34 protein-coding genes (1 of these 34 running past the window's edge) are annotated in these 57671 nt (G+C 44.0%); 11 read left to right on the top strand and 23 right to left on the bottom strand.

The window, feature by feature from the left end; translation table 11 throughout:
* The 4 genes from ACO1R6_RS24200 to gcvP form a co-directional block, all read right to left on the bottom strand.
* Positions 1-631, bottom strand: the beginning of a protein-coding gene (locus ACO1R6_RS24200; protein ID WP_486268249.1) for a RagB/SusD family nutrient uptake outer membrane protein. 827 nt of this gene lie to the left of the window's left edge; the window shows 631 of its 1458 coding nt (coding positions 1-631); the start codon lies at positions 629-631; its stop codon lies off the left edge, out of view.
* Positions 632-656: 25 nt separating this feature from the next.
* Entirely contained in the window at positions 657-4013 is a 3357-nt protein-coding gene (locus tag ACO1R6_RS24195; RefSeq protein WP_486268246.1) for a SusC/RagA family TonB-linked outer membrane protein, read from the bottom strand.
* Positions 4014-4780: 767 nt separating this feature from the next.
* Positions 4781-5344, bottom strand: a complete 564-nt coding sequence (locus ACO1R6_RS24190) for a DUF4136 domain-containing protein (RefSeq protein ID WP_486268244.1) — start codon at positions 5342-5344, stop codon at positions 4781-4783.
* 207 nt (positions 5345-5551) lie between these two features.
* On the bottom strand, positions 5552-8476 hold the full coding sequence (gene gcvP / locus ACO1R6_RS24185) for an aminomethyl-transferring glycine dehydrogenase (protein ID WP_486268242.1): 2925 nt from the start codon (positions 8474-8476) through the stop codon (positions 5552-5554).
* A gap of 390 nt (positions 8477-8866) precedes the next feature.
* Between gcvP and ACO1R6_RS24180 the strand changes: the two genes are divergently transcribed.
* Positions 8867-10099, top strand: a complete 1233-nt coding sequence (locus tag ACO1R6_RS24180; protein ID WP_486268240.1) for an NAD(P)-dependent oxidoreductase — start codon at positions 8867-8869, stop codon at positions 10097-10099.
* A 95-nt stretch (positions 10100-10194) separates the two neighbouring features.
* Here the strand turns inward: ACO1R6_RS24180 and ACO1R6_RS24175 are convergent, their stop codons facing one another.
* From ACO1R6_RS24175 to ACO1R6_RS24160, 4 genes are all read right to left on the bottom strand, one after another.
* Positions 10195-10536, bottom strand: a complete 342-nt coding sequence (locus ACO1R6_RS24175) for a chaperone modulator CbpM (protein ID WP_486268238.1) — start codon at positions 10534-10536, stop codon at positions 10195-10197.
* 152 nt (positions 10537-10688) lie between these two features.
* Entirely contained in the window at positions 10689-11618 is a 930-nt protein-coding gene (locus ACO1R6_RS24170) for a DnaJ C-terminal domain-containing protein (protein WP_486268236.1), read from the bottom strand.
* Positions 11619-11885: 267 nt separating this feature from the next.
* Complete coding sequence (locus ACO1R6_RS24165) at positions 11886-12113, bottom strand: hypothetical protein (protein ID WP_486268234.1); 228 nt, start codon at positions 12111-12113, stop codon at positions 11886-11888.
* Between the two features lie 245 nt (positions 12114-12358).
* Positions 12359-12580, bottom strand: coding sequence for a hypothetical protein (locus ACO1R6_RS24160; protein ID WP_486268232.1), 222 nt, complete (start codon positions 12578-12580; stop codon positions 12359-12361).
* 265 nt (positions 12581-12845) lie between these two features.
* Between ACO1R6_RS24160 and ACO1R6_RS24155 the strand changes: the two genes are divergently transcribed.
* Positions 12846-14186, top strand: coding sequence for an amidohydrolase (locus ACO1R6_RS24155; RefSeq protein WP_486268231.1), 1341 nt, complete (start codon positions 12846-12848; stop codon positions 14184-14186).
* Positions 14187-14324: 138 nt separating this feature from the next.
* On the opposite strand, the gene ACO1R6_RS24150 is transcribed toward ACO1R6_RS24155, so the two are convergent.
* The 10 genes from ACO1R6_RS24150 to ACO1R6_RS24105 all read right to left on the bottom strand — a co-directional run bounded on the left by ACO1R6_RS24150 (position 14325) and on the right by ACO1R6_RS24105 (position 33023).
* Positions 14325-16010, bottom strand: coding sequence for an FAD-dependent oxidoreductase (locus ACO1R6_RS24150; protein ID WP_486268229.1), 1686 nt, complete (start codon positions 16008-16010; stop codon positions 14325-14327).
* A 148-nt stretch (positions 16011-16158) separates the two neighbouring features.
* Entirely contained in the window at positions 16159-17859 is a 1701-nt protein-coding gene (locus ACO1R6_RS24145) for a RagB/SusD family nutrient uptake outer membrane protein (RefSeq protein WP_486268227.1), read from the bottom strand.
* 4 nt (positions 17860-17863) lie between these two features.
* Positions 17864-20692 carry a SusC/RagA family TonB-linked outer membrane protein gene (locus ACO1R6_RS24140; RefSeq protein ID WP_486268225.1) on the bottom strand — a complete coding sequence of 943 codons (2829 nt, stop codon included), beginning with the start codon at positions 20690-20692 and terminating at the stop codon, positions 17864-17866.
* A gap of 109 nt (positions 20693-20801) precedes the next feature.
* Positions 20802-22583, bottom strand: a complete 1782-nt coding sequence (locus ACO1R6_RS24135) for a RagB/SusD family nutrient uptake outer membrane protein (protein ID WP_486268223.1) — start codon at positions 22581-22583, stop codon at positions 20802-20804.
* 17 nt (positions 22584-22600) lie between these two features.
* Entirely contained in the window at positions 22601-25990 is a 3390-nt protein-coding gene (locus ACO1R6_RS24130) for a SusC/RagA family TonB-linked outer membrane protein (RefSeq protein WP_486268221.1), read from the bottom strand.
* Between the two features lie 78 nt (positions 25991-26068).
* Complete coding sequence (locus ACO1R6_RS24125) at positions 26069-27181, bottom strand: FecR family protein (RefSeq protein ID WP_486268219.1); 1113 nt, start codon at positions 27179-27181, stop codon at positions 26069-26071.
* A gap of 270 nt (positions 27182-27451) precedes the next feature.
* Entirely contained in the window at positions 27452-28093 is a 642-nt protein-coding gene (locus tag ACO1R6_RS24120) for an RNA polymerase sigma factor (protein ID WP_486268217.1), read from the bottom strand.
* A 328-nt stretch (positions 28094-28421) separates the two neighbouring features.
* Complete coding sequence (locus tag ACO1R6_RS24115; RefSeq protein WP_486268215.1) at positions 28422-30014, bottom strand: T9SS type A sorting domain-containing protein; 1593 nt, start codon at positions 30012-30014, stop codon at positions 28422-28424.
* Positions 30015-30315: 301 nt separating this feature from the next.
* Positions 30316-32034 (bottom strand): M28 family metallopeptidase, encoded by a 1719-nt coding sequence (locus ACO1R6_RS24110; RefSeq protein WP_486268213.1) that lies wholly within the window; start codon positions 32032-32034, stop codon positions 30316-30318.
* Between the two features lie 266 nt (positions 32035-32300).
* On the bottom strand, positions 32301-33023 hold the full coding sequence (locus ACO1R6_RS24105) for an SIMPL domain-containing protein (protein WP_486268211.1): 723 nt from the start codon (positions 33021-33023) through the stop codon (positions 32301-32303).
* Positions 33024-33364: 341 nt separating this feature from the next.
* Between ACO1R6_RS24105 and ACO1R6_RS24100 the strand changes: the two genes are divergently transcribed.
* The 9 genes from ACO1R6_RS24100 to ACO1R6_RS24060 all read left to right on the top strand — a co-directional run bounded on the left by ACO1R6_RS24100 (position 33365) and on the right by ACO1R6_RS24060 (position 52254).
* Entirely contained in the window at positions 33365-34366 is a 1002-nt protein-coding gene (locus tag ACO1R6_RS24100; RefSeq protein WP_486268209.1) for a hypothetical protein, read from the top strand.
* Positions 34367-34631: 265 nt separating this feature from the next.
* Positions 34632-37040, top strand: a complete 2409-nt coding sequence (locus ACO1R6_RS24095) for an ABC transporter permease (protein ID WP_486268207.1) — start codon at positions 34632-34634, stop codon at positions 37038-37040.
* An 897-nt stretch (positions 37041-37937) separates the two neighbouring features.
* A complete protein-coding gene (locus ACO1R6_RS24090; RefSeq protein WP_486268205.1) occupies positions 37938-40577 on the top strand; it encodes a DUF5686 and carboxypeptidase regulatory-like domain-containing protein in 2640 nt (879 codons plus the stop codon).
* 154 nt (positions 40578-40731) lie between these two features.
* Positions 40732-43119: an ABC transporter permease gene (locus tag ACO1R6_RS24085; protein WP_486268204.1), complete on the top strand. Its 2388-nt coding sequence runs from the start codon at positions 40732-40734 to the stop codon at positions 43117-43119.
* A 313-nt stretch (positions 43120-43432) separates the two neighbouring features.
* Positions 43433-46777: a T9SS type A sorting domain-containing protein gene (locus tag ACO1R6_RS24080; RefSeq protein ID WP_486268202.1), complete on the top strand. Its 3345-nt coding sequence runs from the start codon at positions 43433-43435 to the stop codon at positions 46775-46777.
* A gap of 475 nt (positions 46778-47252) precedes the next feature.
* Positions 47253-47630: a TM2 domain-containing protein gene (locus tag ACO1R6_RS24075; RefSeq protein WP_486268200.1), complete on the top strand. Its 378-nt coding sequence runs from the start codon at positions 47253-47255 to the stop codon at positions 47628-47630.
* A 222-nt stretch (positions 47631-47852) separates the two neighbouring features.
* A complete protein-coding gene (locus ACO1R6_RS24070; RefSeq protein ID WP_486268198.1) occupies positions 47853-49253 on the top strand; it encodes an RtcB family protein in 1401 nt (466 codons plus the stop codon).
* A gap of 96 nt (positions 49254-49349) precedes the next feature.
* A complete protein-coding gene (locus ACO1R6_RS24065) occupies positions 49350-49910 on the top strand; it encodes a DUF2911 domain-containing protein (protein ID WP_486268196.1) in 561 nt (186 codons plus the stop codon).
* Positions 49911-50553: 643 nt separating this feature from the next.
* Positions 50554-52254, top strand: coding sequence for a T9SS type A sorting domain-containing protein (locus tag ACO1R6_RS24060; RefSeq protein ID WP_486268194.1), 1701 nt, complete (start codon positions 50554-50556; stop codon positions 52252-52254).
* Between the two features lie 303 nt (positions 52255-52557).
* Here the strand turns inward: ACO1R6_RS24060 and ACO1R6_RS24055 are convergent, their stop codons facing one another.
* The 5 genes from ACO1R6_RS24055 to ACO1R6_RS24035 all read right to left on the bottom strand — a co-directional run.
* The gene (locus tag ACO1R6_RS24055; protein WP_486268192.1) at positions 52558-53037 is read right to left on the bottom strand and encodes a hypothetical protein; all 480 of its coding nucleotides are present in this window, start codon (positions 53035-53037) and stop codon (positions 52558-52560) included.
* A 21-nt stretch (positions 53038-53058) separates the two neighbouring features.
* Positions 53059-55830, bottom strand: a complete 2772-nt coding sequence (locus ACO1R6_RS24050) for a DUF4153 domain-containing protein (RefSeq protein WP_486268191.1) — start codon at positions 55828-55830, stop codon at positions 53059-53061.
* A gap of 228 nt (positions 55831-56058) precedes the next feature.
* Positions 56059-56355: a winged helix-turn-helix domain-containing protein gene (locus tag ACO1R6_RS24045; RefSeq protein WP_486268189.1), complete on the bottom strand. Its 297-nt coding sequence runs from the start codon at positions 56353-56355 to the stop codon at positions 56059-56061.
* Positions 56352-56990 (bottom strand): hypothetical protein, encoded by a 639-nt coding sequence (locus ACO1R6_RS24040; protein ID WP_486268187.1) that lies wholly within the window; start codon positions 56988-56990, stop codon positions 56352-56354. The genes ACO1R6_RS24045 and ACO1R6_RS24040 overlap by 4 nt, the downstream gene beginning before the upstream one ends.
* A 117-nt stretch (positions 56991-57107) precedes the next feature.
* On the bottom strand, positions 57108-57671 hold a 564-nt coding region (locus ACO1R6_RS24035), incomplete at its 5' end, for an LEA/WHy family protein (protein WP_486268185.1).

Here is a 57671-nt window from a genome sequence, read left to right as displayed (position 1 = left end):
CAGCGCCCTTGGTGGCTTTGCCGTGCAGGTCTTGTTGTACCGGCAGGTTATTGGCAGCTTCCCGTAGTTCTTTGGCCAGAAAACTTACAAATTCAGTATTGCTGGGCTTGGCTGGTTCTAAGTTGTTGGTTTCGGTTGTAGTTACCAAGGGTACCGGGCCAAATATATCGTACAAATGATAATAAGCCGCTGCCCGTATAAATTGTGCTTCAGCGGTTAGTTGCGCCAGTCTTGTTGCCGATATAGATTGTACATTGCCAATATTATCCAGTAACGAATTGGCGTTACGAACCGCCCGGTACATACTGGCCCAATGATTTTGGAAGAAAGGATGACTGGGATCCCATTGAAAATTCATATAAACCACGGCTTCTCTTTCAAAACCGCCACCACTTTCCAGGGTTATATCGGTAGCGAACTCGTTTAAGCTAAAGAAGTAATCCCGGACAGAAGGCCTTAATTCGCTGTACGCCCCAATTAAAACCCGGTTAATGCCGTCTTCTGTTTTAAGCAGTTCGTCCGGCGCAAATTCGGTAAAAACTTCTTCTTCTAAAAAGCTCTGACAACCAGAGAAAAAGCTTAGCCCCCCAATAAGAGCAGCACTAAATACGTATTTATATATTTTTTTCATTTTAATATTGCCTTAGAATATATGTTTAGAAAAACAGATTAACCCCTAATCTGATGGTCCGATTGAGCGGATAGCTGTTGTAAGAAGTTTTTAAAACAGTACCACCCGACGCATTTGCATCCGGGTCAAAACCTTCAAAATCAGTCAGGGTGAGTAGGTTGTCGCCCGATAAATAAATAGAGGCATTATTTACTATTCCTTTTTTCTGCAGCGGTAAAGCGTAAGATAAGGTTAGCGTTCTTAGGCGTAAGAACGAGGCATCGGTAACGGTAATCGAGTTAACGGCCAATGCACCTCCATAAGAACTAGGGTTTATACCGGATGGATATTTTGCGCCGGGATTGCCGGGGCTCCAACGATCCAGATAATATTTGGCAATTCTATTCCGCTCAAAATTAGTAGGATACAATGACTCAATTATGTTAGCATCTAAAGCCTCTACACCTTTTACGGCCACTAAAAAAACATCCAGAGAAAGGCCTTTGTAAGAAAAAGAGTTGTTTAAGCCCAGGGTAAGACTAGGGAGCGGACTGCCTAATATTACTCTGTCGTCGGGGTTAATTACACCATTGCCATCCTGGTCTTTAAATATAGGATGACCGGGTTGGGCGCTAGGCTGCGCAGAACCAGCAATATCATCATTTTCGCCAAAAATACCCGTTATTTCGTAGCCATAATACGAGTTCATGGGCACGCCTTCCCGTACAATCGAAAAATTGTTCACAAACGTGGCTATGTTGCCCGAAATAATCTGGGGAATAAAATCCGGGAGCTGTACTACTCTGTTTTTTAAGGTGGATAAGGTTAGGGCTGTATTCCATTTGAAAGCACCTTCGGTATTAACTGATTCTAGTAATAATTCCAAGCCCTGGTTGCGGACCTGCCCAAAATTTACCCTGATGGTACTAAAGCCACTGGTTAATGGCAAAGGCTTACTAAAAAGCTGGTCTTTTGTATTTTTAATATAATAATCAACAGACCCACTTAACCGGCCTTGCAGAAAGCCAAAATCTAACCCAATGTTGTATTCTTCGGTAGTTTCCCATTTAATATCGGTGTTGGGTATGCGGGCTGGCGATGCGCCCTGAATAACCGTGTTGCCTAAAACGGCAGGCTGCCCGGCCACAAATGTTTGAATGGTTTCAAAATTTTGGATCCCTTGGTTGCCTAACTGGCCATAACCCAAGCGCAGCTTAAGGTTATTAAATACATTTACATTAGATATAAAAGATTCTTCGGATAAACGCCAGGCAAAAGCAAAAGAGGGGAATACCGCATATTTATTGCCTTCGGCAAATCTCGATGTGCCGTCGGCTCTAACCGAAGCCGTAACAATGTACCGGTCGTAAAAACTATAATTAATTCTGCCTATAAAGCCATTTAACTTGTTAACGGATCTTCCGCTGGTAACATTATCGTTGCTATCGCCATCTCCGCTTTGGAGCAGGTTAGTTGATGTAACATCGGAAAGAAAGCTGCGCGAGGATGCGCCTACACTCCTGTTATCAAATTCTTCGAAAGTAACCCCGCCCAATACCGTGAGATGATGAATATCCTTAAACTTCTTTTCGTACTTGGTTAAGTACTCAAGCATCCAGTGCAGGTTTTCGTTAGAAGAGATTGAAGCAATACCACCTGCTGCTTTGCCTTTTTCCGTTATCCGGCTGTTGTAACTATCAAATCTGCTATTAGCTACGTCTATTCCCAGCCGGAGAGTGGCGGTTAAACTGTTTAATATATTATAGTCGGCCGTAATTGTGCTATACATTCTATTGGCCATATCTTGTTCACTTATGCCATTTATAAGAGCTAAAGGATTATCCAGGGCAATTAAAGGGTTGCGCGGGTACAGACCATTTTCATCTAGCATGGGGGATAAAGTAGGGTCGAATTGTATGGCTGTATTAATAGGACCAGCATTCTCATTAGCCGTATTAGAAGTTAAAATGCTTTTATTGGCAATTCTGCTTAAATTTAATGCCATGCCTACCTTCAGCTTTTCAGAAGGATTTATGCCGTAATTAACCCTGAGATTATATTTTTCGAATTCTGAGCCTTTTACCACGCCTGCCTGATTCAGATAATTTAAGCCAACGTAATAAGTAGAATTATCTGAGCCGCCAGAAAATGATAACTGGTTATTGTGCGCCAGAGCCGACCGGAATATTTCGTTCTGCCAGTCGGTTCCTTTGCCTACAGCATTTATTTGGCCCTGGCTAAATTTAGGGGCTTGGTTCTGGTCGGCCAAGATGCCATTTAAGACCTGCATATATTCTCCGGCATTCAGCACATCTAATTTTCGGGCTACCTGCTGCAGCCCTACATAGCTGCTGTATTCTACCCGAGGTTTACCTTTGCTGCCTTTTTTAGTTGTGATAAGAATTACCCCGTTAGCAGCCCGGGTACCATAAATAGCGGCCGCCGAAGCATCTTTAAGTACCTCAATCGATTCTATATCTTGCGGGCTGATAGCCGTAGCAGAACCTCCCGGTAATCCGTCAATTACTACCAAAACATCATTGCTACCATTAATGGAGCCGGCACCTCTTACGCGCACCGTAACACCGCCTCCCGGTTCAGAACTACTCTGGCTTACCTGCACGCCAGGCGCGCGACCGTTGAGTAACTGTAAAGCCGAAGTATTTACGCCCTGGGTAAAATCTTCTTGCTGTAACGATACCACCGACCCGGTTATGTCGCTTTTCTTCGTAGTGCCATATCCTACCACCACTACTTCTTCCAAGGCTTTAACATCGTCTTCCAGTATAATATTTATTTTGCCAGATTTTGGTACAGCTATCTCTTGGGTAGTATAGCCAATAAAGGAAATTACCAGCGTACCCGTTGCATCCGGCAGCCGCAGCGAAAATGTACCATCCGGCAATGTGGTTGTACCAATAGTTGTGCCCTTTAAAAGAATTGTTACACCGGGTAAGCCTTCTCCTTTTTGAGAGGTAACCTTGCCCAATATCACTACCTCTGCCGTACTTACAAAGCTTGCCGGGTCATCTTTTCCGGACATAACTGCTGCCGGCACAATGATGTAAGAATTGTTACTTGCTTTTATATAAGTAAGCTTTAAGGTCTTTAACAACGCTGCCAGCGCTAAGTCCAGGTTGGCTTTATCGGTTTCCAGAATAGCGGCATCGGCTTGCTGAGGGGCTAATAAATCGCTGTCGTAATGAAAATTTACCTGGTACTGTTCTTTCACCAGGCTCAAGATGGTAACCAGCGATTTAAGCTGAGTTTTTTTGACGGTGGGTTTCTTTTGTTCCTGGTTGTGTACGAAAGCCGTAAGTTGTTGCCCATTAACTACCGAAGAACTGCTGGTAAACAAAATGACCAGTACGAGCCATTTAATATTGTGTAAAATATTTGGCATAGTTATATAAGTTTGTGGTAGAATATTTAATTTATAAATCTACGGTAGCCGGCTTAGTGCAGGGGCCGGTCCCGAGTCTTATCATTTAGTTGAATATTAATTGCTTTGCCCTTCTGAACTACTTTTAAAAGGTTTTCAAAGAGAAAGTAATAAATATATCTGGGTGCCGGGATTAGAACGGGTAAAGTGCGTAATAGCTGGCGAAGCTGGTATAAAAGTTACTTCCACCAGCATACAGACTTTGCGGCTATAGTTTTGATATTTCATTAGCTTATGCAGCACTGATATAAATAAACTGGCTCCTCCAGTATCTTACCACTCTACATATATGACACCATGAACATTAAAACTTCACCAATTAAAAGTAAATATTTATTAAAAATTATAAGTATTTAAATAGAACTAGCATTGAGGTAAAATGCTAACAGCCTACAAGAACTTTCTATAGAAATATTGTAAAGATTATTTTAACTGAATCTGATGCTAAAAAGTAAGATAGGATTTACAGCAGAACTTTATTTGGGAGGGAATGTGGCTGCTAATGCGGTGAGGTTAGCACTATAAAAAAAGCAGGTTATAATCATTGAAGAAGATTGATAATAGGGCAACGGGTTGCCACTAAGGGTATTAATTAATTTGTTGATAAAGGAGGGAAAAGATTTAAATACAATATGCATAAACTAACCGCACATGCCGCTTTAGTACTGGCTTGCGGGAGGGTATAAAACAAAATTGCCTTAGCTGTTGGTGGCTAAGGCAATTTGTAATTAGAGTCGCGAAACAGTTTGCCGGTTATTGGGGCTCGGCGGATACTGCCGCAGAATATTGGTTACTATCTGGTGAATTTTTTCTTCGCTGATATTGCGGTTGCCAACTTCGGTTTCACCTACACCCCGCCACAGCAACTCGTTCTTTTTGGCATCTACCAAATCAATGGTAATAGTACCTTCTTTGTATTGCTGTACGGTAGAACCTAAGCCAAAAGGATAGCCGTAGTAGCCATAACCATAAGGAGAGTTATTGCGGTAACGTTGTTCGTTAGAAAAACCCACCTTAAAGTTAACGTATACATCCGGGTTGGTACTGGTGTAACTCATACCTTGGCTTTGCAACTGCGTTTCGATAGCTTTTTTCATTCGTTTGTCGAAAAAGGTATCGTATTGGGCGGTGGTATCTGCTTTAGTTTTGGCCTTCTCGGAGTACCAGCCAAAGGTTTTTAACGCCCGGAAATTGGTCGCAATATCGTAATCGGAGCTAACGTTTAAGCTGGGCGAACAAGCTGATAATAGTACAACTAATAGTACTACTAATAAACTACTATATTTTTTCATCGCTGATAATTTACTTTGTTTAAACATAGTAGTTGTACAGCAATAATAAGGCCATTTTTATTCTTTTTCAGCCTGAATTAAAGTCGCTTAAGTATATTTTAGAAGGATATAATAATTTATGAATAGTAACGTTTAAGTAAGAATAATGCTAAAAAAAGCGGCCCGGAGAATATTCTCCGGGCCGCTTTTTTTAGCAAAAATTTAGAACTATTCAATGCCGGTAGCAATAGCGGCTACTTCGGGTTGGGCGTAAGCTTCTAAAGGCGTACAGCTGCAAATCAGGTTACGGTCACCGTAAGCATTATCTACGCGGCTAACCGCCGGCCAGAATTTATTAGTACGCGAGAACGCATACGGGTAAACCGCTTTTTCGCGGCTGTATGGCCGTTCCCAATTTTCAGCTAAAGCAATCTGAGCCGTGTGCGGCGCATTTTTCAGCACGTTGTCTTTTTGGTCGGCCCGGCCTTCTTCCACTTCCCGGATTTCTGCCCGAATCGAAATCATGGCTTCGCAGAAACGATCCAGTTCTTCTTTGGGCTCGCTTTCGGTGGGCTCTACCATTAAAGTGCCCGGCACCGGGAACGATACGGTAGGCGCGTGGAAACCATAATCCATCAGGCGTTTGGCAATATCTTCTACCTCTACCCCAAATTTCTTAAACGCTCGGCAATCCAGGATCATTTCGTGGGCGCAGTGGCCGTTGGTACCGGTATACAGCACCGGGTAATGTTCCTGCAAGCGGGCTTTAATATAATTAGCATTTAAGATAGCAAACTTGGTTGCTTCCGTTAAGCCTTCGCCGCCCATCATAGAGATATAGGCGTACGAAATAGGCAAAATGCTGGCGCTACCCCAAGGGGCCGCCGATACTGCCGAAATGGCCTGGTCGCCGCCGGTTGATACTACGGCGTGGCCCGGTAAAAACGGCACCAAATCGGCAACTACACCAATTGGGCCAACCCCCGGTCCGCCGCCGCCGTGCGGTATACAAAACGTTTTATGTAAGTTCAGGTGGCATACATCGGCCCCAATATTTGCCGGACTGGTAAGGCCTACCTGAGCGTTCATGTTGGCACCATCCATGTACACCCGGCCACCGTTTTCGTGCACCAATTGGCAAATCTGAATAATGCTTTCTTCATACACACCGTGGGTAGACGGGTACGTGACCATCAGGCAAGACAAATCGTCTTTGTGTTCTGCGGCTTTGGCTTGCAGGTCAGCTACATCAATATTGCCACGCTCATCGCATTTAACCAGTACTATTTTCATACCGGCCATGGCAGCGCTGGCGGGGTTAGTACCGTGCGCCGAAGTGGGGATTAAAGCAACATTGCGGTGGTGATCGCCGCGCGACTCGTGGTACGCCCGGATTACCATTAAACCGGCGTACTCGCCTTGTGCACCCGAATTGGGCTGCAGCGAAATGCCCGCAAAACCCGTTACTTCGCACAACCAGGCTTCTAAATCAGCGAATATTTGCTTGTAGCCCAGTGCCTGATCAGCAGGCGCAAAGGGGTGCAGGTTGCCGATTTCGGGCCAGGTAACCGGAATCATTTCGGCGGTAGCATTTAGTTTCATGGTACAGGAGCCCAGCGGAATCATGCCGTGGGTTAAAGAAAAATCTTTGTTCTCCAGGTACTTCATGTAGCGCAGTATTTCGCTTTCGGAATGGTAGCGGTTAAATACCTCGTGTTCCAAATAAGCCGATTGCCGCACCAGGGCTGCCGGCCAGGTAACATTTACTTCCTGCGGCAGTTCGGTTTGGTTGGCTACTGTGGTTTGTTTATTCATTACCTTCGCGAAAACTGCCAGAATGTCTTGTATATCAGATAAATCAGTATTTTCGTGCAGCGAAATATAGATAATATTATCGGCAGCATACCGCAGGTTTATCTGGGCGTTTTCGGCTTCGGTCCGGATGGCATTTTGCAACTCCGCGCTTTCAACGCGTAATTTCAGCGTATCGAAATAATTTTGGTTTAACTGCTCTAAACCCAGTTCCTGCAAGCCTTGGGCTAAAGTTTGGGTCAGCCAATGAATATTTAACGCAATGTATTTTAAACGGCGCGGCCCGTGGTAAACAGCGTACATACCCGCCATTACCGATAATAAAACCTGTGCGGTACAAATATTAGAAGTGGCTTTTTCGCGCCGGATGTGCTGCTCGCGGGTTTGCAGGGCCATGCGGTACGCTTTGTTGCCGTGCGCATCTACCGATTGGCCAATAATCCGGCCCGGAATATTGCGTTTAAAAGCTTCTTTGGTGGCAAAGTAACCAGCGTGCGGTCCGCCGTAGCCCATGGGCACGCCAAAACGCTGGCTGGAACCTACGGCCACATCGGCACCCATTTCGCCGGGAGGCGTAAGCAAGGTAAGGCTCATTAAGTCGGCCGCAACGGCTACGTAAATATCCTGGGCGTGCGCTTCCTGTATAAAATCGGTATAGTCAAAAATATCGCCGTCGGCGGCTGGGTATTGTAACAGGGCGCCAAAAGTGGTCTCGTCGGTTAGGTTAGCTTCGCGGTGGTCTTGGATTACCAACTCAATGCCCAGGGGGGTAGACCGGCTTTTGAGTACATCTATGGTTTGCGGCAACACTTGCTCCGATACCAAAAAGCGGGTAGCATTTTTACGTTTGCCTTTGCGTAGCGCGTAAAACATACCCATGGCTTCGGCAGCGGCCGTACCTTCGTCTAGCAAAGAGGCGTTGGCTATTTCCATGCCGGTTAGGTCCATTACCATGGTCTGGTAATTAATCAGGGCTTCTAAGCGGCCCTGGGCAATTTCGGCCTGGTAAGGAGTATAGGCGGTGTACCAACCCGGATTTTCGAGAATATTCCGCTGAATAACCGGGGGTAAAACGGTATCGTGGTAACCTAAGCCAATGTAAGAACGGAATACTTTGTTCTGTTGGGCAGTTTTTTTAAACTTCTTCAGAAAATCGCGCTCGGTTAAAGCCGCCGGAATATTTAAAGGCTTTTGCAAACGAATAGCCGCCGGAACGGTTTCGTCGATCAGTTGGTCCAGCGAATCTACTTTAATTGTTTTAAGCATGGCCTGGATTTGAGCTTTTACCGGACCGTTATGACGTTCCTTAAAAATATCGGCAGGCTTTATTTTAAAAGACATATAATTACTTTAAATACTGTATGTTGAAAGAACTCTCGGGTAGTATTGATTTATAACACAAAAGTAAGGCTAATAATTTAATTTTTTAGTTAAGGAGGTTATTTTCCCGCAACGCCAGCAGATTGGTTTTTGCAGGTTTTCCTTGCTGCGCTCCTTGGTTTTAGCTATAACAAGCATACATTTATTTAGTTTATACAGTTAAATATGCCCTTGTTTTTGGCCGTACCTGTTTTTTAGAATATACCGGAAAGCAGTTGAATAAATTTTAGCTTAGTTGCTTGGCCACAGGGTTATTGCTACCCAGCGTAATATTTATTAGTTTTCTTGTATAAATAAGCTGGTAACAAATTGTTTATGCCACCAGAGGCCGCAAAAAAGATGTAGAAAACTATGCAGAAAATTAAATTAGGTATTTTACGGGAAGGCCGGGTACCGCCCGATAAGCGCGTGCCGCTTACCCCGCTAAAATGCCAGGAAACTTTGGCCGCTTTTCCGGAAGTGGAAATAATTGTGCAACCCAGTGCCGTGCGCAGCTACACCGACCAGGAATATTTAGATTTGGGTATACCGGTGCAGGAAGATTTAAGCGGTTGCGATATTCTGATGGGCGTAAAAGAGGTGCCCATTGCTACGCTTATTTCGGGTAAAACTTACTTGTTTTTCTCCCACACCATTAAAAAGCAGCCGCACAACCAGGCTTTGTTAAAAGCCATTCTGGAAAAAAATATTACCTTAATTGATTACGAATTATTAACTACCCCGCAAGGCGAGCGCATGGTGGCTTTTGGGTATTATGCCGGCATTGTAGGGGCTTACAACGGCCTGATGACCTACGGCAAAAAATGGAAATTATTCGACCTGAAACCCGCCTGGCAATGCGTAGACATGGACGATTTGGAAGAAGAATATTTTAAGGTAAAAGCTTTGCCGCCCATTAAAATTGCCATTACTGGTGGGGGTAGAGTAGCGGCTGGTGCCATGGCGGTACTAAACCAAATAGGCATTAAAAAGGTAAGCGTATTTGATTATTTGTACAAAGAATTTCCGGAGCCGGTTTACGCGCAACTCAGGTCATCGGACTACAATGCCCGCCGCGACGGTAAGGTGTGGGATACGCCCGATTTTTACGCGCACCCCGAGGAGTACCAATCTACGTTTAAGAAGTTTTACGAAGTAACGGATTTACTCTTGGCTGCGGCTTACTGGAACCCCGCCGCCCCGCGGCTATTTAGCCTCGACGAAATGCGCCAGCCGGCGTTTAAAATTAATACCATTGCCGATATTACCTGCGACATTGGCGGCTCGGTGCCCAGCACCAAACGCGCCTCTACCATTCAGGAACCGGTATACGATTATAACCCCGAAACCGAAACCCTGGAGCCGCCTTTTAGCCGGAGAAATAATATTACCGTTATGGCCGTAGATAATTTGCCCTGCGAGTTGCCCCGCAATGCTTCCCGCGACTTTGGCCGCCAATTAATCGATGCCGTATTTCCGCATTTGTTACGGGGCGATGAACAAGGAATTATCCGGCAGGCTACCATTGCGCAAGCGGGTAAACTCATGCCCCGTTACGAGTACCTGTACGAGTATGCACTTGGTAAAATGCGATTAGATAAATAATTAGCTTGGCTCCTGGATTAAATGCGGCTGGGTTTATTAGGCGAATTAATTTGTTATTCCAACATGTAACTCTTTAAAAAGCACCAGTTGTAAAATTAGCTTAAATCCGCATCTTCAATCATGTTCCGAGTGCCGGAACGGGTAATTGTTTCCGGGTATTCGAGTTGTTGGAGCCGGTTTATTAGCTGCTCCTGTTGCCGACGCAATTTTTTAAGTTCTTTGCGCATGTGCAATATTACTTCTATCCCTTCTTTGTTTACCTCTAAATCCCGGAACAGCCGCAAAGTACGCTCCAAACGGTTCAGGGATTTATCAGGCAAAAATTCCTGGTTGTTTTCTACGTGCAGCGGCACCAGGCCAAAGGCAGCAAACTCCCGGATTAAACTTACTTCTACGCCGTGGTGGTTACAAAACGCTTCAATAGCAATGTATTTCATAGCCTTTAGTAATTAGCGGTTAGTTGTTAGCGATTAGTCTAAAATCATCAACAAAAAACAATCAACAAACAGCTACCAACAATTATAAATCAACAATTAATTATTCAGCAATCATCAACCAAAAAATCGAGTAACGAACAACGATTAACAAATTATTCCCCGCGGGCCTGGGCCAGTTGCCGGAATAAGTCCTTTTCTTTTTCGGTTAAATCGGGGGGAAGTTGCAGATTTACTTTCACGTATAAATCGCCGTGGGTGTCGGGTTGGTTGTATGCCGGAAAGCCTTTGCCGCGCAGCCGGAGCATGGAGCCGGTTTTGGTTTCGGGCTTGATTTTTATTTTAAGCTGTCCGTTTAGGGTATCAACCAAGGCATCACCGCCCAGAGCCGCCACATATACGGGTACGTCGGTATCTACGTAAATATCGTTGCCTTTGCGGGTAAAACGCGGGTCGGGTTCTATCCGGAAGGTGATATATAAATCGCCGTTTTCGCCGCCGTTGGCACCGGGGCCGCCATTGCCTTTCAGCCGGATAGTCTGGCCATCTTCTATACCGGGTTTAATATTAATGCGCAGGTTGCGGCCATTTACGGTTATGGTTTTGCGTCCGCCGGTATAAGCCTCGGTAAGTGGTAAACTAAGTTCCGCCGATAAGTCCTGGCCTTTAAAAGACCGGCTACGCCGGGAACCACCGCGGGCACCGCCGCCCATACCACCAAAAATATCCCGGAAAAAATCAGAGAAGTCGGCACCTTCAAAATCGCCGCCCATGTTGGTGTAAGTATAGCCACCTCCTGGTCCGCCCTGGGCATATTGTCCCCAGTCGAAACCGCCCGGTCCGCCGCCGGCTTGTTCGTATCGTTTCCAGTCGGCACCTAGCGTATCATATTTTCTGCGCTTTTCGTCGTCGCTAAGTACTTCGTGGGCCTCATTTATGGCTTTAAATTTTTCCTCGGCTTCTTTGTTACCTGGGTTCACATCGGGGTGGTATTTGCGGGCCAGTTTTTTATACTGCTTTTTAATTTCTTCTTTCGAAGCCGATTTATCAACTTCCAGAATCTTGTAATAATCTTTGTATTCCACGGTTGCGTCAGAACAAAACAGTTAATTTTCTAAAGTAAGTAATAATACGAAAAACTTAAACCAGGTAGTTGGGTGCGAGCCCTAAAACATTAAATTTTGTGCAGCTAACGGCTTAAGCAGGCACGTTTTAGTTAGTAGCCAGCATACCCACGTAAATTTTACTTAAAAATAATTTGCCTGTTGCAGCGCTTTATTTTGGAGTAGATGTAAACAAAAAAAAGCCTTTGCTCCCAAAGAAGCAAAGGCTTTTAAAAGAATATTTTATACTTATTGTGCTTTCATGGAGTCAACTACGCCGTCTTTTACCGGTTGGTCTCTTACTACGGCGGTATCGCCTTCAGAAGCGGTGCCAATAGAATCTAATTCAGCCTGGGCATCGTCGATGGTGCTTTCGGTAGCCGTTTCGGCTTGTTCGGCAGTATTAGAATTACATGCGGCAAAGGAAAAAGAAATAGCGGCAAAAGCCAGAAAGGATATTTTAGTTAGATTTTTCATAATTTTAAAATTGCTTGTAGGAGTTAATACCTGTAAAAGTAAAAGGTAACCCACTGACAGTTATTTATTTTGCTAATTGGGGTTGCCGCCTTAAAATGAAAGTAATTGGCAGCTTTACCGGTTTAAAACTATTTGCCTCCCCGTATAAAAGCTAGCCATATTTGTAGCCGGTTATTGGCGTTCATTAAATTAAAAGCCCCGGCTGTTTAACACAGTCGGGGCTTTTAATTTAATATTTTTAAAAATTACTGCTGAGGAGTAGTAGTAGTGGCAGCAGAGTCAGTAGTAGTAGTAGTTGACAAAGAGTCAGTAGTAGTACCGTCTGTAGCTTCGGTGCTCTCAGTAGTAGCTTCAGTAGTTTCAGTGGTTTCAGTAGTTTCGGCAGTGTTAGACTCGCCACCGCAAGAAGCGAAAGTGAAAGAAATTGCAGCAAAAGCTAATACAGCGATTTTAGATAAATTTTTCATTGTTGTTTTAAATTAGGTTTAGTTTCTGATACTGCTTTATACCGGGGCGCAGAATAGGTAACCCACATTTTTTTGAAAAATTTATCTTTTTTTGCAGAAGCTTAGTAAGTATTTAAAGTTGAGTTACTTATTTTGAAAAAATAATTTCCGGCAGTCAAAAAATAATTCTTTCGCAATATTTATTTCCGGGAGAAAGTAACCGGGGCCTAGCTGGAGTTAACGCAGTAATCGGGAGTCTCATTTTTATTTAAACTTGTTTAAGCTTATGCGGTTTATTTGGCTGAATATTTTACTGGGCATAATATTTTTGGGTATGGGCCAAGCTCAGGCGCAACGTAAAATGCCCCCCGATAAAGCCATTAGCCAGTTTATTCAGGGCGCCTATCCCGATTTATTTACGCTGTATAAGCACCTGCACACCAATCCGGAGTTATCTTTCCAGGAGAAAAATACTTCGGCTAAAATTGCGGGTGAGCTAAAAAGCCTGGGCTATACCGTTACCGAGCAAGTGGGGGGGTACGGCTTGGTAGGCGTACTTAAAAATGGTAAAGGCCCCACAGTTTTAATCCGGACCGATTTAGATGCCCTGCCTATCTTAGAAGAAACCGGCTTGCCGTACGCCAGTAAAGCATTGGGCAAAGCCGACGATGGCAAAGAAGTACCCGTAATGCAGGCCTGCGGCCACGACGTGCACATGACCGTTTTTACCGGCGTAGCCAAAACCCTGGCGCAGTTTAAAAATAATTGGCAGGGTACCTTGGTTTTAATTGGGCAGGCCGCCGAGGAGCGCAGCGGTGGGGCCAAGGCTATGCTGCAAGAAGGCTTGTTTACCAAATTTCCCCAACCCGATTATATAGTGGCCCTGCATTGCAATGCCAGTTTACCAGCCGGGCAGGTAGGCTACACCGAAGGCAATATTATGGCCAATGTAGATGCCGTTGACATTACGGTACGGGGAGTAGGAGGACATGGGGCGGTACCAAATAAAGCTAAAGACCCGGTGGTATTAGCCTCACAGTTAGTATTGGCGCTGCAAACCATTGTTAGCCGCGAGACCTCGCCGTTTGAGCCCGCCGTAGTTACGGTAGGTTCTATTCACGGGGGTACCTCTTTTAACGTAATTCCTGACGACGTAAAACTGCAACTAACCTTGCGCTCTTACAGCGACGAAGTACGCAACAATACCATTGCCAGTATCCGGCGCATGTGCGAAGGCTTGGCGCGGGCTGCCGGCCTACCCGACGACCGCCTGCCCCAAGTTACCGTTCGTGACCAGTTTACGCCTTTTACGTACAACGATATTGCCTTAACCCGTCGGCTTACGGCTTCGTTCCGGCGTACGTTGGGTGCGGCCAATGTTGTAGCCACCCCACCTTCTATGGTTGGCGAAGACTTTTCGTTTTACGGCCGTACCGAGGCTAAAATCCCGATTTGCATGTTCTGGCTGGGTACTGTAGATCCGCAAAAAATAGCTGCTAGTAAAACCTCCGGAACGGAGTTGCCGGGCTTGCACTCGAGTAAATTTGCCCCCTTGCCCGAACCTACTATTAAAACCGGCATACAAGCCATGACCGCCGCCGCACTGGATTTATTTAATGGAAAATAAGCAGCTAAATAAGGCCCGAAACATACATGAATATTTACCGGCATAAACATAACTGTTGGCAAATATTCATGTATGTTTCCGGAAGCTCCTGCGCTTGCAATGATCTTCTACCAGGACTTATAATAGTTAATATATTCTCTACTCTTTCGGATAGATTAATACCTGGTGGTCTTGCTCCAAACGGGCTTTAAGTTGGTTAAAGTTAAGGTCCTGCACCGCTATATTTTTATCGATAGCCAGTGCGGCGGCCGTTGCGGCACTTTGTCCCAGAATCATAAAAACCGGTTCCATCCGGATAGAGCCGTAAGCAATATGCGAGCTGGAAACGCATACTGGTACCAATAAATTTTCGCATTCTTTTTTCTTCGGGATAATGGCACCGTAGCCTATTTCGTAAGGAGCTTTTAAATGCACCCCAATGTCGCCTTCGTTTTGCACGTACCCCGATTCCTGTACGTACCTTTGGGTATTATGCGAATCTAAGGCGTAAGAGCCCATTCCAACAGAATTAAGCACTAGTTTTTTGCTCATGGTTTCGTGCTCCGTCATAACATAATCGCTTACCATGCGGCGCGCTTCGCGTACGTATATTTGGTGCGGCCAATTGTTATTGTCTTTAAACTCGTCTTTCGCTAAGCCCCAGGTTTTTAGTTTTTCCTGTAAGTCTTTGGGTACGCGCGCATCGGTAGTCATAAAATAGAGCAAGCCTTTCTGATAGTTTTCGTGCTCTTTTATTATTTCTTGGCGGCGTTCGTACGAGGCTTCGGGGTAATCGTAGTTCATCCCGATGTAATCGGTATTAACAGGGCCGTGGTTGTTGGTATCGGTTTTTTGGTTAGGGATTGCATTAAATTTTTTAAACAAGTCGCGCCAACCGGAGGCAAAAACCCGGCCCAGCAATTCGTATTGTGCCGGGTCGTAGCCTGCTGGTTTCGGAAAAGGTACGCGGTTATCGGGGTGGTTGGTTAAGCACATCCGGAAATTGTAAGCCTGTACTTTTTTATCGCCTTCGCCTTTTACTCCCGGATGCTCTTTTGAAATAAGCGGTAATAAACCACTGTTGGGGTCACCCGGAATTTTATACGGGTCGATGTTGGTTTTAAAATAATGGTCGTGGTGCAAAACACCGGTCTGGATGCCATTATATTCTTCGCCGTAAACTTTTGTGCCTTCCCGGCCCACGTGGTAGCTAATGCCGGCGGCTGCCATTAAATCGCCTTCGTAAGTAGCATCAATAAACATTTTACCGGTAAACGTTTTGCCGCTCAGGGTTTTAATCGAAATTATTTTGCCATTTTTCTTCTGCACGCCCTTTTCCCGGTCCAGCCATTCATCGCGTAATACTTTAAGATTATTTTCTTTCACGAAATCTTCGAAAACGGCTTCGGCTACGTGGGGCTCAAATATCCACATGGTACGGGCCTGGCCGTCAATGGCCGGGGTGCCTTGCCCCTGGTTACCGTACGCTTCTCTCTTTTGCCACTGCCAGGCTTCGGGTTGCTGATAATGTAAATAAATACGGTGGTAGAACTCGCGGGCTAAACCGCCAATTACTTCTTTTTTGCCGGTATCGGTCATGCCTAAGCCTGCTGACGATAAACCGCCTAAATGTTTATCCGGCGAAACCACCAGTACTGATTTATTCATCCGGGCGGCCTGTACGGCGGCTGTTATGGCGGCCGAAGTACCGCCATAAATAATTACATCGGCATTATAGGAGGTATTGTTGCCCTGGGTTTTGTTTTTAACGGAGCTTCCGGCGCAGGCAAAAACACTAATTAAAATACTTAAAGTTAAGCTTTTGGTAAGGATATTTTTGAACATCTATAATATTTAATTAGAATTAGCAATGGATACTTTAATAATAGGCGGATATAAGACCATTTTTGGTGCTTTAGCGGCTTAATTATGCCTTCATAAATGCGGAAATTTTCTAATAAACCAGCTTTTTTAAAGCATAAACCTATTTTTATTACCAACCTTCATTCTGGACTAAATTGCGGTTTTTAACTATTTCGCTGTAAGGAATAGGCATGTGATACAGCTTTTTATCAAAAACCAGGTTAGCAACAGGTACTTCTTCGTAAGTAAGGGCTGTGCCATTCCGGGTTATTTTCAAGCCGTTTACCGGACCACTTAATACCTGTTCTGCAATTTTCCAGCGCCTAATATCCCAGAACCGATGTTCTTCAAAAGCAAGTTCTATGCGTCGTTCGTTCTGGATTAAGGTGCGTAACTGCTCCTGGGTTATGGCACCCGGAATACCATACCGGCTATTGGTGCCGGCCGCAATACCTGCCCGCTGCCTAACTTTTATCAGCTCCGCCACGGCTGCGGTTGTATTATTTGTTTCGTTCAGGGCTTCGGCATGGTTAAGCACCATTTCGGCGTAGCGGAAGATTGGGAAATTATGACTTTGGTTGCTGTAAGCGGTATTATTGGCAAAATCGCCCAGAAATTTTTTGAGGTAATAACCGGTTCTGGTTTGTACCGTTACGCCGCCGGTGTTGGGTTTGTCTCTGCCGCCTTCAAAGGTTTCTACACTCCGCGATAGCCACCGGGTACCGTTGTAAAATAAAATAGCTTCGAGGCGGGGATCGCGGCCGGTGTATTGGCTGGCATTTTTAGGGCCAGTATACGGCACACCGGTATTTGTAGGAAAAGCATCTACAAAATTTTGGGTTGGGCTGGTGCGGCCATTGCTTTGCACATTACCTATATAGCCGATGGGCGCATTATTTGTTTCGAGGCTAAAATTATTTGTAGCCTGCGTGGCCAGAATAATCTCGAAATTCTTTTTGGTTGTAAATACCGACCGGTAAGCGGCCGTGCCGGTACCGGTATGAAATTTATAATAATTGAGGGCATTTAAATTTTGGGTAGCCGCAATTACACTGTCGTACAAGCCGGCTTTAGGTACTACAAAACCGGTTAAAGCCTTTTTAACGGGATCTGTTTCTATACCGCCACCGTTAAATAAAGGACTGGCAGCGTATAAAAACAAACGGCTTTTTAAAGCATACGCTGCGCCTTGCGGAATTTTGCCCCATTCGGCATCAGCAATGGCTGTTTCGGGGCGTAACCGGCTTTTAACCCAGTTGCACTCGGCGGCAATGTAATTTACACATTCTTCGTAGGTATTGCGGGGAAGCTCCAGGTTATCGCTGGTAGAAAATACATTGTCGCCCACTAAAGGAATGCCGCCGTAGCGTTTAAGCAATTCAAAATAAAGCAATGCCCGGATAAAACGCGCCTCGGCTTTCCAGTAAATATTAGTAGCCTCCGGTATGGGCACCCGATCTACATTGGCCAGGAAAATATTAACATTCCGGATACCTTCGTAGGTATTGCCCCAGTAAGCATCGGGGTTGTTTAATACGCTTATCCGGCCATTGGTATAATATTCTACCGTGGTGTTGTTGCGGGAGGGTAAGGCATCGTCGGTAGCAGCATCTAAAAAGTCGCCGCTGATGCGGTTAAAACCCGAAGGCATATAATTGTAAATATTGTTCAGAAAGAAACCCGCCATCGACCCGTTTTTATCGGTCTCATCCCAGGCTTTATCGTCTTGGTACCATTCTTCCGGCTCTACTTCGTAACGCTGGCAAGCCGTGCTGATGAGGGTTAGCAGTAATATTGCCAGGCCGGTTTTTTGTATACGGGTTAGTATCATTTTATTAAAGCTTAATGTTAATGCCCAGATTAATTAATTTTTGATTAGGATACCCGCCCGAGAATATTTCGGGATCTACTCCATTTAAAGTATTGGACGTGAGGGTAAACAGGTTGGTGCCGCTGGCGAAAACCCGGGCCGACTGCAGCCACGTTAACTTAAGGCTATTGGATAAGGTATAACCCACCTCTACATGGCGCAGGCGCAAAAAGCCACCGGCTCGCAACCAGTAACTCGACAGGACGTGGTTGTTGATGTTGGTGCCCAAACTTAAGCGGGGGTATTCGGCAGTAGCGGCATTGGCGGGTGTCCAGCGGTTTAGGTGGTGCTGGTAAGCCTGCCCAAGGCCATTGCTCTGAAATTCCCAGAAGCTATTGCCACTCAAATAAATATCGCGGTTAGCTACTCCCTGGCCAAATAAGCTTACATCAAAGGCTTTAAAATTAAACCCGGCCGCCAGGCCGTATAACAAAGTCGGTTTCTCGTTGCCAATCGGGGCCTGATCAAACTGGTTAATAATGCCGTCGTTGTTTAAATCTTTGTATTTAATATCGCCGGGTTGCGGGGTGTAGCCTTCTACGGTTGGTGCACCAGCAACTTCAGCATCCGACTGAAAAAGCCCTTCGGCCATGTAGCCAAAGCGTTGCCCTATCCTGCGCCCGGTCCGCTCCATCCAGGTATAAGGCTGGTTTACTTCGTCGGTATAAACTACCTGTGTGTTTTGTAAACTGGCATTTCCCGAAATATAATAGTTAAAAGCTTTAGTGCTAGCTGGTTGACAGGTAATATCGAGCTCCCAGCCTTTGTACCGGTAGCGGCCAATATTTTCATCGGGCCAGGGCGAACCCAGCAGGGTGGTATTTTTTCCCCGTTGCATAAGCAAATCGTAATGCAGGTTATTGTAATAATCGATGTTAAAGGCTAAGCGATTATTTAAAATGGAGCCCTGTAAACCAAAATTAAGTTTATTAGCTTTTTCGAAGGTAATATTGGGGTTGCCTAACTGCGAAACTTCTACGGCTGTTTGGGCACCGGCCGACGTACCAAAGATAGGGCTGGTACTGTTAAAATAGCGGGTAATGTAAGAGAAATAGCCAGGGTTATCCCAGCCGTTAACACCGTAAGTACCATATAGTTTGAGGGTGTTTAACCAACGCTGGTTAGTCAGAAAATTTTCGCGGCCAATATGCCACCCTAAGCCCACAGAAGGCATAAACCCATATTTGGTAGTGCCACCCGGATACCGGTTAGAGCCGTTTAAGCCAAAGGCAAGCTCAGCCAAATATTTTTGTTTAAAATTATAAGAGAAATAACCAGAAGTACCGGTATAAGTTAAAGGCAAATCAGATTGGGCTACAATATTATCGCGATTAGCCAGCACTAAAATATCCAGGCCGTGGTTAGCGCCAAAGCGGCGGTTATAACCCACCGAAACCTCCTGGTAATCCATGCGGTTCTGCGATTCTACGCCGTTGCTGTTGGCCTGGGTGCCGTTGGTGCCGTATTGCGTGTAGGTATCGGTATTGCTGCCAATGCTCTGAAATACGGCAAACGTTTTGTTGCGGCGGATATTTTCGGAGATGTAGCTGGTAAAGGAAGCGCGCGCTTTAATCCATAATCCCGGCAATACATCGTCGAGGGCGCGTTTCATGTAAAAATCAGTCAGTACATCGCGTTTATAATTCTGATAATAGCCAGAGCCTACCGTTTGCGCCCAAATATTATTCTGATACTGCTGGTTGCCGCCGTAGGAGCCATTGGGGTTTAAAACTGGGTAAGCATTGTTGGGGGTAGTTAAAATACTACTAAAAATACTGCCAGTGCCGTTATTGCCGGGATTATTTGTATTTAAAATCCGGCCTAATAAATAAATACCGGCGGTAAGTTTTGGGGTAATGGTAAGATCTACGTTAGACCGGATGGTGTAGCTTTTATAATCGTTGTTGGTGTTGTAATTATTTTCGTTGCTGGTTTTTAAAATACCAGTTTGGTTAAAATGCTCCAAGGCTACAAAATAGCGAGCCATTTTATTTCCGCCGTTGGTAGTTAAGGTATACCGGTCCAGGCGTGAAGATTTTTCTAACACTTGGTCTTGCCAGTTTACATTGGGGTAGGCATACGGATCAGAACCGGTGCGATAAGCTTCTAAAGCAGCATCGGAATAGGCCGGCGAACGCGGGTTAGGCGAGTGGCGGTCGTCGTTTTGCTGGGCTTCGTTATACAACAGCCCGTAATTATAAGCATCCAGCGGTTGCGCATACAGGTTATTTAAAGGTTTCTGGAAAGCAGTTTGGGCAGTAAAAGAAATTTGTTGTTTGCCCACATGGCCTTTGCGGGTAGTTACCAAAATAGCGCCGTTGGCGCCCCGTACACCCAACATGGCCGTCGCCATGGCATCTTTTAATACCGTTACCGATTCAATTTCTTCTAAATCAAAAACCGTTAAGTTGCGCGGTATACCATCAATAATTATCAAAGGGGCGCGGCCTCTTAAACTAACATTTATGCCTTCGCTGGCCGGCTGGCCCGAACTTTGGCTCACCTGTAAACCGGTTAAGCGGCCCAGTACCGCACTCTGAAAATTGGTGACCGGCATTTTGGTTATTTCGGGGCCATATACGGCATCGGTAGCAGCCGTAGACAAGGCTTTAGGTACCGTATTATAAATATATTCCACCTTGTTTTTAACCAATGTATCGGTTTTCTGAAGTATCGTATCCGGTGCAGTAATTTTTAATCTCGATATATCGGCACCTTGCAGTAGCGGAATATTAGCGGCTATAAAAGCAGCCGATAACAAAAGCCTTTTTATTTGTAAAATTTTGTTATGCATAAATTTAAATAGCTAGTGATTTACAGCATTTTATTTGCGTAAGCACCTGCAATATTTTTTTGCCAGTGCCATTAGCAGGTAATTTATAGAGGCTTAACCAGCCGGAGCATTACCATTTTGGGTTTTGCTTTAGCGCCGACATTTTGCGCATTTCACTATCCGGAATAGGAAGCAAGTACATTTGCTCCGGAAAAACCATTATTTTCTGAGTATTTACCGGTACAATTTCGTGGATAAACGTGCTGCCAGTTTGGGTTATTTTCATGGCCAGATTCGCATCGTTTAAGCTTTCTACACCCAGTTTCCAGCGCCGCACATCAAACCAGCGGTGGTCTTCAAAGGCCAGTTCTATGCGACGTTCATTCCGGACTACTTCGCGCATTTCGGCGGTGGTCATGTTGGGTTTTAAACCGTACAAATTATCGCTGCCCGGCTCAATGCCGGCTCTTTTCCGGATGGTTTTCAGGGCATCGTAGGCCAAGGCCGGCTGACCGGCTTCGGTAATGGCTTCGGCGTAGGTTAATAAAACTTCGGCGTAACGCATTAAAGGCCAGGCCCGGTTGGTATTAAAAGTGCTATTAGCGGCAATATTTTCGTCGCACATTTTGCGGCTATAATAACCGGTTAAATTGGGCGCATAAATAGTAGGGTTGTAGCCATCGTTTACCGCATTTAAATAAGTATTAACCGGGCGCTGGCCATTGGCCGAGGTCAGGAAATAATTTGCCTGGTTATGAATAATGGTAAAATAAAATCGCGGGTCGAGGTTTAAGTACGGGTTTGGATTGAGGTTATAGGTATATTTAGAAGGTTCGCCAATGGTAGGTTGCGCGCCGTTTTTAACCGGAAACTTACCATCCTTCATGGGAAAGGCATCTACTAAATTTTGCGTAGGCATGGTGCTGCGGCTGCCTCCGCGCGAAGGCGGATTATAATAGGATTCTAACTCGCGGTTGGCGCCCCGGTTAAAGGCAAAAATATACTCCGGGTTGGTGCGCATTAAAAACACCTGGTAAAAACCATAGCCCGGCCGGGTAGTATTATCTTCGTATAAAGAATAAAAGCTAGAATTTATAACCTCTAAAGCGGCTTGTGCGGCGCGTTGCCAATGGTCGGGGCTGGCGGTGGGGTAACTTACCAATTCTACAATACCGGGCTCCTGGGTAATGGCACCGCCATTGTGTAGCGGGCTGGCCGCAAACAACAATATCCGGGCTTTTAAAGCCATACAGGCACCTTTGGTTATCCGGCCATAATCAACCTCCGAATAATAGTTACCCCCGCTGGTAGCGGCACCCGGCATGGGTAATATTGCGGCCGCTTCGTCGAGCTCTTTTACCAGGTAATCTACGCACTCGGCATACGTGTTGCGGGCGGTGTTAGGCTCATCTGCAATGCCAAAAACTTTATCGCCGATAAGAGGCACGCCGCCAAAATATTTCATTAAAAAATGATAATACCAGGCCCTTAAAAAGCGGGCTTCGGCGGCCATGCGGACCTGTTTGGCTACGGATAAAGGAGTAGAAGGTAAGCGCTCCAGTAAAATATTTACCCGCCGGATATTGCGGTACGGTAAGTTCCAGAACTCTGTATTAAGCGACGATGGATTGGTGAAACCATTGGCTAAAGAGTACGAAATATCGGTAGTGCCCAAAGTTGCAATGGATTCGCCGTCGTCGGCAGCGTGTTCGGTCCGGAAGGCCCCCGATTTGGTAAAACTAAAGCCCGCATCGGCATAAATCTGGGTCAGGAAACCAATGGTCTGGATACTATCAGAAAAAACCTTATTAGCATTTAAAGCCGAATCGGTTTTATTATCTAAAAATTCGTCTTGTTTACAAGCGGTAAAGGCTAACAATATGCCGCCCAACATTATAAATATTTTTCTCATATACGTTTAGCGGTTAATTAAAAGGTAACATTAAACCCAAAGTTGAAGGACTTTTGGGGCGGGTAATAATTGGCATTGGTAGAGTTAGCCAACTCGGGATCTACCGGGTATAAATCATCCAGCTTGGTCCAGGTAAAGAGGTTAAAACCGTTGGTATAAATTTTAATATCCTGCAGCTTTAACTTTCTAACCCAATGCGTGGGCAAACCATAACTTATTTCGGCGGTGCGCAAGCGTAAATAATCTGCGGGCCTCGACCAGAACGTAGAGGGAAAGTTATCGGGGTGGGTTAACTGTGAGATGGTGTAAATACGGGGAAATACGGCATTATTGCCTTGTTCGGGCGTCCAGTGGTTTTTATGAATGGGCTGCGCGTTAGATTGGGAAAAGTTTATAATATTGCCTCTGCCCCGGAAAGAGTTGCCGCCCGAGCCCTGAAAGAAGGCGGTGATATTTAATTTTTTATACCCAAAGCCAAAGTTTACCCCGTACGTGGTAGTTGGCATATTAGAATAGTTGGTATAAAACTGGTCGTTGGTATTAATAACCCCGTCGTTGTTTAAATCGGCGTATTTTAAGTCGCCGGGCCGCGGTGCCGGGTTAGCTACCGGAAGATTGGCCTGGGCTTCTTCTTCGGAGTAAAAACCAATCCACTTATAAAGTAAATCGGCGCCAATTGGTTTGCCGGTAGCCATGCGGTAAGCATCATCAGCCGGCGGTTCGTCGCGATACAATACTTTGTTTTTGGCAACGGAATACGTACCCCGGATGCTGTAGGAAATATTCTTGCCTATTTTATTGCGGTAGTTAAGCTCCGTTTCAAAGCCTTGGTTTTTGGTTTCGCCTAGGTTAACCAGCGGTAAAGATTGCCCAAAGATGCCGGAAATGGTGCCGCGGGCACTTAAAATATCGAAACGGTTATTATAAAAATAATCAATAGCCCCCGATAAGGTATTATTCAGAATACCGAAATCCAGGCCCAGGTCAAATTTTCTTTCTTTTTCCCAGGTTACATTATCATTGGCCAAAGTACCTTCTTGTACACCCGAATACGCGGTATGGTTGGTGCCCAAAGAAATGCTGCCGCCACTGGTATACACCTGCTGGTAAGCATACACGCCATTGGTACCATCTGAGCCAACCAGGCCGTAAGAACTTCTTAATTTAAATTGGTTAAAGAAAGATATATTATCGGCAAAAAAGGGTTCCTCCGAAATATTCCAACCTACCGAAGCCGCCGGGAAGAAACCAAACCGGTTGTTGGCATCGAAACGATCCGAACCATTGTAAGCCATGTTAAACTGAAATAAATATTTCTGTTTAAAATCGTAGCCCAACCGGCCGGTAAAGCCCAGGGTATTTTCGGGTACATAATTGTAATCGGTGTTGGTTGTATTGCGCAGGGTATTGCTGGCCCGGTTATACAAAGCCATACCGTACACGTGGTGACTGCCAAAAGTTTGATCGTAGTTCAGAATACCTAAAACGGTAAGTTTACGAGTGGTACTACCGGCATCATACCCCAACGAGGCGCCTTGTATCCGGTAAACATTGGGGTCGCGGGGGCGGTAACTATCGTCGGTAGGGTTATAAATAAACGACGGGAAATTCAGGTTACGGGTCATGTTGCGGTTGTACCCATAAAGACTGCCGTAATAAATAGTGCCTTTAGCCGATAAGCCCGGTAAAATAAAGGTAAGCTTTTGGTTGGCCGTAATGGCAAAGTTCATGTTGTTTTCGTGGTTGCGGTTATAACCGCCGTGCGTTAACCGCCCCACAATGTTATTATTATTGCTGTTGCCGTTTAGCTGAAACAAACTGTAGCCGTAACTGCCATCGGGGTTATGCACCGGATAGCTGTAAGGTTTGGTTCTTTCGGAATATTCGGTAAATAAATCGCTTACGTTGGGGCTGTTGGTTTCGCCAATATTGCCGTACAGGTCCAGGCGTAAATCCAGGTTAGGAGTAACCTGCATATCCAGGTTAGAGCGGTAATTGTAGCGTTTGTGGTAATAATTGCTGTTTAAATTTTCTGCTTTACTAAAATCGCGCACCAGGCCGCCTTGGTTTAAGTAACCCACCGATACAAAATAGCGGGCTTTTTCGGTACCGCCGGTAATATCTACATTGGTGCGGTACTGCGAACTGAAATCTTTAAATAATACGTCGCGCCAGTCTACATCGGGGTGGCCGTACGGATCGGCGCCGGTGCGGTATAATTCCAGATCTTCGTCGGTAAAGGTGCGGGCCACGTTAGAGTTAATTTCGGCAATGGTGCGCAGGCTAGCCGACTCGTAGGCACTTAAATAGTCTGGCCACGACACTGGTTTGCTCATGCTGTACTCACTGCGGAGCGATACTTTAGGCGGCCCTATTTTGCCCCGGGTGGTAGAAACCACCACCACGCCATTGGCCCCCCTGATACCGTAAATAGCCGTAGTAGAAGCATCCTTTAAAATACTCACGCTTTCAATTTCATTGGGGTCCAGGCGGGCAAACTGATCGTAAGATATTTCAATGTCGTCTACAATAATGAGCGGGTTGTTATTGCCGGTAAAAGAGCTTTGGCCCCGGATGTTAAATATAGCCGCGTCGCGGCCGGGTTGTCCCGAACGTTGCTGCGACGAAAACCCTGGTATGCGGCCAGCCAATGTGTTTTGTAAACTGGCCGAAGGGCTTTGGCGTAATTCCTGGCCGGCCACACTGCTCACGGCGCCGGTCATGGTAATTTTCTTTTGCTCGCCGTACCCAATTACCACTACTTCTTCTAAAGATTTCTGATCTTCGTCGAGGGTAACATTGTAAGTGCCAGCTTGGCCTACTGCTACCTCTTTTGTAATAAATCCAATAAAAAAAAATATTAACGTACCGCCTTTGGCCGGTACTGTAAGCGAGTAGCCACCGTCTATACCGGTAGTGGTACCTACATTGGTTTCTTTTAAAATAACGGTAACGCCCGGTAAACCTTCGCCAGCTTTAGATGTTACCTTACCCGATACAATGGCCTTAACATCCTGTTTTATTCCGGTGCCCAATCCTTCCAGCGTAAGCTGCGGCGAAGGCATTATAATGTAGTAATCGGGCGCTATTTTCTCGAAGTTAAGTTTATGCGGCTTTAACAAATGCGCCAGGGCTGCATCCAGGCTCTCGGGCGCATTGGTGAGTAAGCTTACATCAGTTACCAGGGGCCGCAGCAATTCATTATCAAAATTAAAGCTGATGTTAAATTTCTTTTCTAAATTGGCTAAAACACTGGTTAATAAAAATTGACTTTTGGCTTGCTGTTCCGGGTTTTGGTGGTTGCCCCTTTTGTTAGAAGCCGTAAGTAGTTGGGCTTGTAACGGAGGGGCAAAGCCAGCTAGAAATAATAAAAACAAGCAAGGCCATTTTCGTAAAATTTTAAACATAATTATTGTTTTTTGGTGGATAACAGTTTGTTTTCTGTGCGGCTTTGGGTTGGGCGCAGGGGCAGTTGCGCCAGGCGTTTATTTAGGGCTAATCATTATTTTATTTCCTTTTTGGGTAATTTTTAAATTAAAAGATTTCTCGATGGCTTTGAGTAACATATCTACCCGGTTATGCGGACTGGTGCCGGTAAAGCGCTTATCGGCCAAAGAATTTCCGGCAAATACCACCGTGTACCCATAAGTATCTTGTAGCAAGCGGGCAACTTCAGAAAGCGGCGTATCGCGGAAGGTTATTTTATTTTGCTGGAAATCGGCGTATTCTGCGGGGGCTTCTACCACTTCCTTAAGCAGCACTTTTGCCGTATTACCCAATTCAATTTTTTCGCCAGGTTGCATAATGGCCTCGGTTACTTTACCGGTACCCAGACCCAAAATTTTGCCTTTGGCATACGTTAGTTTTACTTTTCCTTCGGTTAATACTACCCGTGTTTTAGTAGGTCGGTCGGTAACAGTAAATTTGGTGCCCAGCACTTCTATCCGCAATGCATCCGATACTTTAACCCTAAATTTCTGGTGGTTTTGGGTATGTGTTACCGAGAAAAAAGCCTCGCCATCTAACTCTACTTCGCGGGCGGTGTTGTAATTCCAGGGGTGGGCATATTTTAAAGAAGAACTGCCGTTCAGGATAGCAATAGAATTATCGGGTAATATTATTTTTTTTGTTTCGCCGAATCGGGTGGCAATGGTAATGGTATCAGCTGGCATTTGTTGGTATTGCCAAAAGCCCAGGCCCAATACCGCAAATCCAATAAATACGGCCGCCACCCGGTACCAGAATCCAAAGCCTGCATTTGCCGCCGGCGCCAGGTGTTTTTCTGCGGGCGCCTCCAACCAAATTGGTTTTGCGGGCTCTATGTGGCTGGTTATATTATGCCATACCCGGTTTACCCGCTCCGGCGAAACCTGGATATCATCGGAATGTAAATGGAGGAGTAACTCGCGGGCCTCGTAAACTACCGCCTGTTTGTGTGGATTTTGTGCCAGCCACGTTTGCCAAAATTGGTCACTTTCGGTAGTGGGTTGCAAAACCCAGTTTAAAAAATATTCATCAAGAAGAAAATCGTCAACATCAAACGCCTGATAATCCATGTACATGAGTAGTCTTTGGTAAATGCCTCGGCTGAGCGGCACCTACAAAAGGGCAATTCACGCGTTTGTCCATCATTATTTTTATAATATTTTTTAAATATTTAATATTAATAACAAATAGTAATAGATGTTGAATATTAGCTAATTAACCGCTTGTTTTATTGAATAGATAGAAATGGAAAATAGATGATTAAATCTACCAACTGCGGAAAGGGATTAAAGCTGATTGTAATGCCAGCTAAATAACAACTCACTTTGAGATGCCCCCCTGTTAAGGACTAAAAATTAATAAAGCCTGAAGTCAGGAAAATATTACTGGGGCGTAACGGAGAAAAGCAACAGGCAAATTTTAATAAAAGGGCCGTGTTGCCGCAAAATTAAGATGGCTTTGGAAATAAGATTGTAAGTTGCTTTAAGGCTCAACGACATAATATTGGCTACTTCCTGAAAGCTCAGGTTATCGTAGAATTTTAAATGAATGGCTTCGCGCTGGCGCTTGGTTAAGGTTAACATGGCTTGCGCCAGCTTTTCTTTTTGCTCATTTAGTACTTGTTCTGATACTAAATTTTGCTCGTGCGAAAAAGCTACAGCTGGTTCTAAAATATCGTAAGCAGCATTTTTATTTTTTACCCGGATAGATTCTGCGGTGGTATCTACAATTTTGCGGCGCAGGGATTTAAACAAGTAAAACTTAATGGAATCTGTGTTGCTTAAATTCTCTTTAGATTGCCACAAAGTAATAAACAAATCCTGGATGGCATCTTCTACTAAATCAGCGTCGTTAACAAGTTTAAGGCCATAGCTAAAGAGTACGCGCACATACTTCTGATAAATATCCGAAAAGGCTGCCATGTCGCCGGCCTTAAAGCGTAACCACAACTGTACATCTGTATCGGCCGGAACTGACTCTAAGTTTTGGTGAGGCGTCGGTTGCACAGCGGGTTCTAAAAACATAATAAGATTAAAAAATATTACTCGGGTTTGTGCAAATGAATTGTAAAGGTATCAGGGAAAAATGAGCTTAGTAAAATTCAATATATTCAAGTGTATCAAGTAATCCTAATCTAAGCACATTTAAAATGCTTTAGTAACTATAAAGTTCTGTTCTAATATTTTATACCTATAATAACCTAAAAACTTTGCGCCTGCCGGCACTACTGTTTAACAGATTGTTTTATCCGGCAGCACTTAAAACTACTCCTTCTAAATATGAAGCAAATTATTTATTTTTTGACTGCTAATAAACGGTTAGGCTCCTGTAAGACCTGATTAAGGGCTTTAACTATTTTACCATTACCTTGGTAACCTGCACCCTATAATTGCTTTTACATTTTAAAATATACATACCGGGCTGCAGGTGTTCTATTAATATATCGGCTTCTTTACTAATTGTTCCGGTTAAGGCTTTCTCTACCTGCACCTTGCCATCTAATCCAATTAAAGAAATCACATCACCGGGCACCGGGTTGCTATTAAACCGGATATGGAGCAACTGCCCAACCGCTATTGGCACCGGACCTACTTGCCAGAAAGGCGGTGGCGTTTTGGTGTTAACTGCTTTAATGGCGGTGTAAGAAAAAGTGCCGTTATAATCGGTTTGTTTTAAACGGTAGTAATTAAGGCCAGGCGTGGGCTGGTAATCGGTAAACGAATAACTAAGCATAATCCGGGAATTCCCAGCGCCATTTATCTGGCCGAGTTCTTTAAAATGAATGGCATCGGCAGCACGCTCTACGGTAAAAAAATTATTCTGGGTTTCAGTGGCCGTTTGCCAGGCTAGTTTTACGGCAGGTGCCGCGTAAGTAGCTGTAAACCGAAGCAGTTCTACCGGTAAGGGTACCCATTCGGCAATAGAAAAAGAGTATAACCTGGGCGGCAAGTTTAGCTGGTCTATTCTTTCTGATGAAATAAAACCATTGCCGTTGCTGGTAAAGGTAACCCCTTCGGTTTGGCCGCTGTTTATAGAAGAACCTAAGCCAATTTGCCGCTTATTGCCGCTAAAAAAGTTTTCGTTAGAATAATCCCACAAAACCCACATAAAGAGGCTAAATAAATTTTTAGAGTACCCAATCAGGATTATTTCGTTTTGGTTGGTCGTAGAAATATGGGCATCGGTAATCAGGCCATTTACCGGAAATTCTTCTTTGCGCTGGGCCAGGTAGGTGCCCGGGGTAGTGGGTAAGGTATAATGCACGGTGCGGGTGCTCACCCAATCTTTTGTAAATAAATGCAGTTGATTATTTTTTACCAGCATGGCTTCGCAATCAAATTTAGTATTGTTGCTGGTGGTTGGTACCAGGTTTTCCTGATCCTGGTAAGCAAAATAAATAATATCGGCAGTAACGGTAAGGTTGGTAGTGGCTGTTAAAGCAGCTTTACTTACCCGGTATATTTTAAGGTCGGTGCGGCTACCGTTGGTGTTATTGCCAAAATCGCCGATATAAAAATAATTAGCATCGGCGGTAATGGCTTCCCAGTCGGTGTTGGTGGCGTTATTAAGGGTTACGGTTTGCAATATATGGCCGTCGGTTTCGCTGAGGCGGTAAATACTCGCCGAACTGCCGCCATCATTCATGGTCCAGAGTTGGTCATCGGTATAAACCAGACCGGAGGTTTCGTTTAAAGTAGCAGGTAAATTTTTGGGGTTGGTTAAGTTATAAGTAGTAGCCGAGTAGGTGCAGCTACCGTTATTAGTGGTGGCATCTGGTTCGTAATTGCTGGCATTGGGGTCCGGGCAACCGTTTTGGGCCCAGCCTTTGGTAGCACCGCTTAAAATCAGCAGAAATAAAGCAAAGACTTTAAAAGAATTAGGCCAGCCCCATAAATTATTCGGGGTACAACGGCTTGCTTTATATGAGCTTAAATTCCGGAACACTAACGTAAGATGAATATTCTTTTGTGTTATAAATATTGCAAATATTTAATGTTTATACTACTTATTTTTAATAATATCAACCAGCAGGAATAAGAACTACTTAAAAATTATACCTAGTAAGCTAAGGGTTTAATTTAAAAGGGTAACCGATGCCCGGAATGGCTGTGAGGCTTGTTATTTTAAAATATTATAAAATTTTATTTATTGAAATGAACCAGAACTGGTGCTACATAAATTTTATGTTCGGCAAAAATAAACCCCAGCTACGTTTACTGTAACCGGGGTTTAAGGTATTCTGGGTTTATGGTTGTTGCAATGTTTGGTCGCGTTTGGCTTTAAACTCGGTGCCGGGTTTCCATTGCGGCCAGGAACTGCCCTGGCTTATCTGGTAACCTACCCTAAAATAAAGTTTCAGGTCTTCCAGCGCGCCCGAAAAATCCCAATCGGGTTTTACATCGTCGGTTACTTTGTGGTAATCGTTGGCAGTGTAGGCATCGGCTTTGTTTTGTAAATAGTCGGCGTCGTGGTCTACCGATTTAATACCAGATTTGGCGTAAAGCGCGGGTACACCTTGTTTGGCAAATTCAAAATGGTCGGAGCGGTAAAAAGAACCTTTTTCGGGGGTAGCTTCCGGTACAATTTGCCGGTTTTGCGTGGCTGCTGCCTGGGCCAGTAAATTGTCGAGGGTAGAGTTGCCGTAACCCACAATAATTACGTCTTGCGTGCGGCCGTGCGGGTTCAGGCCATCCATGTTAATATTGGCCAACGTTTTATTTAAAGGGTAAAGCGGATTGCTGGCGTAATATTTAGAACCTAGCAAGCCTTTTTCTTCGCCGGTTACGGCTAAAAACAATACCGATCTTTTGGGTTTTTGCGGTAGTTGGGTGTAGGCTTTGGCAATTTCTAATAAACCGGCGGTGCCCGACGCATTATCGAGGGCGCCGTTAAAAATCTGGTCGCCTTTTAGCTGTGGGTCGCGGCCCAGGTGGTCCCAGTGGGCGCTGTACACAATATATTCGTCTTTTAATTTAGGGTCGGAGCCTTCGAGTTTAGCCACTACATTTCGCGATTGCACTTCGCGAAGCTGGTTTTTAACGGTAAAGTTTGCTTTAGCGCCCAAGGCAACCGGTTTAAAATTTTTGCTAAGGGCCTGCTGCTTTAAAGTCTTAAAGTCTTTACCGCTGGCGGAGAATAATTCTTTTGCTTTGTCCAGCGTAATCCAGGCTTCTACCTGTACGCGGTCCATGTTTTTGTTCGTGTTGCTGATATCAAAATTCTCGCGGCCCCAGCTCCCCGAAATTACTTCGTAAGGATAGCCCGCCGGTTTGGTTTCATGAATAATAATACAGGCCGCCGCGCCTTTGGCTGCCGCAATTTCGTATTTATAAGTCCAGCGGCCGTAGTAAGTCATGGCCCGTCCTTTAAACATATTATCATCGAGTTTAGATGTATCCTGTGGATTAGGAATGGGCGGATCGTTTATCAACATTACAATGGTTTTGCCTTTTACATCCAGCCCTTTGTAATCGTCCCAGCCGTACTCGGGCGCAACAATGCCGTAGCCTACAAAAACAATATCTGAATTGCTAACCTGTACCTGGGGTGTAAACCGTTTCGAGATGGCTACATATTCGTTTGGGAAAGAAAGGCTGATTTTTTTGGTGCCTGCCGTAAAAGAAGCCGTAGGTTGAGGCGTAAAACCTACCATGGGTACTTTCTGCACAAAAGTACCATCGGGGTTGCCGGGGCGCAGGCCTAGTTGGGTAAACTGCCGGGTTAAATACGCTACTGTAGAGTCTTCGCCGCGGGTACCGGGGCTACGGCCTTCGTAGGCATCGGAAGCTAAAATTTTAATGTGGTTCAGGAGCGAAGTGGCATTAAAGCTGGCCAGGGCCGGCACCGGTACACTGCTAGTATCGGAACGTTGGGCTTGTTGGGTATTATTGCCGGCCTGGCGGGATTTTTCTTTACAACTGGCCAGTAAGCTTATGCCCAGCAAGGTATAAAAAATGTATTTCATATAGCATCAGGGTTTTAGGTGGCTCTAATTTACCAGATTTCCCCGAAATATATCAGCACAAAAAAAAGCCGGCCCCAAACAACTAAGGCCGGCTCATAAACACCCAAAAAACAACAATAATTAAAAGGTACGCGGTAAGATTTAAAATGCTTTTAATTAATTCTTTCAGAAAAACCGTCCGTTTTAAAATCAGATTTTAAAAGGTAGCGCTTAACGGCCAATTATTTATTTAAAACCAAAGGCTTAAAATTTGCCCCTTGTTTAAATTATTCTATTATAAAGCTTACGTCTACCGTGGCTCTTACCAGAATCTGGCCCGGCGCAATGGTGGAGCCTCCTGCACCCATATCAGCCGATTCCATCATTTTATTGGCCATGGCTGCCCGGTACATGGGCCGCGGGTAACCTTCAGAACTGGCTTCGGTAATGTTGTATACCCGGCCGGGTTTGGCCCCCAACTCTTTTGTAAGCGAGGTAGCTTTTTCTTTAGCCGACTGAATGGCTAGTTTACGGGCTTGCTCGCGGTATTTCTGTAATTCCGAGGTTCGGTATTCAATACCTTCTACCCGGTTGGTGCCGGTTTTATAAATACCGGTTAATATCTCGTCGAAACGGTTTACCTTACGCACTATAATTGAAACCGAGCGTTGAGTCATGTAATTATCCGGAACCGATTGGCCGTAATCGCCTACGTAATTCGGGTAAACACTTAAATTGGTGCTCTGAATATCTTTGGCCTCAATGCCGGCCTTTTTTAAATAATTGAGCAACTCTTTTACCTTGTCGTCGCTTTCTTTGCGGGCCGCATCCAGGTTTTTATTGCGTACATCAATACCAACGTTTAAAAGAATTTCGTCGGGCTGTACCTTTACTTCGCCAACCCCCGATACGCTCACCAAAGGCGGTAATACCGCTTGTTGCTGCGCCTGAACGCTTTGCGCCACTCCTAAAAATGAAATATAAAACAAAAATAACAGGAAGCGTTTCATAAGCAATTAAAATTTTTAATAATAGCCTCCCGAATCCAAGTATCATGCCACTTATATATACAACACTTGTATGTTGATAAATATTTTAAACCAGCCGCTAAATATTTAACCCCTCTAGTTTAACCAGAGCTAACTTAGAACTTTGAGTTTAGAGGCGGTAAATATTTAGAAATTAAAGCGTAAGCAAATAAATATTAGTTAAATGTTGGTGGTGCCAGTTGGCATTCGGGTAAGTTTTGCATCTGATTAAAAAATTTTGGCTTAGCTAAAGTCTTTGCGGGTTAACTTTGCACTTTTTAAGACCAAGTATTTGCTTTTATATTCCTAATAATATTTTCTGAATGGCTTCTCTTTCTTTATACGATCCGTTTGAGCGGATGCAATTTGGCCCGGACACTTGTTTTTTGTGCGGTAACCCAACTACTGCGGCCAATGCTTTACCGGTTTTCCCGAACTGGCTGCAACAGCACTATCATTTAGCCGATAAACAATTACTGCTGCTGGATAAAAGTGTTATTACCTACCGCGAGCTTACCATTCCGTGCTGTCCGGTTTGCCGGGAGCAACACGTAAAGCCCCTCGAAGATAAAATAGAAGCGGCGCACCAGCGGGGTATTGCTGGTTTTAGAGAATTGCCCGAACGCGATATTTTTTTGTGGCTGGCCATTATATTTTACGGCATTCTGGTGCGGGAACTCGCCAACGAGAAAAACCCACTGATTATGCCGGAACATGCCGTAGGCGAAAACCCAAAAATGTTTACCAAGTTTCAGTCGTTTTACAAATTATTGCAGGCCTTGCGGGTGCCCATTGAGTTCGATGATTTTACCCCTTTTAGTTTATTTGTAGCCGAAGTGGTCGAAACCGAAGACGACACCACACCTTTTGAATACCGCGATGAATTAACCACCATGATGTTTAGCCTGAAAATGGGGCCGGTGGTATTAATTTGTAATCTCCTGGACAATGGTTTGCTGCGGCAGGTTTTACACCGGGTTTGGGTCGATATAAAAGATAAGCCGCTGCACCCCTTGCAGGTAGCCGAATTTACCGCCCGCGCGTATTACGGCGCTTATTTGCTCAATGCCATTCCGGAATATTTTGAACGCAAAGCCAACCCAACCGATGATTTCCTGACCTACGATACGTTAATAGACGATATTACCATGCCGGTTTTTAATCCCTGGGAAAACAGCGCTTACGCCAAGGTACTCGCCGAAATGTGGAAGAAATGGCAAATTAATCCCGCCGAAATCTTGAAGAAGCCCGAGGAGCCGCTTAGTTTTATTCACGACGAAAACGGCGCCGTGCGCACCATTGTTAGTTTTCCGCCGGTAGGCTAAAGGCATATCGGCGGGCAATATTTACTTTGCTTATGCCTGGTAGCACATTAAGGTTTTGTTACAGAATCGGGCAAACAAATTGTATCGTAACCGTACGGCTTACAGTGTTAGTTTGGTGTAACTTATTGATTATTAATTATTTGTGAGTATGGCATATTTATTATGGTAAAACAACGGGGCTTTTTGCTTAAACCGGTATTTACAACAGCAAATATTTTGGTTGAAGCAAGGCCCTACGTCTTGCCCGTAAATTATTTACCTGGTTATGCTGTACAACTATCTTAAAATTGCTGTTCGCCACCTGTTGCGGCACAAAGCTTTTGCTTTTTTAAATATTGCGGGTTTGGCAGTTGGCGTGGCAGCAGCCCTGGCTATATTTCTGGTCGTTACCTTTGAGCTTAGTTTCGATCAATATCATACCCACAAAAACCGAACGTACCGGGTAGTAAATGAGCTTACCCATGCCGCTGGCAAAGATTACCAAACCGGTGTGCCTTTTCCGTTTGGTAAAGCTTTGCAAACCGATTTTCCGCAGCTAAAAAAAGTAGCCATGACCTTTGGCGCGTACAATGCCCAGGTAGCGGTCGTGAACGGAAGCGGGCAACCCGGCCTAAAGTTTAAAGAAGAAACGAGCGTACTTTTTGCTGACCCGGTATTTTTCGATATTTTCGATTATACCTGGTTGGCCGGCACGGCCCAAACGGCCTTACATGCTCCCAATGCAGTAGTGCTGAGCCGCAGTATGGCTCAAAAGTACTTCGGAAACTGGCAACAAGCTTTGGGCCGGCAGTTAAAACTAAACAACCAGGTGCTGATGCAGGTTACCGGGGTGGTGGCCGATGTACCGCAGAACTCTGATTTGCAGAAAGGTATTTTTGTATCGTACCCTACTTTGCGGAATCTTTTGCCCGCCGATGACTTTACGAATTGGGGTAGCGTTTGGAGCGATTCGCAGTGCTACATTTTACTGCCCGCAGAAACCACCGCCGCGGCTTTTAACAACATGCTGGCTAATTTTATAAAAAAATATCAGCCTACCGATAAAAACCACACCTATTTACTGCAACCGCTTTCCGATTTACATTTTAACCCCAACTATCCGCCGCCAACTTTCCGGAGCATTACAAAACAAACCATTCTGTCGTTGGTACTGATTGGCTTGTTTATACTGGTAATTGCCTGCATTAATTTCGTGAACCTGGCTACGGCGCAAGCCATGGGCCGGGCCAAAGAAGCCGGCGTGCGCAAAGTATTGGGCAGTAACCGGAGCCAGCTAATCGGGCAATTTTTAGGCGAAACCTTTATTATTGTGCTGCTCTCGGTGTTCAGTGCGGTGTTGTTGGTGCACTTGGTTTTGCCTTGGGTGCAGCCCATTACCAACCTGCCCGAAAATTTTAAATGGGCTGCGGCTCCGCACGTGTTTCTTTTTCTGGCGGCCATTATTGTGGGTCTTACGCTTTTAGCTGGTTTTTACCCGGCGTTAATATTATCGGGTTTTAAACCCGTTGATGCTCTTAAAAGTAAATTGGCCGTGCAAACCGTGGGCGGTTTTTCTTTGCGGAAAGCTTTGGTAGTGGTGCAGTTTTCTATTTCGCAGGTATTAATTATTGCTACGCTTATTTCTATTGCCCAAATGAATTTTATCCGGCAAAAAGATTTAGGCTTTAACCAGGCCGCTATCTTACTGGCCGAAATTCCGGACGATAGCGTGGCCAGAACTAAAATTCAAACCTTAAAAAACCAGTTTGCCGCTTTACCGGGCGTAGATAAGGTAAGTTTTAATTCGGCGGCACCCATTTCGGGCAGCAACTCCAACACCAATTTTAAATTTAGCAGTGCTACCCAAGACGAGAATTTTCCGCTGAATGTAAAAGCTGGCGACGTAGATTATTTCGATACGTTTAAACTCCGTTTTCTGGCCGGGCGGCCTTATGGCGCCAGCGACACCATCCGGGAAGTAGTTATAAACCAAATGCTGCTAGATAAAGTAGGCGTGCGCAGCCCCGCCGAAGCAATTAGCAAAAAGATAGAATTTCATGGGCGTAAATATCCCATTGTGGGCGTTGTAGCCGATTTTCATCATACTTCTTTGCGCCAGCCCATTGTACCCATTGCCATCTGTAGCCAGAAAAGTAGTTTCCGGCAGGTAGCGCTTAAATTAAAAGGCCATAATTTAAAAGAAACGCAAGCACAGGTAGCGCAAATCTGGTCGGCGGCTTTCCCCGACTATGTATACGAAGGCACTTTCCTGGACGAGCGCATTGCAGAGTTTTACGAAGAAGAAACCAAGCTGGCGCACTTGTTTCAGATATTTGCCGGTATTGCCATTTTTATTGGTTGCCTGGGCCTGTACGGCTTGGTATCGTTTGTAGCCGTGCAAAAAACAAAAGAAATCGGCATCCGGAAAGTATTGGGGGCCTCGCTCACCAATATTGTATCGCTGCTGTCGAAAGATTTTTTAAAATTAGTGGTACTGGCTAATTTAATTGCCTGGCCGCTGGCGTGGTGGGCCATGCACCAATGGCTGCAAGACTTTACTTACCGCACGCCCATTGGCTGGTGGATGTTTGCCGTTGCCGGTTTAGGCGCACTGTTTATTGCCTTAATTACCGTGAGTTTTCAGGCCATTAAAGCTGCGGTAGCCAATCCGGTAAATGCCCTTAAAAATGAGTAAAGTTACGGGCGATGAGGTTTGTTGGGCTACGATTTTAATGACTAACAGTATAGTCTTATGGTTATCCGGGGCTGGTTATCCGGGAAGTAAAACTAAAATATTCAATATTATAGGCAAATTAACGTTGCTTGGCGTAAAACAAAATTGCCGTTTAAGTATAGTGGCGGGATATTTTTTATTTTACCACTAATCTCCAATCAAGATTTTCTATCTTTTGTAAAGTCAGAGAGTATCGCTCTTTTACCCGTTAATTTTAGGGTGTCTTGTCCGTTTCTGATTTCTAAATAATCTAAATGAATATCATGGGCTTGGGGTATGTACATTGCTACAACATGCCCTATTCTGATGGTCTCTGCGGAATCTAAAGTGATTTTGTCTAATTGCTGGCCCTGATATTCTTCTTGTTCTATTTTCTTCCCTTGCGTTAATATTTCGTCCAGACTTGGTCGGTAAAGTACCTCTATGGTATTCCTTGCTTTATTTTCTAATCTTAAGTCATGAACAGGATCACAGCTAAAAACTATAATACTGAATAAAGAAATAAAGTAAATATTTCAAGGGATAATTCTTTTTAATTAGCTTACAACTTGTCGACCAAGAAGTAGTAGTTCAGTATTTTACAGCTTGATTAATCAAATTTAAATATAAGCAAACGCGCAGTAATTACCATTTAGCTTCCGGAAAGATTTAGCATAAGGCTACAAGCCAGTATAATTTACTTGAAACCTTGGTGCCTGTTATTTTCCTGCTTGCTGGTGCTTTCTATAAGGTCATTTATTTTTAAATATTACTGGTACTCTAAAATATTCGGGCGGTTAAAGCAACCTTCGGGGCTTGGCCGGCATCTATAGGGTAATACAAGCCTGTACCTGTAAGTCCATTCCTAATTTTAAGTTAATGCGTTTACCACATCTGGTTATAATTTTATTCTTAGCTACTTTAGGCTGTCCGGGTTTGGGCTGGGCGCAGGGCTTAAAAGGCACAGTAAAAAGCAGTACCGGCGAAATACTGCCGTTTGCTTCTATTTATGTAGTTAACCTGCAAAGTGGCGCTTCGTCTAACATAGATGGGCTGTACGAAATGAAGTTGCCGGTTGGAAACCACACGGTAACGGTGCAATATATTGGCTACAAAGCGCAGCAAATACAGGTAGAAATTAAAACCGAGTGGCTGACGCACGATTTTGTATTAACGCCGCAAGCCGTTACGCTAAGCGAAGTACGGGTTTCGGGTAAAGAAGAAGACCCGGCGTACACCATTATGCGCAAAGCCATTGCTAAACGTAAATTTCACCAGTTGCAGTACAACAGCTACGAAATGAAGGTGTACATGAAAGGCACCGGCGAACTTACCAATGCCCCCTTTTTTTTAAAAAAGAAATTAAAAGAAGAAGGCATAAAATTAAACGAGGCTTACACCAGCGAATCGGTGAGTGTGATAAAATTCCGGCAACCGAATAAAATAGATGAACGGGTAATATCCATTCGCACCTCCGGCAATGCCAAAGGTTCGGGCTCGGCTTCGCCGAGTTTATTTATCGGCCAGAGCTTTTACAAAGATAAAGTGGCCGATGCCGTTTCGCCGCTGGCGGGCCATGCGTTTGGGTACTATAAATTTAAATACGAAGGCAGCTTTCGGGAAGGGAATTTAGAGATAAATAAAATACGGGTAACACCGCGGTCGCGGGGCGATAACGTGTTTGAAGGCTACATTTATATTATTGAAAACCTGTGGGCTATTCATTCGCTCGATTTAAAAACCAGTTTAATGGGTTTCCCGATTCAGGTAAAACAAAACTTTGCTGCTGTAGCCGAAAACGTTTGGATGCCGGTTACGCACCAGTACAAGTTTTCGGGCAAGGTTATGGGTTTTGGCGGCGAGTATAAATACCTGGCCACCTGCAGCGATTACAAAGTAGAACTAAATAAAGCGTTGCAGGTTAAAACCGAAATTATCGACGAAAAAGTAGAGCCCGTACCGGCCGAAGTGCTGGCAGCCAAACCCGCCAAAAGCAAAGCCCTGGCCACCGAAATATTGCCTACCGAAGACAAAATGACGCGGAAGCAGTTCCGGAAAATGATAAATAATTACGAGAAGGAAACCTTAAAAGCGCAACCGGCCCCTGAAGTAATTAGCGAAAAAAGTTACGTGGTTGATAAACTGGCCTACAAACGCGACTCGGCATATTGGGAAAATACCCGGCCGGTACCGCTAACCCAAAAAGAAGTAAAAGGCTATTACCGCGACGACTCTACGGCAATAGTAAAGCAGGCCGAGCTAACCGGAAAAGACCCTAAAAAAGCCATAAAAAAGAAGAAGTTCGACCCGAAAGATATGATCACCGGTGGTTATTACAACTTGTCGCCGAGAGCCAGTATTCTTATTATTCCTACGTTTGCCCAGGTGTATTACAATACCGCCGAAGGGGTAAACGTAAATGTAAGCGGACGGTTCCGGTACCGCTACGACAGCTTGCGCCAAAACCTGGAATTTTCTCCTACGTTGCGTTACGGTTTTTCGAGCCAGAATTTTTATGCCAAAGGCCGGCTATCGCACCGCCTGCAAAACGCCAAAACGTTCCGGAACCGGTTTGTTTACCTGGAAGGCGGTAATTTTGTAGAACAGTTTAACCCCGAAGAACCCATTCATCCGCATATAAATACTTTAAGTGCGCTTTTCTTTCGGCAAGATTATCTTAAAATGTACGAAAAATTGTACGTTAAGCCTGGCCTGAATTACCAGTTGTCGCCGTTCTTAAAGTTTAGCGGTAACCTGGAGTGGGCCCGCCGGAGCCAGCTGTATAACCACGCCGATTACAGCTTTTTCTACTCCGATTCACGCACCTTTTCGCCGAGTTTACCGCAAAACAACGAACTCCCCGATACCGGCTTCCCGACGCACAACGCTTTATCTTTACAAGCCCAAATCAGTTACCGACCGGGCGGCAAGTACCGTGTACAAAATGGCCGCAAAATACCCATACCCGAAAGCTCGCCGGAGTTTTTGTTAAGCTACCGCAAAGGTATACCGGGCGTTTTGGGCAGCGATGTAAATTACGACCAGGTACAACTGGGCCTAAACCACCGGTTTGTTTTTGGTGTGCGGGGCCGGCTGGAGTATGAGTTGCGCGGCGGCGCGTTTCTGAATACAAAGCAAATGTATTTTATGGATTACCAGCATTTCGACGGCAACCGCACCATTTTAAGCAGTTTGCGGCCGGCCGGCGCTTTCCGCCTTCTCGATTATTATGCCTACAGCACCAACAATACTTATTTCTCGGGGCACACGCATTATGCTTTCCGCAAGTTTTTGTTTACCCACATTCCCGAAGTACGCCTAACCGGTATACGCGAGAATATTTTTGTAAATTATTTAAAAACTGCCCGTTCGCCGCATTATTACGAGTTGGGTTATTCTTTAGATAATGTATTCCGGATATTCCGGCTCGAAGCGGCTACCTCTTTTGAAAATGGTAAATACCAGCAATTTGGTTTTAGAATTGGCATTGCCACCGTGTTTAAAATAAATGTAGATTAGTTTAAAACCGCTGTTATAAAACCGGACGAACTTTGTATCAAAACCGGACAGGTTAGTACCTGTTTTGGGTATAAATGGCTTTAAAACAATGTTTTACGAACGTGGCATGTTAATTCCTTGCAATTAAATTGTTTTAAGGTTAAAGGCCAATACCATGTTCCGGAATTATCTCAAAATTGCTATTCGCAGTTTGCTGAAGCAGAAATTTTATACTTTCATTAACCTGGCGGGGCTCACCTTAGGTATTACTTGTTGTCTGCTTATTTTCCTGTTTGTGCAAAACGAACTAAGCTACGACCAGTTCCATACCCATGCGGATCGGATTTTCCGGGTATTGCGAATAGACCATCAGAATGGAACCTTGGGTAAAATACCGTACACGTCTGGCCCGTACGGCCCGACTTTGGTTACCGAATTTCCGGACGATATTAAAGCTGCCGTGCGCATTATGCCCTCCCGGGCCCTGGTCTCGTACGGAAATAAATCTTTTAAAGAAGAAAGCCTGATTCTGGCCGATTCAAATTTTTTTCAGGTTTTTTCTTTTCCCTTGCTCCAGGGCAATGCTGCCACCGCTTTAACTACGCCAGATGGGGTAGTACTTAGCCAGGAAACGGCCCAAAAATATTTTGGCAAAGAAAACCCCATCGGCAAAATACTGACTTTAGATAAAACCGAAACCTACCAGGTTACGGGAGTTATGCAAAATGTACCCGAAAATTCGCACCTGCAATTTGCCCTGATATTGCCTATAACGCCTGTGGCCCGGGAAGATTGGTTTAATGTATGGCGCAACAATGCCATGTATACCTACGTTTTGCTCGCTGCCCAAAGTAAAACTAACGTTCTGCACGCTAAATTTCCGGCTTTTATGGATAAATACCTGGCGGATGCTTTTAAAGTGTGGGGCGGCCGCATGGATTTGGCTTTAGAACCTTTACCGGCTATTTATTTAACCGGCGATGCCGTGTTTGATGGCGTAGCCCACGGCAGCAAAAATAATGTGTACATCTTTTCGGCTATTGCCGTGTTTATTCTGGTAATTGCCTGTATTAATTTTATGAACCTGGCTTCGGCGCGGTCGGTGGGGCGGGCCAAGGAAGTGGGCGTACGCAAAGTTTTAGGGGCTTACAAACAAAATTTAATTTTGCAGTTTTTAAGCGAGAGTACGTTGCTTACGGTAGTGGCGGTGGCGCTTTCGTTGGTGCTCATGGTGCTCACTTTGCCGTACTTTAACCAAATCGCCGAAAAAAATCTAACTATTCCGTTTAATAATCCCTGGCTTTATGTGGTATTGCTGGGCGTAGCGGTGCTCGTGGGCTTACTGGCCGGCAGTTACCCGGCGTTTTTTCTGTCGTCGTTCCGGCCGGTAAAGGTATTAAAAGGCCGCTTATCTACGGCAGCCGGTAACCCAGTGCTGCGCAAAACATTGGTAGTTTTTCAGTTTAGTATTTCTATCTTCCTGATTATTGGTACTTTGGTTATTTTCCGGCAAATGCAATATATGCAAAACAAAAACCTGGGCTTTAGCCAGGAGCAGGTTATTACCATTCCGTTAGATAATGGCGAAATTCACAGCCGCCGCCAAACTTTTATAAACCAGGTAAAACAATTGCCCGGCGTAAAAAATGTGTCAGTCATGTCGGGCGAACCCGGTGGTTTCCACGATCGGTATTCGTTTGAGATACCCGATAAGCCCGGCGAAAACTGGAGTTTCCGGACAGTTTTTACCGATATAGAATACGTACCGGCTTTTGGTATGCAAATAGTAGCGGGCCGCAATTTCTCTAAATCTTTTCCTGCCGATTCTACGACCGCCATTATTTTAAACGAAACCGCGGTTAGTAAATTAGGCTGGACGCCCCAGCAAGCCATTGGTAAGCAAATAAATGATAAAGGGTTTATGGATGTAAATAACCACCGTAAAGTAATTGGAGTGGTAAAAGACTATCATTTTTCTTCTTTAAAAGAAACCATTGAGCCTTTGGCCTTATTAATGCGCAACGACCACCGGGTAATTTCTATACGGCTGGCATCGGGTAATCCTAAGCCGGCGCTGACGGCTATAGAAAAAGTGTATACCCAAACCGCGCCCAAGTACCCGTTTGCCTATCGTTTCCTCGACGAAGAATTTGCCAGCCAGTATAAAACCGAGCAAAAACAAGCCCAGGTATTTACCATTTTTTCGGTACTCGCCATTTTTATTGCCTGTTTGGGTTTATTTGGATTGGCTTCTTATACCACCGAGCAGCGCCGCAAAGAAATTGGTATCCGCAAAATATTGGGTGCCTCGGTTGGCGGCATTGCGGCATTGTTTTCTATTGATTTTTTAAGGCTGGTATTGTTATCCAATATTTTAGCCTGGCCTTTGGCTTGGTATGCCATGCACCAATGGTTACAAAACTTTAGTTACCGCATACCTATTAACCTCGGTATTTTTCTGTTGGCGGGTGCGGTCGCTTTAATTATTGCCCTTTTTACCATTAGCTTTCAGGCGGTGCGGGTAGCTATTGCCAATCCGGTAAATGCTTTGCGCGAAGAATAAATTATCCCTAATGATCCAAGTTGCAATTTATTTCAGGAGGTTGGCGCAACTACGCCTGTTAATGGCCGGGGCAATAAATATTGGTTAAAATGCCGTTGCGGGGCTTGCTACCAAGTTTTTTTATTAGTTCCCGCCGTTAATACAGGGGTGTCTTTCAATAGGCCAAATACGCCTTTCAACCGCCTGCTTTGGGCATAGACAGAATAAAAATTGATTAAGGGTTTGTTGCCATACTAATTTGCTGTTGTAGTGTACCTGCCGGCATTTGCTGTTAGAGCATCACATCAATCCGCATTAGTTTAATTCTGTTAAAATGAACTATAGACCCGCTTACCGGAAAAATAAACGGCTGATAAAAGAGCTTTTCTCGACAATGCTTTGGCTGTTGATTCTATTCTTCTTAATAAATTTCAGCGCCCGCGCTCAAACTGCAAATCCCGGCATAGACCCTTTGTACCAGGTACCGGAGGTGTGGGTAAATGCGCCGGTTTCAAATTTAACAAAACTACCCGGCAACAAAACTTTAATTAGAGGTCCTTTTGAAAAGGTAAACAACCAATCTAAACCCGGTTTAGCCCGCCTGAACGCCGATGGTACTTTGGATAATAGTTTTACTGCTGATATTTCAGATTATACCATTCAGGTAATGGCGGCGCAATCGGATGGAAAAATAATAATTGGCGGCTACGCGAAAAATAATAATGGCACTTCTCAACCGGCGCTGGTGCGGTTAAATAATGATGGCACCCGCGATAATAGCTTTTTTATCAGCCTGGAACCCAGTAGCATTGGGTACGCGCTTACCCATATTGCCGTACAACCCGATGATAAAATAATAGTAGGCGGCGGATTTAAAGTAAAAAATACTGATAAACAAAACTTAGTACGGTTTAATGCCGATGGAACGCTCGATATTGGTTTTCAGCTTGATTTAGTTCCAATGCCTGCTGATATAAACCCCGGCGAATTCATTCAGGGAATTGGCCTGCAACCAGATAATAAAATTTTATTGGGCGGTTTTTTTAATAAAGTTAATGGCGAATCCATTGAAGAGTTGGTGCGCCTGGAGCCCGATGGTAGTATAGACCATACTTTTACCAGTGCGGTTTTAGGTGGAATAAAAGAATTTGCCTTTTTACCTGACGGCGAAATAATAATTGCCGGCACGTTCTACGGACAAGACGAAATCAGTTTAGTGTTGGCGCGGTTAAACCCCAATGGCACCTTAGATACTCGTTTTGATGCCGTGGAAGAACACGACGCCGGCAGTACTACTTATTTTAACTCTATCCGCGGCATAGAGTTGTTGTCAGATGGCAAAATATTAGTTTCGGGCTTTATTCATAAAATTAATGGGGTAGCAAAAGAAGCACCTCTGGTGCAGATTAACCCAAACGGCAGCCTAAACAATACTTTTAACTACCAAATGCCTTTTAAAGCATTTAACAGTTTTCGGGTGTTGCCTGGCAACAGCATTCTGGTTACCGGTACTTTTAACAAAACCGTTGGCGGCGAATGTATTTACCTGGCTCGCCTGCGGCCAAACGGTCTCGAAGATGGTAGTTTTACCTTACCGTTACATGCCCGCACCGGAGTATACCTGGAGCAACTACCGGATAATAAAACTTTAATTTACGGTTCGTTTAACCAGGTAGGTAATTTATCTCGCCGTAGTTTAGCCCGGCTGTTATCCGATGGCCGGCTCGATATTAGTTTCGGCCCAATTTTCGAGAGTCAGGGCCCGCTGCATATTTATGGGGTGGGCGTGCTGCCCAACGGCCAGATACTGGTAGGGGGCAATTTTACCAAAGTAAACGGGCTGGCTCGTCAAGGTTTAGTTAAGCTCAATGCCAATGGCAGTATTGATAATACTTTAGCTGAATTTGAAATAAATGCTGATTATTCGCCGGAAATCAGGAGCATATTGGTTTTGCCGGATAACCGGGTGGTGGTAAGCGGTAGCTTTTTAAAAGTAGGCGGTAAAACCAGAACTAACCTGGCCCGGCTAAACAGCAATGGTACTTTAGACGAATCATTTACTACTGGTGTTGAAAGAGGAGCCGCACTCCGGCTATTGTACCAGCCCCGGGAGAACCAAAGCCCAGGCAAAATTATAGCCGCAGGCAACCTGCAATTCAAAGGCCCCAATGACAACAGATATACAAGCGTTATTTCGCGCTTTAACGAAGACGGTAGCTTAGATAATACTTTTACTTTCGACCCATCTGGTTTTACCTCAATTAACAGCCTGGCCATCCAGCCCGACGGTAAAATATTGATGAGCGGTCAAACGGGAGCTGCTTACCCCACCAAACTTTTTCTGTACCATGCCGATGGCTTACCCGATACAGATTTTTCGGTAGCTTTAAACAGCAACGTAGAAAGGATTTTAACTATGGTACCACAAGCAGATGGCAAGCTATTGGTAGGCGGTTCGTTTACGGCTATGAATGGCATTAACCGGACCAATTTAGCGCGGCTGCACGCCAATGGTACCGTAGATAACGATTTTGCTGCCAACCTAAACGCCGCTGGATTTGTTAGTAGCCTGTTGGTTTTGCCGGATAATAATATTTTAATTGGCCAGTATACCTTGCTACCCGGTTCTAATGATTTGCCGGTAGTACAAAAATTATTGGTTAATACTTCGCTGCCAACTATACCGGCTACACCCGTTAGCTTAGTAGCTACTGCTTTATCTGGCACCCAAATAGGTATAACCTGGTCAGATAATGCCACCGACGAATTGGGCTATGAACTGGAAAGTGCGCCCGATGCCAATGGTCCCTACACGGTTATAGGTTCTCTGCCGGCAAATGTTAATATTTTTACGCACCGCGGTTTGTCAGGTAATACTACTTATTTTTATCGGGTAAGGGCCCGCAATGGAGCCGGATACTCTGGTTATAGTCTGGTGGCCCAAGCCACCACACCCAAGCAAACCCAGGCTATTGCGTTTGAGGCCATACCAGATAAAACGTTTGGTGCTGAGCCCTTTACTTTAGTAGCAACAGCTACCTCAGGTTTAACCGTTACTTTTACGGTAGTGTCCGGGCCTGCAACACTCTTGGGTAATAACTTAATCTTAACGGCACCCGGCCAGGTAAGAATAAAAGCCACTCAGGGCGGAAATAACACTTTTATGGCCACGGAGGCCGAGATAACCTTATGTGTAAGGCCGGCTAAACCAGTTATTGTGGTAAATGGCACCCAATTGGCGGTAAGTAATGGCACTGGTACGGCCGTCAGTTACCAATGGTACCGGCAGGATGCACCTATTCATGCGGCTACGTCGGCTACTTATACTGCCACCCAATCCGGCGAATATACCGTGGTGTTAACGGCTGGTAACTGTACTTCAGAACCTTCGCAAAAGGTAGTTATTAACATTCCCGGTTCAGAAATCAATAAAGAAATGCTTTTGTTCCCCAATCCGGCCACTGTAAATTTAAATGTTTGGGCAACAGAAGTTGCTGGCAATGAGGTTGTATTAAATTTACTTACAACAACGGGTAGTTTGGTCTGGCAGAAGAAAGCGGCGGTAGTAAATAGGCAAGTAGTGGCGCAAATAAGCTTAAAAGGCTTAGCTAAAGGTATGTACCTGCTCCAGATGCAATCGGATAATAATTTATCCCGGCATAAAGTGGTGGTACAATAAGTAAGTGCTTGGCCAAAAAATATAAATTCGTAAGCGTGGTCATTCTTCTTGCGCTTCTTTTTTAGATAATTAAAATTCTTGATAATTTTAGCCGTATATTATTTTAGTAATTGTTTTGCCGCTCCAATGGAGTGGCAAAATTTTTTATAGAGAACCACATCTTGCCAGAGGCTTTAATTACAAATGAAGTAAACGTCTAAGGTTGGTATAGCTTAATAAATTTAATCTTCTTTAAAAAGCGGTTCTTCCATTTTTAATTTTAATTTAGTGACGCTTAACTATTTTAAAGTTTAACTATCTATTAGCCAGAATATGCTCATTCCGGATTTTTAAGAATGCCCATGCTATCTAATCAATCAGAACCCGATAAGGTGCTGTGGTTAAGCGCAGTTTAGATACTTGGGTTTACGGAACAAAATTCTTAGCACATTAACTTTACTTTATAATTTCCCTAATTTTTAATTCCCCTAAAACTATGGCCAATGCTTTAAATTTTATGCCCGAGCTGGAACCCGACGAGCTGGCATTTGTGCAATCGCTGATGCATAATATGAACGATGCCCAGGCGCAGCAGTTTACCAATATTTACCGGTCGCGGCGCAAAGAACCCATGCTAATTTTAATAACAGCGGCCATTGGCTTTTTTGGCGTAGCCGGCGTACACCGGTTTGTGATTGGCAGCATTGGCATGGGCTTGCTGTATTTATTTACCGGCGGTTTGTGTTTTATTGGTACCATTGTAGATATCATTAACTACAAGAGCCTTGCCTATAAGTATAATGTAAAAGAAGCCCAGCGGGCCAGCTATATGGTTGGGCATTTTGGCGGGCATAATCCGCCAAATAATTTTTAAAAGCGTTTTAGAACGCCAGATAACTTCATGGCCGCTAAATTACCAACGCCATATTCCAAAAAATCGTAGCTACATAATACTAATTGTAAGCAGTGGTATAACCAAAGTAATTTTTGCCGGTAGCCTAGTAATTAAAATCTAATTGCTGGTAAGCCGGAGGGAGAAATTTAATCTTTTTTGATGCCCTGCGTAAAATTTGTTTATGAGCTAAAATAAAGAAGTATGGCCAAAGAGAAAGTAAAAGGCAAAGATATTCTGGACTTGGGTTATCCCGAAGGCAAAGCCATTGGATTAGCCCTTAACTTAATGGAGAAATATTATAAAAACACGGCCAAAGACGAACAACTGGCCCTGCTGAACGATTTATTTCATAACCCTGATAAATACCGTCACCACAAAAAACTAGAAAAGCTGGTACAAGAGCTCGACGCCGAAAAAGATAAACTGCGGGAAATTGCTTTAACCGAGGGCGCTTTGGATTTTAAAACCTACGGGGCCGAATACATAGAGCCGGGCGCTGTGTTTCAGATGGAAACAGCCATGAGTTTGCCCGTAACGGTAGCCGGCGCTTTAATGCCCGATGCCCACCAGGGTTACGGCTTACCCATTGGCGGGGTGCTGGCTACCGAAAACGCCGTTATTCCGTACGGTGTAGGCGTAGATATTGGCTGTCGCATGTGCCTTACCCTGTACGATTTACCCGTAAGTTTGCTCGATAAAGACAAGCCGCGTTTAAAACAATTTCTGAACGATAATACCCGCTTTGGTGCCGGCAAAGGTTTTGAACGCCCCATGGATCACCCTATTTTTGAGCGGAAAGAATTCAAAGAAATACCCATAGCCAAAGCCCAGAAACAAAAAGCAGTAGAACAGATTGGCAGTTCGGGCTCGGGTAATCATTTTGTAGAATTTGGTATTACCGAAATTACCGATACGCAAAACGAGTTTGGCTTGCCACTGGGCAATTATCTGGCGGTTTTGTCGCATTCCGGTTCGCGCGGTTTAGGTGCGACTATTGCCAACCATTACACCAAGGTGGCTATGCAAAACCGTAAACTGCCTCCGCACGCACGGCACCTGGCCTGGCTCGATTTAGATTCTGAAGAAGGGCAGGAGTACTGGCAGGCCATGAACCTGGCCGGCGATTACGCCTCGGCCTGCCACCACCAGATTCATGAGCGGCTGGGTAAGGCTTTAGGCGAAAAACCATTGGCTTTAATTGAAAATCACCACAACTTTGCCTGGAAAGAAAAACTAAGCAACGGCCGCGAAGTAATTGTGCACCGCAAAGGCGCCACGCCGGCCGGTAAAGGGGTACTGGGCATAATACCGGGTTCTATGACCTCCCCCGGTTTTCTGGTGCGGGGCAAAGGCGTAGAAGAGGCGGTGTATTCGGCTTCGCACGGGGCGGGGCGTATTATGTCGCGGCGGCTAGCTTTAAATACTATTACAGCCAAAGACGTAAAAGACATATTGGCGCAGCATGGCGTAGAGTTAATTGGCGGCGGTATAGACGAAGCACCTATGGCTTACAAGAATATTCACCATGTAATGCAAAGCCAGGCCGATTTGGTAGAAGTTTTAGGCACTTTTACGCCCAAAGTGGTGCGTATGGACCGTTAAAATATTTTTAATATCAGTACGAAATAAGCCTGGCTTTTACGCAATATTTTAACAGAATTAACGATATTTGTTTTAGTTATAAATATTTTAAGTTTTATGAAGCACGCATCTATATCTCAAATTTTTAAAACCAGCCTGGTAGCCTGTCTGGTCTTGTTTTGCGCTTTTGTTTCAGTTGCCCAGGAGACTAAAACCCCGGCTAGTCCGCCGGCTAGTGCTTCTGGTAAAATTGGCAGCGCAGATGTAACCATTAATTATAGTTCGCCGGGGGTAAAAGGTCGTACGATTGGTAAAGAAATAGCGCCTTATGGTCAGGTATGGCGAACCGGTGCCAATGCTGCAACTAAAATTACTTTCTCTAAAGATGTAACCATCGAAGGGCAATCCCTTAAAGCTGGTACATACGCTTTGTTTACCATTCCTAACCAAAACGAGTGGGTAATTATTTTTAACAAAACCGTTGAGCAATGGGGCGCTTTTAAATACGACCAGGCCGAAGATGCCTTGCGGGTAAAAGTAAAACCAGCGGCTTCTAAAGAAAACAACGAGCGGTTTAAGATCGCTATTACGCCTAAAGGTAAAAATGCCGGGGTTATTACGCTGTTGTGGGGTAATATTTCGGTGCCGTTTAATGTTAAAACTGCGGCGGGCGTATAAAGGTAATTTGCCTTTATCGGTTTATTAAAATAATTACAGTTGTCGTAAGCAAAAGGCGCTAACCTGTTAATGGGTTAGCGCCTTTTTTATGCCATAGATTTAAGCATGATTTTGCAAATATAGTTTAGCATTAGTCGTAGCCATTTCCAAACTTTACAAGAGGCAGTGTAAATTGTAAGAGCAAATATATATAAGCCGGTTTAACTATTCTTTTCAAAATACCTTCTAAAAAAAACGGCTGGTGCAGCTTTGTTAAAAGTAAAATATTGCTTTGGCTACGTTGGCTTGGTAAGATTGCAGCTACTACCTTTTAGCTTCATCCTCAGGCTGGTAAATTGCCTGGATTTATTCGTTTTGAATGCTTACAAGTTTGTAAATCAATATTTAATGTGGTTTTTTTAATGGTTGTGTAAAGCTCCATTTGCATTAACTACATATTCTGCATTATAAATTTAATCAAATCTATAAGCGTATTATTGATATTTTACAAACAAAGGTGGTATTTAAATTGGTTTGTATTTGGCTTTATAAATTAAAATACAAAATAATAGTTGTTTTTAACTATATATTAAAATAAAAATATACATTTGCAACATGTTAATTAAAACCTGGATAAATCAGAGATAAAAAATTAGAGTTGCACATGAATATACTTCTATCTACTTCTTTTATTAACATCGTTAATATTTATACTAATAAATACAGTTTAAATACTACTGTTAAAGCTAAACAGAGCAGGAGTTTAGCTGATTATACATATATTTTGTGGCTGGCATTATTTTTAAGCTTTATACCGGCAATAGCAGTAGCACAGTGTCCAGATTATCCAACTAATCCAACCAAAGTAGTAGAGGGGGGCAATAATGCTTATAATATAAACGCAAACGAAACTTACATTTTTAAAGGCACTTTTACCGGTCAGATAAACAGTTTTGACAAGACTGCTAAAATTTACGTAGATGCGGCAGCCACTTTTAACCCCACCAATTTTAATGGTGCAACTGGCGAAATCATTAATTGCGGTACTATTAACTTTAGTGGTATTAGTTTGAGTGATGGTTTTAATTTAATAAATTTTAATAAAGTAAATTTTAACAGCAATATTAATTTTAACGGTAAAGCTACTTTAACTAACAAAAAGAACGCTGTTATAAGTATTTACCAAAGCTTTAGCTTAAGTAACAATTCTGAAGTAACCAACGAAGGTACTATAAACCAGCATGCCGGTAATCTGGATATTAATAATGGTACCATAAATAACTATGGCTATATATTAAATACCACGGGCAGCTCTGCTATTGGTGGCACGCTGCAAAACTTTGGTTTATTTTCGGTTAAAGAAATAACCCTTAATAATCCAGGTACCTTAAATAATAATTGTACCGTGTTGGCGCAAGTTGGTGTTATAAATAATAGCGTTATAAATAATGAAGGTTTTATTTTAGCTACTGGTAGTAATGGTTCTATTACCAATAATGGCAACGGAACCATAAAAAACAATGGTTTTATACAAGGACATGATTTTAACAGCGATGGTATAGTACACGGAGTTGGTAATTTTTATTTTACCGGCACTACCAAAGTACAAGGCAATAATTTTGCGAAAAATGTAGCAGATGACATTACCTTTTACGATACAACGTCAAAGAACAATTCGATTTTTGATGCCGGTAATAGTAATGGAAATGTTACCCGCAAAGAAGTAAGCCCTTTACCCGCAACTTACCGGCCGCAAACCTGTAGCGAAATTGTAAAACCCATCATCGACCGGGATGAGCCAACCGAACTTCCGGTTGAGATGGTAAGTTTTGCCGGTACTAGCCAAAACGGTAAAATTATGCTAAACTGGGCCACAGCCACCGAAAAAAACAACGAAAAGTTTGAAGTGGAACGCAGCCTGGATGGTTTAAACTTTGTTAAAATTGCCAGTGTAGCCGGAAAAGGTAACGCTACTACCAAAAATAATTACAGCTATGAAGACCTGCGGGTGCCTGGTAAACGGGTTGTCTATTACCGGTTAAAGCAAATAGACTTTGATGGGCAGCAGGCTTATTCTAAAATTATCGCAATAAAAAATAATGCTTTCGTATTAAATTCATTAGTTTATCCTAATCCGTTTACCAACGGCGACCAGGTAAACGTAAATATTGGCTTAACTGAAAGCGCCTCTGTTAAATTAACGCTGGTAAATTTGGCGGGCAAAACCGTATTACATAAGCAAGTAGCGGTTGCGACTAATGGCAGCATTAGTTTGGAAAACCTAGACCAACTTTTGCCTGGTATATATGTATTGCGCCTGGAGTGTAATGGTGCTTTTAGCCAGCATAAATTAATAAAAAAATAGCCAGTACCCTTATGTTCAACCACAAGAGAAGGCGCGGTTTTGCCGCGCCTTCTCTTGTTATTATTCTGCACAACCATTATTTTAAATAGAAGCTTAGCTAAACCGGTTTAAAGCCCCAAAAATTCTAAATAAAATATTAGCGCTGCTTATTTGCTTGCCGCTGATAACAACCGGTAAGGGCGGTTGTTCTTCTGATTGGTAAAGCATTTACAAGAGTTAAGTCTGAAAATAACTAAGCTAAATATGCTTCTGCTTAATTTCAAAAGTGCCTCATCTTTCTTAAGTACAACCAAAGTCATTTCATTATTCAGTTGTAACCGGATGCTCAAGATCAGGGGTTATTCTGCTGCCCGTATATAGTTCTAGAGCGGATGTTTGCTCTTTTTTAATCAGGTAAATATTGATGAACAGGCAGGTGTAGCCGGTTAAAAATAAGGTGCTTAGTATCAGGTAAATTTCGGGTAAACCGTCTTTTATTTCCACCATAGTTACGGCCGCCAATAACAAAAGCAAGGGTAATGCTACCAGAGGTAAGTATTTTTTGAACAAAATATTGGCCGGTAAAGAGATATAATGTTCTTTTTGCCAAATAGTGAGCACCACACTAACCAAAGCAAAACCAGCGCTAATAAATAGGTTAAGCACCAGGTAAATATAAAATAAATAGAAACTATCCGGCGACAGCCAATCCTGGTACAACCCATATAAAACCAGGAAACAAGCTAAGCCGGCCAGATATACCCAAAAGGTGGTTTTCAGCCAGAGAATTACATAATTATCCATAATATTTATACCGTACTGGTTTTAATTATAATCAGGAGTAGTACCCGCCAAAATGCGGGTGTTGGGTAAGCGTAATTGCAATTGATTTAGCTGGTCTGGCGGCATATGATTAACCAACAAAACCTTAAGCTTCTGGAGCCGGTAAAGGGGCGCGTAATTGGTAATTTGGTTTTCGCGCAGGTTTAGGTAAGTAAGTTGGGTGAGTTTGGCAACCGGCGCCAAATTACTCATTTGGGTTTTGCTTAAATCTAAATAGCGCAAAGCGGTAAGGTTATTAAATAAACCCAGATTTTGCACCGGAATTCCCGATAAATTAAGATGCGTAAGTTGCTTATTTTCTTTAAAGCTAGCGCCGGTTAAAATAATGGGGTTATTGGCCAGATTTAGTTGTTGCAGGTGGGGCAAATGTGCGAGTGCGCTGGCATCCAATAGGCCATTATCGGCTAAATTAACTACGGTTAAGTTGGGCAAAGCGGCCAAAGGAGATATATTGGTTAGTTTATTGCCGCCTAAATCTAGCTGACGCAAGTTGGAGTAAGCGCCAATACCAGATAAATGCTGAAAGTTGTTTTTGTAAAGATTTAATATTTCTACCTGTCCGGGAATGGGCAAGGGCAACTCGGTAAAGACTTCGGTAACTGCTTTTGCCGGCGTACTATCGGGGCTAGAAGCTTTTATTTTTATAATAAACGACTCCAGGTTATTATTAGCCAGGTTAAGCACTCGCAAACTTTCGAAACCCTGCAGTTGCCCCAAGATGCCATTACTATAATTAGAAATATTATTTTGCGATATATCCAGGAAAGTAACCTGAGGTAAAACGGGTAACTGAACCGCCGGTACGGTTAGTGCCTGGCTCAGCAGCAAGGTTTTTAGTTTGGCGTAATTTTGCAGCGGGCTTAAATCGGGTATTTGGTTTTGCGAGAGGTTAAGCGCTTTTAAATTAATTAAAGGCGGTAAGCTGCCAAGGCTGGTTAAAGTTAAAGCAGATAAATCTAAAGCCTCGAGGGCCGGCGTATTTTGCAGCGGACTTAGGTTGTTAAATTTATTTTGCTGCAGGTTTAGCTCGCGCAGGTAAGCAAGCCGGGGCAAAGTTTTGATAGAAGAAAGATTATTGCTGCTTACATCCAATCTGGTTAACTTCGGGAAGGCTTTTAGCTCGGAGAGTTGGGTTAAGCTGTTTTGGGCGAGGTACAGGTTTTGTAAGTGCGTAAGATTTAAAATGGGCGCCAGCGATTGGTAATTACCCGCGGTAAGCCAAAAAGAAGTTACCTGGCCCTTACTTGCCCGCGTAGCCAGTTCCTGGGCAACCCGGCTCCGATCATAATTCCAGGAGCGCCAACTCAGGTTTTGGTACTTTTGCCAAAAGTTATAAAGTTTGCTGTGGAGTTCCTGCCGGAAGTTGTGTGTTTGACTCTGTGGAATATCTGTTAAAATAGAAGGTTGGGCGGCGCGGTACCAGGATTTTTCTAACGCTGGCGCTGGTTGGAGTGGGGCCGCCAGGGTAAGTAGTTCGGGCAGGTTAGTATTACCCAGTTGCAATAAATAGCCGGTATCCAAGTCCTTTTTACGAGCCGTGGCCTGCGCAATATTAAATTCAGTAATAAGTAAATTCCAGTTAAAAATAGCCGCTAAAAGTAGAACTCCGTAAGCCGCCCAAGCATTTTTTCGGAACAAAAACCAATTGCTTTTAGCTTGCAGTATTTTAATAAAAGTAAAAACCAGGCCAATAAAAGCCAGGAGCAAATACACATAAACACCAATCCGTTTGTGCGTAAGGCTGTATTCCTGAATATATAACTGATTACGGGTAGCCGTAGAAATTAGCAGTACCGCGTTTTGTGCCACCCATACATAAGCCAGTAGTTTCAGGTTTTTGCTTTTTTTGTAAAAATTTAAATGACTCCGGAAGTAAAATAATATAATAATTACCGCAACTATAATAGAAGCAATGAGCACGCCAATGCCCTGGTGTACCGATTCGGCGTAAGACATACCAGCCGGTAAAGCCCCGCCCAAATAAAGAAAATTTACATCCAGAATATTTACCAGAAAGAGTAATAAGTTTAGTAATGCAAATAGAATTACACCGGTAGTTAACTCATGGTCCAGGTGCCAGTGGTAACTGCCAAAGCCAATCTTTTTATCTGGGTTAGGGTAAATATTGTTAGAGGAACCAATATCGGCGAGGGCCAACTCCGGAATGGGCCGATGATAGAAAAAACCGTACAGTAACAGTACGCCGCCGCTAGTAAAGCTTATCCAGCCCCACGAAATAAAATTAAAGGTTATGTTTTTGGTTAAACTGTAAAATAATGGGTTAGCGGCCCGGTACATAAAAAAGAACAGCACCACTACCAGCAAAGGCAAGCCCACTATTAATAACCGTACTGATAACGGATTGGTGTGCTGGCTTACCTGGATCTTCTTCCGTTCTAAATAATCCAGTACCAGGTAAACTACAGCCGTAGCATAAGAATAAGCAGCAAATATTAACGTAAATAATACCGAATGGCGCGGATTAACGCTGAGGCCCGACAGTAAACTTAAGGAAACAATATTGGCAATTAAAGATAAAGTATTACCATAAGAGGCAACACAAATGCCGGAAACAAGGCTGCCCGCGGCGGCTACCAGCCAGGTATTGCTTTTAAAACCGGCTGGTTTAAGGGCTACCAGGCACAATATTAAGAAGATAGTAAAAAATAAGAAATTAGCGCCAGGCCACTGCTGGTAAAATAAGTAACTGTAAAGCGCTACGGCAGAAAGTAAGAGCCAATCAATTTTTTTCATAAAGCATTATTGGTTAGTGTGTACAGGTTTATTTTTTATTTATTGATATCTAATCCAATGGGGCTGATAAATAATGTTTTTATAAAGTACTTTGATGTTCAAAGTATATAAATAAAAAAAGGTGGCCGGAGCCACAATGGTAAAATATTTACCCAAATCAAAGCTTAACCAGAGACTTACCTAAACCGCTTTAAAGTTAAAAAGCTGTTAAACAATATATTCATAATGTTACTCCCGGGCTTTAATTAAGCTTTCCAAAGCGTTTAGGTGGGTGTTAAAAGCTTTTTTACCGGCCGCCGAAACAGCGTACGACGTATTGGGCTTTTTACCGATAAATTGTTTGCGTACCTCAATATAGGCCAACTTTTCCAGTGCCGTCAGATGACTGGCCAGGTTGCCATCGGTAGCCTGGAGAATTTCTTTTAATTCCGTAAATTCTACCCAATCGTTTACCAGCAGCACCGACATAATTCCTAATCTGATTCTACTTTCAAAAGCTTTATTTAAATTATTAACCCAATTCATCGTTCGTATTTTTGGTACATGCGGGTACCGTACACAATGTGCAGCACCCCAAACCCAATTGCCCAGAATAATAAGCCGTACCCCACCATAAAACAGCCCAGCAAACCTAACGATATTTCGCTTAAAGCCAGATAACGCAGGTCGGGATAGGTGTACTTACTGGTGTTAAGCAGGGCCAGGCCGTAAAAAAGCAGGGTAGCCGGAGCAATTAAGGTAAAAATACCGTGCTCCAGGAGAACCAGGCAAAAAACACCACCCGCCGATAACGGAATAAACATGTTCCAGACTACCCGTTGGGCGGTTTTATCCCAAATAGGTAAATTGTGTTTTCGGGCCCGCCGGGTGGTAAGCAGTATACCCACGCCCAAAGATAAAACCAACACAGTTATGGCTACCGAGAACATGAAAATAAAAAAATCGGCGTTGGGTATGCCGGAGTTGTAAGTTGCCCGGGTATAATAATCGTCGAGGAGGAAAGAAAGACGGTACCGGATGGCAATGGCTGCTACTCCCAGTAAAGCAAATACGCCGGCAAATACCCCCGATAAGCCACTCAGGGAAATAAAACGCGATGATCGTTCCATTAACGCCCGTATTTCGGTTAACGTTTCGAGGGGTTCTGGCTTATGCTTCATTGTGAATTTGGTAGAAAGAACTTTGTGTTGCAAAGTAAATAATACACTGGCTACAAACCTAATGTTTAAGTAAATAAAATTGCTAAGAACCCTAAAATACCAGAATAATATTAGCGGTTAATCCTGTTTATGTTCTTTAACGGCATCAACAACGGTTTTAAGTTTGCCAGAAGAGTTTAGGGCTATTTTACTTTCTTTTAATACCTGTGCATCCGAGGCCAGTTTAGTGTTCATCCGGAAATCGTAGTGCACATCAGTGCCTTTCCGGATTAAGTCGAGGGCGTTTTTACCCATTTCTTTTAATTTTACTTCCATGGGTATGGTCATGGTGGTGGCGCCGTTAGCCGGAATATGAACAGTACCGGGTTTACTGCCTTCCATCCAGCCGTTGTTATCTACCTGCACCCGGTAATTCATGTCGGTAAAACGCAGCGGAAAACCGTTTTCGTTTTTAATAGAGGTTTCTACTACCACCGTACCTCCTTTTAAGCCAACATCTTCCATTTTAATATCGGTAACGTGTATTTCCGGAATGCTAACCAGCGGCAAGCGTTTATTCATTTGTATGTTTAACTTATCTTTAGGAATTAAAGCCATGTCGGTGAAAATGGTGGCATTAATGGCGTATAAAGCACTGTCGTGGCCCTGGGCTTGCAAACCTTTCAGTACATCAGCGAGTTT

It is taken from the genome of Adhaeribacter sp., assembly GCF_057359045.1.
Note: the sequence above shows the minus strand (reverse complement) of the source record. Positions and strands in the feature narration are given on the sequence as shown.

Bases quoted from the DNA above. Each gene is read 5' to 3' on its own strand.
- ACO1R6_RS24085 (WP_486268204.1), top strand. From the start codon at position 40,732: ATGTTCCGGAATTATCTCAAAATTGCTATTCGCAGTTTGCTGAAGCAG.
- ACO1R6_RS24155 (WP_486268231.1), top strand. From the start codon at position 12,846: ATGCGGTTTATTTGGCTGAATATTTTACTGGGCATAATATTTTTGGGT.
- ACO1R6_RS24100 (WP_486268209.1), top strand. From the start codon at position 33,365: ATGGCTTCTCTTTCTTTATACGATCCGTTTGAGCGGATGCAATTTGGC.
- ACO1R6_RS24145 (WP_486268227.1), bottom strand. From the start codon at position 17,859: ATGATACTAACCCGTATACAAAAAACCGGCCTGGCAATATTACTGCTA.
- ACO1R6_RS24055 (WP_486268192.1), bottom strand. From the start codon at position 53,037: ATGGATAATTATGTAATTCTCTGGCTGAAAACCACCTTTTGGGTATAT.
- ACO1R6_RS24165 (WP_486268234.1), bottom strand. From the start codon at position 12,113: ATGAAAAATCTAACTAAAATATCCTTTCTGGCTTTTGCCGCTATTTCT.
- ACO1R6_RS24110 (WP_486268213.1), bottom strand. From the start codon at position 32,034: ATGAAATACATTTTTTATACCTTGCTGGGCATAAGCTTACTGGCCAGT.
- ACO1R6_RS24175 (WP_486268238.1), bottom strand. From the start codon at position 10,536: ATGAAATACATTGCTATTGAAGCGTTTTGTAACCACCACGGCGTAGAA.
- ACO1R6_RS24060 (WP_486268194.1), top strand. From the start codon at position 50,554: ATGAATATACTTCTATCTACTTCTTTTATTAACATCGTTAATATTTAT.
- ACO1R6_RS24190 (WP_486268244.1), bottom strand. From the start codon at position 5,344: ATGAAAAAATATAGTAGTTTATTAGTAGTACTATTAGTTGTACTATTA.
- ACO1R6_RS24120 (WP_486268217.1), bottom strand. From the start codon at position 28,093: ATGTTTTTAGAACCCGCTGTGCAACCGACGCCTCACCAAAACTTAGAG.
- ACO1R6_RS24130 (WP_486268221.1), bottom strand. From the start codon at position 25,990: ATGTTTAAAATTTTACGAAAATGGCCTTGCTTGTTTTTATTATTTCTA.
- ACO1R6_RS24140 (WP_486268225.1), bottom strand. From the start codon at position 20,692: ATGCATAACAAAATTTTACAAATAAAAAGGCTTTTGTTATCGGCTGCT.
- ACO1R6_RS24045 (WP_486268189.1), bottom strand. From the start codon at position 56,355: ATGAATTGGGTTAATAATTTAAATAAAGCTTTTGAAAGTAGAATCAGA.
- ACO1R6_RS24090 (WP_486268205.1), top strand. From the start codon at position 37,938: ATGCGTTTACCACATCTGGTTATAATTTTATTCTTAGCTACTTTAGGC.
- ACO1R6_RS24050 (WP_486268191.1), bottom strand. From the start codon at position 55,830: ATGAAAAAAATTGATTGGCTCTTACTTTCTGCCGTAGCGCTTTACAGT.
- ACO1R6_RS24180 (WP_486268240.1), top strand. From the start codon at position 8,867: ATGCAGAAAATTAAATTAGGTATTTTACGGGAAGGCCGGGTACCGCCC.
- ACO1R6_RS24160 (WP_486268232.1), bottom strand. From the start codon at position 12,580: ATGAAAAATTTATCTAAAATCGCTGTATTAGCTTTTGCTGCAATTTCT.
- ACO1R6_RS24135 (WP_486268223.1), bottom strand. From the start codon at position 22,583: ATGAGAAAAATATTTATAATGTTGGGCGGCATATTGTTAGCCTTTACC.
- ACO1R6_RS24040 (WP_486268187.1), bottom strand. From the start codon at position 56,990: ATGAAGCATAAGCCAGAACCCCTCGAAACGTTAACCGAAATACGGGCG.
- ACO1R6_RS24075 (WP_486268200.1), top strand. From the start codon at position 47,253: ATGGCCAATGCTTTAAATTTTATGCCCGAGCTGGAACCCGACGAGCTG.
- ACO1R6_RS24150 (WP_486268229.1), bottom strand. From the start codon at position 16,010: ATGTTCAAAAATATCCTTACCAAAAGCTTAACTTTAAGTATTTTAATT.
- ACO1R6_RS24080 (WP_486268202.1), top strand. From the start codon at position 43,433: ATGAACTATAGACCCGCTTACCGGAAAAATAAACGGCTGATAAAAGAG.
- gcvP (WP_486268242.1), bottom strand. From the start codon at position 8,476: ATGTCTTTTAAAATAAAGCCTGCCGATATTTTTAAGGAACGTCATAAC.
- ACO1R6_RS24105 (WP_486268211.1), bottom strand. From the start codon at position 33,023: ATGAAACGCTTCCTGTTATTTTTGTTTTATATTTCATTTTTAGGAGTG.
- ACO1R6_RS24195 (WP_486268246.1), bottom strand. From the start codon at position 4,013: ATGCCAAATATTTTACACAATATTAAATGGCTCGTACTGGTCATTTTG.
- ACO1R6_RS24065 (WP_486268196.1), top strand. From the start codon at position 49,350: ATGAAGCACGCATCTATATCTCAAATTTTTAAAACCAGCCTGGTAGCC.
- ACO1R6_RS24095 (WP_486268207.1), top strand. From the start codon at position 34,632: ATGCTGTACAACTATCTTAAAATTGCTGTTCGCCACCTGTTGCGGCAC.
- ACO1R6_RS24070 (WP_486268198.1), top strand. From the start codon at position 47,853: ATGGCCAAAGAGAAAGTAAAAGGCAAAGATATTCTGGACTTGGGTTAT.